We start from the raw sequence: 55,194 nt of genomic DNA on the forward strand, positions 1-55,194 counted from the left end.
TGAAATTGTTAAAAACAAAATTTCTATTAGCGGGTATTTAATGTTGCCTTTATTGATTCTTCGAGGGTCTTTTAAGGAGGTGAAAGCGTTAAGGAATGTTTCTGAATAAGCGACCTGAGTCTTATGGTGTATCATTTTTTTTTATTCAGAACATCTTCCGAATAAAAAATTATAATTGTAAATATACATCTTTTAATGCTAGGTCAACCCCTATTTTTTAAAGGCGATTGCCCTGGGCTATTAGACTAAAGTCACTAATGTCCATTAAAAAGAGCTAAGGCCGCTTCGCTAAAAGACACAACCCGACTGCCGGCAAACTGGGAAACAAAACTTTCTCAACTAAATGTATTTGAGTGACTTGTAAACTACAAAGAAAACAGTTTATAGTACAATTTTATTCATAATTAAAATGACTAACTCAAATCTATACCCAACAATTTCTGAATCATAATTTGTATTTTATAAAGTTACTTGGAACTAAAATATTTTTAGTGGCCACTTGTGGACCAAAGTATAAAAATAGAAGCAGAAATGACAGAAAATATGAGACTTGTAAATTAAATATAAAATAAATAAAGCTTTAAAAATTCGAGTTCTAAATTTGGTTGCTATTTTTATAATGAACGTTGTGCGAAAACTAACATATTCATTTAAAATCAATATTATAACAAAAAATTAGAGCCTTTTCGGTGTATTACCTGATTATGAAAATAAAAATATTTCTAACGGTAACACTTACTAACGATCTATTTCTAGGAATGATGATATCTTATTCAATGATGAGGAACAAAGGTGTCTTAAACTAAAAAATCATCGAACAAAGACTTTTCAGAAATCAAGCTCAAACTATATAAACCAGCGCTAAAGTTCGCACAAATATCGATAATTTTAAACTTCAATATTGTTTTTTATCTCTATTTAATTGCACACAAAAGTTATTTACAAAAAACTAAACAGATTTTGTTCTTATACTTTTTTTGATGTTTTGTTTTAAAAGATTTTCAGCTATTTATTTTTGATAAAAAGCTTATGCGTTTGCTAAAATAGCTTTATTAATTCTTTTAATTAAACTAGGACCTTCGTAGATAAAACCAGTGTAAACTTGCACTAAACTTGCACCTGCTTTAATTTTTTCTATCGCATCTTTTTCTGAATGAATACCTCCTACTCCAATAATCGGAAAAGATTTATTAGAATTATCTGCCAAATATTGAATTACTTTTGTGCTCTGATTTTTAATGGGTTGACCACTTACACCGCCATTGCCAATTTCTTGCAAACGCTCTTTAGATACTTTTAAATTATCTCTAGAAGTCGATGTATTGGAAGCAATTACGCCATCAATCTTTGTTTCTGCAACCACTTCTATAATCTCATCTAATTGTGCATTGTTTAAATCTGGCGCAATTTTAAGCAGAATAGGTATTGTTTTAACTCCACGAGCTAAAGAAAGCTCTGTGTTCAAATTTTGACAAGCAGAAATCAGTTCGACTAAATACGCTTTGTCATTTAATTTAGCGTGGCTTCCAACATTTGGACAACTTACATTCAGCACAAAATACTCAACAAAAGGATGCAATCCTTTTAAACAGTCTAAGTAATCTTCGGTATAATTTTCTGGCAATGTTTGCGTATTTTTGCCAATATTTCCGCCAATAATTACGCTGCCTTTGTTCTTTTTTAATTGTTGAATGGCAGCTTGTAATCCGGCATTATTAAAACCCATTCTATTGATAATTCCTTGATCGTCTTTTAAACGAAATAATCTTTTTTTTGGATTTCCTTCTTGACCTCTGGGCGTTACGGTACCAATTTCTATAAAGCCAAACCCAAAGTTTGCCAATTCATTATACAAAACTGCGTTTTTATCAAAACCAGCAGCCAAACCCACTGGATTTTTAAATGTTAAACCGAATAAAGTACGCTCTAACTTCTTATCGTTTGTTTGATACAGGCTTCTAAAAAGATTAGAAACTAAAGGAATTTTACATAAAATTCTAATCAATGAAAAGGTAAAATAATGAATCTTTTCTGGATCAAAAAGAAATAAAGTTGGACGTATTATTAATTTATACACGTGTTATATTTAGTTGTTTAAAAGGATACCTATTTAATTTAAAATAAGCATTTATTATTATCTATTAAATTTAATCATAAAGAATACTTTAGTCGCTATTTCATGACTATTTATAGTCCTGTCTACTGTTTCCTGCTTCCATTACCAAAACTAAAAGAAAAACTTATCTCAAAACAGCTTCTAAATTTTTCTCAAAACTTTGCTGTAGCTTTTGCATTATTTTATCAATCTGGCTATCCTCTAGCGTTTTATTTTCGTCTTGTAAAACAAAACTTACCGCATACGATTTTTTACCTTCTGGCAATTTATCACCCTCATAAACATCAAATAAATCTACTGCTTTTAACATTTTTCTTTCCGATTGAAATGCTAAATTATAAACTTCTTTAAATTCAGTTTTTGAATTAATCAACAACGCTAAATCTCTCTTTACCGCAGGAAATTTGTTTAAACTAGCAACTTTTGTAGTCTTTTTACCTGCAAGTTTTAAAACACTATCCCAATGAATATCTGCAAATAAAACCTCTTGTTTAATACCGAACTCTTTTAAAACAGCACGCTTTATAACTCCGAATTCAACTAATTTAATCTTACCTAAACTCAATGAAATTCCTTCAGAAAAAACATCATTCTTTGCTGGCGAACCTTTTAAATTCTGAATACCTAATCGTTCTAAAAGCGTTGTTATAATTCCTTTTACATAAAAGAAATCAGAGGTATTTGTAGGGGTTTTCCAAGACTCTTTGGTTCTGTTACCCGTTACAAAAAGTGTTAAATGCTTATCTTCTTGGTATTTATCATTGTAAGAATGATATGTTTTACCAAATTCATAAAATTTTAAAGAACTATTTTTTCTGTTGATGTTATAAGAAACAGACTCTAAACCACTAAATAACATAGACTGACGCAAAACACCTAAATCGTTGCTTAACGGATTGAGCATTTTTACATTGGCTTCTTCATTAATGTTTTCCGATAAATTTACATAATCCGGTTTTGTCAAAGAATTAGCCATGGTTTCATTAAAACCTAATGCTGTTAATTGATTGGCGGTAATGTTTTCTATTTTAGTTTCTGTGTTGTAATCAAAAGATACAGATGTATTAACTTTATGAGAAAACTGAATATTATTATATCCATAAACTCTTAAAATTTCTTCTATAATATCTGCTTCCCTTTGCACATCTGTTCTGTAAGAGGGTATTGTTAAGCCTAAACCGCCTTCAGTTTCACTGTTAATTTTAATTTCTAAAGACGCTAAAATAATTTTAATTTGTTCTCTTGGTATCTCCTGACCAATTAATCGATAGGCATTTCTGTAAGATAAGAATACCTGAAAATCTTCAATTTTCACAGGATAAAAATCAGAAACATCAGAGGCTAACTTACCTCCTGCATACTTTTCAATTAACAAAGCCGCACGTTTTAAGGCATATTCTGTCATGTTAATATCAATTCCTCTTTCAAATCGAAAAGAGGCGTCCGTATTTAAACCATGTCTTTTGGCCGTTTTACGAATGGCAATAGGATTAAAATAAGCACTTTCTAAAAAGATAGAAGTTGTATTTTCTGTAACACCAGATTTTGATCCACCAAAAACACCAGCCAAACAAAGTGGATTAGAATCAGCATCACAAATCATAATATCATCAGCAGAAAGTATTCTCTCTACGGCATCTAGCGTTGTAAATTTTGTGCCCTCTTTTAAATTCTTAACAATAATTTTATTTCCTTTAATTTTCTGAGCATCAAAAGCATGCAGTGGTTGCCCTAACTCATGCAAAACGTAATTGGTAATATCTACAATATTATTTTTTGGAGTTAAACCAATAGCTTTTAACCTATTTTGAATCCATTCTGGCGAGTCTTTTATCTTAACATCTGTAATTGTAATTCCACAATAACGGGGCGCTAACTCCTTTTTTTGCACTTCTACATCAAAACGCAAAGTTCTTTCATCTACATGAAAATCGCTCACAGAAGGAGAAATTAATTCTAATTTTAAATCTTTCTGAATTAAACCAGCTCTTAAATCTCGAGCAACTCCATAATGACTCATCGCATCTGATCTATTTGGCGTTAAACCAATTTCAAAAACATAATCTGTCTTTATTTTAAAAACGGTGGCTGCTGGTGTACCCACTTTTATTTTTTCATCTAAAACAAGAATACCATCATGCCCAGACCCCAAACCTAATTCATCTTCAGCGCAAATCATACCATGACTCTCTTCGCCTCTAATTTTTCCTTTTTTTATTTTAAAGCCTACACCCTTTTTATCATATAACATCGTGCCAATTGTTGCTACTGGTACTTTTAAACCTGCCGCAACGTTGGCAGCACCACAAACAATTTGAACAATATTTTTATCTCCTAAATCTACCGTTGTAATTTTTAGTCTGTCTGCATTTGGATGTTGCACGCAGGTTAAAACTTCACCTACCACAATTCCTTTTAAACTACCTTTGATAGATTCTTTGGTTTCAATACCCTCTACCTCTAAACCTAAATCGGTTAATAACTCTCCTGTTGCGCCAGGTTCCCAATTAATTTGCAAAAATTGTTGTAACCAATTATAAGATATTTTCATAATGTTTTCTTCCTAGTTTGATATGGCAAATTTAACCTTTTTTAAAGAGTATTTTATACTATTTTACCTGAATTTAAGTTTTAAAAAAGTTGCTTATAAAGGCGCATTTAAATGACTTTTTAAACCAACAATAGTTGAAAAATTTTATAAAAAACGATTCATGATTTTATCAAATTCAAAATAAATATCTTTGCGCTTTAAATTTAGAAAATGTTCAAAAAAATTCCCAATTACATAAAATACATTTGCATTAATTTCTTGTTGTTATTTGCGTTTAATATCATTTTTAGAGTAATTTTCTATCAATTTTTTGCAGCCCTAGAAAATGCTACTGCTTCAGAAGTTCAAAAAGCTTTTTTGCTAGGTTTCCGTTTTGATATAAAACTTGCTGCCATTGCTATTTTTCCGTTAGCTTTTTTAATCTTAATTGTAAATAAAAAATTCTTTCTCTATAAATTTTACAAGACGTTTTCATCTGTTTATTTAATTGTTGTGTATCTTACTTTAGCTTTATTTTACGCAATTGATTTTGGTTATTATGACTATTTATCAATTCGATTAGATGCTGCCTCGCTTCGATTTTTAGAAGATTTAAAAATTTCATCACAAATGCTTTTAGAAAGTTATCCTGTTTTTAAAGGATTATTAGGGTTTTTGCTCTTGGCTTTTCTAGTTTTTAAGGCTTCTAAATACTTATATACTGGTTGTAAAAGTGAGCAAGTACAAATCTCTAAAAAGAAAAAAGCGCTTTATTTTATAGCCACTTTCTTATTGTTGTCTTTTAGTATTTACAATAGCTTTAATCACTATCCTTTAAGGTGGAGTGAAGCATTTTTCTCTAAAAATAATAAAGTAAATCAGTTTGCTTTAAATCCTGTTATTTACTTTTTTGATAGTTTTGCGTTTAGAAGCGAAGCGGTAAATATGACCGAATTCAAAAAATACTATCCTGTTATTGCTAAAGATTTAAACTTACCAAAAGACAGCATTTCTTTTGAAAGAAAAGTAGTTTTTAAGGATGCGATAAAAAGTACACCCAACGTAATTTTTGTCATGTTAGAATCTGTGGGAGTAAAACCTTTAAGTTACTACGGAAATCCGATCAATAGTTCGCCAAATATGGATAATTTGATAGCGAGCAGTTTAAGTTTTTCTAACTTTTACGTACATAAATCTGGAACAGCAGCCAGTGTTTTTGCCAGCGTTACTGGTTTGCCAGATATAGATGATGTAAATACAGCTTCTAGAAACCCAATGGTTATAGATCAGCGTATTTTATTTGATCAATTTAAAGGATATGAAAAATTGTATTTTTTAGGCGGAAGTGCAAATTGGGCAAATATTAGAGGTATTTTTCAATCGAATATAAAAGGTTTAAAAATATTTGAAGAGGGCAGTTATGAAACAGAAAACAGAGCTGATGTTTGGGGTATTGACGATTATGAATTATTTAAAGAATCTGACAAAGAATTGCAAAAACTACATCAACAAAACAAACCTTTTGTAGCTTATATTCAGACTGCATCGAATCATATGCCCTTTACAGTGCCCGATAAAAAAGAGCAGTTTACACCAATTTCTGAAACTGCTATTTCTGAATCTTTAATAAAAGAATCTGGCTTTAAATCGGTTGCTCAATTAAATGCTTTACGCTATTTAGATTTTAATATTGGTCGTTTTTTAGAAAGAGCAAAAAGTGCTGGATATTATAAGAATACTGTTTTTGTGTTTTTTGGTGATCATAATACGGCTATGAATAGAAACGATCAATATACCAATGAATATGATTTAAATATTCAACTACAGCATGTGCCTGTTATTATCCATGCTCCAGAAATAGTTGAACCCAAAGAAATAACCACTAACGGAAAATTGATTGATTTATTCCCAACCGTGATGAGTTTGTTAAAAATGAATCATACAAATTATACTTTAGGTAGAAATCTTTTAGATAGCATCAAAAATAAGAATCCTTCTTCTTTTGTATATCTTAAAATTAACGGAGAGCCTGCAGTTGGTTTGATACAAGACAGTTTATATTATTCTAAAACAAATATGACAAAAACAAAAGCCTTGTACAATTTAAAAAGTAAAAATCTAATAGATTTAAAAGAGATCTATCCGAAGAAAGCTTTAGAAATGGATAGCCTTTTAAGTGCTTATTACCATGCTACTAAATATTTATACTTTAATAATAAAAAATCAAACGAATAGTTTTCGATCTAATTTCTTAAAAAGAAAATAATAAATAGTGCCAAATAGCACTCCTGTTAACATTCCTACAAATACATCAATCGGAAAATGAACACCTAAATACAACCTACTGTAGGCAAAAAATAAAGGGAAAAATAAAATTAAATAAATATATTTGTATTTTTCTCTTAATAAAAGAATGATAAATACAGCAGAAAAAGTAGATGTGGTTGCGTGCCCCGACATAAAACTATAGCTCTGCGGGTTTATTAAAGTTCGCAGTAGATGCATAATTTCAGGATCGTTGTTAGGTCTTAATCTATGCGAATTATCCTTAACGAATACTGTAAATTTATCTGAAAAAGTCACTAAAACAATTAAAGCTAGAATCATAAAACCACCTCTTTTCCAACCAAAAGCTTTGATGATTAAAAATAAAGCAAAAATAAACAATGGAGCCCAATAAAATTGATTGGTGATAGCCAACCAAAATGAGTCCCATTGTTCACTTCCTAAATTGTTTAAGAAAACTAAAAGTTCCTTATCTTTTTGTATAATTGAGTCGAACAAATTATTTGCCTATTTCTAAAATTTCTATTTCGAAAACTAAATCAGACTTTGCAGGAAAAGGGCCGTATTTATCTTCGCCAAAACCAATATAATAAGGCACAAACAATCTCGCCTTTTCGCCTGCTCTCATTTTGGCAGCACCTTCTTTAAAACCTGTAATCATAGGTCTTTCAGTATCATCTAACTGAAAAACAAACGGTTGACTACCATCTCTAGTAGACTGAATTTTTGTACCATCTGCGGTGTATAAATCAAAATGAGATTTAATCGGCTTGTTATCAACCACTGGTTTACCTGACGGATTTTTTTTAAGCATTAAAAATCGCAGGCCAGAGTTTGTTTTTTCGGCTTTTGACTCATCCATTTTTGCTAAAAACAGCTTTTTATCCTCTAAATATTTAGAATATCTAGCGGTTTCTGCATCTGCTTTTTGCTGTAGTGCTTTTTTGCTGTTTTCTGCAAACTTTATCAATTCTGCATCAAATACTTTAGCTTCATCAAAAGCTTTGGCTTTTGGGCCTATTCTTATAATTTTAACAGTGTTAATAGTATCAAGTTGTGTGATATTATTTACAACAACCATTCGTAAAGAATCGATAGAACTTTTTAGCTGTAAAGAATCTTTAAAGCTACTTTTAAGCGCTGCTAATTGAGCAGAGTTTATAATTGTTTTACCAAAAACGGCATGTTTACCATCTAAATGGGGTATCGGTTTATGCGTGATAAAAAATTGGCTTCCGTTAGAGTCAGGACCACTATTGGCCATCGATAAAACACCAGCAGCATCATGCTTATATAACAATACACCGTCTTCATCTTTCGTCAACTCATCACCAAATGCATAACCAGCGTTCCCTCTACCCGTTTCTGTTGGATCTCCTCCTTGAATAATAAAACTATTTACCACTCTATGAAAACGAATGCCGTCATAAAAATTATCACCTTTAATAGAATCAGAAACTTTTGTGTTCGTTCCTTCTGCTAAAGAAACAAAATTAGCAACAGTCATCGGTACATCATTAGGATATAACTCTAACAAAACATCGCCTTTATTTGTTTTAATTTCTGCGTACAAACCTTCTTTTAAGTCTTTGTATTTAGCAGATTGGCAAGCGTTTATCAACAAAAAAGCACTAAAAAGATAGGCTAATTTTCTCATCTATTGTTTTAATATTTCTAATAATTCTACTTCAAAGACAATCGTTGCAAAAGGCTTTATTTGACCGGGTCTTGGTGTTGCGCCGTATGCTAAATTTTGCGGTATAAAGAATTTATATTTTGCACCTTCTTTCATTAATAATAAACCTTCTGTAAAACCAGGTATAAATTGATTTGCATTAGACTCATAAGGTGTTTTCTTTTCAATTGTACTGTCAAAAACAGTTCCGTCTATTAAAGTACCATGGTAATTAATTTTTATTTTTGAAGTTGCTACTGGCATTGCCCCTGTTCCTTCTTCTAAAACTTTATATTGTAAACCACTAGCGGTAGTCATAACACCTTCTTCAGTTTTGTTCACCATTAAAAACTCTTCGCTTTCTTTTTTAACATCTGCATATTTAAGCAATGCATCTGCCGCTGCTTTTTCTTGAGATACTTTCATTTTGTCTGCTTGTTGCTTCTGGAAAAAGACTCTTAAAAAATCATTTAAATCTTTTTGTTCAATTAACAAATTGGTAGAATCCATTCCGTTTCTATATCCTTGAACAAACAAATCTGTACTTGAATCGTCAAAATTGGCTTTTACTTTGATTGCCATATCCATTCCTAAAGCATAACTAGCTGAATCTATTTCAGTTTCTAAAGAACTAACATCTGCTTTCTGATTTCCGCAAGAAAACATTGTTGTTACTACTGTTACCATTGCTAAACTTTTTAATACTTTCATTTTTTTATTTATTTTATATTGATTAATGTTACTGTACTCTTTATTGATTGATTAATTCCAATTTTATGTGCATCACCCGCAATGCCAAAAGCACTGTAAGACGGAATGACAAAGGTAATTGTTTCTCCTATTTTCATCAACTTTATTCCCTTTTGCAAACCAGAAATAAAATCTTCTTTATCAACAACATAATTTTTAAGACCTAAATCTTTCTTACTGTAAATTATGGTATCGTTTAAATCGGTAATATTATACTCAAAAACTACTTCATCACCTTCTTTAGGAGTTGCTAAATCTTCTGCTATTTTTTGGATATACGTATACCAAAAACCATTTGAAGATTGCAAATAGACCTTTGTAGAATCTTTTTCTATAATTTGAAGAATTTTATCATTTTCTAATTGATTTAAAATCTTATTTTGCTTTAATGCATCTACAAATAAGGTTGTTGATGGTTTTGGATTGATAGGTTTTCTTGGTACTATTTTAGAACAAGAAAAACAAAAAACAAGTAAAAAAAACAAAAATCTATTCTTCATAAGAAGCCTCTAATTCTGATTTATATTCTGATACTAATGCTGTGAATTTTGCCACAGTTTCTGCCATTGTTAAGTCAGATTTTCCGCCAGCAGCATTATCATGACCACCACCTTCAAAATGATTTCTAGAAAATTTATTTACAGAAAATTTTCCTTTAGATCTAAACGATATTTTAATAATTGCCTGCTCGCTATCTTCAATAAAAATGGCCGCAAAACTAATTCCTTTTAAAGAAAGCGCATAATTTACAACGCCTTCTGTATCTCCTTTTTGAAAATCGAATTGTTTTTTTTCTGCATCCGTTAAAGTAATATAAGCAGTTTTGTATGTAGGTAAAATTTGTAAATTACTTAAAGCTTTACCTAATAATAAAAGTCTGTCATATGAATTAGAATCGTATACATTGCTGTGAATCCTATCGTTTTCGGCACCTTTATCGATTAAGTCTGCTATTATTCTGTGTGTTTTGCTTGTTGTAGATCTAAATCTAAAAGAGCCTGTATCCGTCATGATTCCTGTATATAAACAGGTTGCAACATTGGCATCAATCAATTCTAAATCATGATTCATTTCAATAAATTGATACACCATCTGACAGGTAGAACAAATTTCTGTATCTGAATACATATATTTAACAGCATCTGGTTGTTGATGATGATCTATCATCGCAAAATCATTCGGATATGCATCTAACGTATTTTTCATATCAAAACCAACGCGATGCAAAGCGTTAAAATCTAACAAGAAAATAAGATCAGAATTGTTAATTGCTTTTTGAGATTGACTATTTTGCCAATCAAACCTAAACGTAGTTTTAGAGCCTGGTAGCCAATGTAAAAAATCTGGATATTCATTAGGCATCACAACCGTTGCTAAATGCCCCTTTTTATCCAAATAATGTTTTAATGCCAAAGTAGAACCAATAGCGTCACCATCAGGATTTCTATGCCCAATAATTACGATGTTTCTCGGTGTAGCAAGAAAGCTTTTAAGTTCTTCAAATCCTTTTAAAATCATAAGTTGCGAATATACAATTTAATAATAGTGTTCAAAATAAATTTTGTAATACCTTTGTTAAAAATTCCTTATAATAATACATGAAAAATACAACAATTCTATTAAGTGTTCTTTTACTAATTAATTTTTATTCTTGTAAAGTACCAGCAACTATAACCACCAAAAACACAAAAAATACAGCTGATTTTACAATTGCCTTTGGTTCTTGCAACAAACAATATAAACCCAATATCTTATGGAAAGAAATTAAAAAAAACAATCCTGATGTATGGATTTGGGGCGGAGATAATATCTATAGCGATACCGATGATATGGCTAAAATGAAGCGAGATTATAACGCTTTAACACAGCAAAAAGGATATGCAGAACTTACTAAAAACATCCCTGTTTTAGCTACTTGGGACGATCATGATTATGGTTTTAACGATAGCGGAGTTGAATTTCATAAGAAAGACAGCGCTCAAACATTATTTTTAGATTTTTTTAAGGTGGATAAAAACAGTCCGCGCAGAAAACAAGAAGGAATTTATACAAGCAAGGAGTTCACAACTACAAAAGGTCTAATTAAAGTAATTGTTTTAGATACGCGCTATTTTAGAACTGCTTTATTAAGGGCAACTAAAGAATCCAAAAAAAGGTATCTACCTAATACCGATGTAAATAGCTCTGTTTTAGGAGCAGCCCAGTGGTCTTGGTTTCAGAAGGAACTAAATACTTCTAAAGCAGATTTTAATATTATTGTGAGTAGCATTCAAATTTTATCAACAGAGCATGGTTTTGAAACTTGGGGTAATTTTCCGAATGATGTGGTAAAACTTAAAAATAGCATTATTAATAGTGAAGCAAAAGGTGTTTTTATGTTGTCTGGAGATAGACATTTATCTGAATTTTCTAAAACCACGGTTGAGAATTTAAACTATCCTTTAATCGATTTTACATCAAGTGGTTTAACGCATGCTTATCGTTCTTTTGTTTCAGAGCCTAATCAATTTAGAGTTCAAAATGTAGTATCAGAAATAAGTTTTGGGCTGCTACAATTTAATTTCGATAAAAAATCTGTTTCCATGCAAATGAGAGGCGAAAACAATAAAATTTTACAAGAAATAAATCAAATTTACCCATAATTTGCAGTTTATAATAAAAACCTTATTTTTGCAAAAAATTTAAAAATAGAATGGCAACAAATAGAACATTTACAATGCTTAAACCAGATGCTGTAGAAAACGGACATACTGGCGCAATATTAGAAAAAATAAACGCTGCAGGATTTAGAATTGTAGCAGTAAAGAAAACTCAAATGACCAAAGCTGATGCTGAATTTTTTTATGCGGTGCATAATGAGCGTCCGTTTTTTGGAGAATTAGTTGAATTTATGACTCGTGGTCCTATTGTAGCTGCAATTTTAGAAAAAGAAAATGCTGTAGAAGATTTTAGAACCTTAATTGGTGCTACAAATCCTGCGGACGCTGCAGACGGAACAATCAGAAAATTATACGCAACTTCTATGGGAGAAAATGCTGTACATGGTTCTGACTCTAATGAAAATGCACACATTGAAGGAAACTTTCACTTTTCTGGAAGAGAGCAATTTTAAGTAAAATTAAAATTTCTTACTTTAAAATATAAGTAAAAAAACTCATAACGAAAGTTGTGAGTTTTTTTAGTTTTAAGTGAATTGTAGCCTCTATTAGTTGTTATAAAACTTGAAAAAACACATCTCTGTAAAATGTTTATAAATTAGCGCTTATCCTTATTTCAATTCTGCTTTAAAACAATACTTTCACCAACATAACATTAAATCTAAAGCAATCTATAATCAATGTGACAGCTTTAGTAAGCTCATAAATTTTATATTTGACTTATGATAAAAAAGTATGATAATGAATTTAAGGTAGTGATTGTAGAACTTTGAAATTCAGTAATTAAAGCAAAACAAATTAATGAAGATTTTGGCTTAAGTTTAAGTATAATTAGACGCTGATAACAAGAATAGAAGTTAAAATATGTAGATTTTAAAAAAAACAGTACTTGAAACTCAAGAGCTCAAAGCTCTAAAAAAAGAAATGAACCACCTCGACCCAAGAGCACGAGGTATCAAGCGGAAAAGAACCTAGGTTTTTAAACTTTCCTATTGACCACATAAGCCGAGCGTCGGGAGAATTCTATCGATTAAAATAACTCAAATTATGAGCAGAAATGGCAATTTTTGGGATAATGCAGTAGCTGAAAGTTTTTTTTAAATATTCAAATATGAATGGCTAGTTCGTTTTAAATTTAAACTATATAATCAATTATTAAAATCTCTTGATCTAGATTGAAATATTACATTCTAGTTTAGGGTCTCTCTCCGCTGGAAATAAAATTGAGAATAATTATTAAAAAAGTAGTAGTAGTAGTAGTAGAATCGGCGCCTAATTACTAGAAGTCCTATTTTGTTAAAAACCTTATAAAACCAAAAAAAAACCTCACGTTTAGCGAGGTTTTTCGATATCTTTTAAAAGATTATTCTTCCGTTTGAGGATCTTTAATTCCTAATTTCTCAATCACCAATGCAGTAATATCAAAAGCTTCATCGATGTAAGCAAACTGATTGCCTTCTCTTGTAAACACTTGAGAATACCCTTTTTGTTTTGCCACCTCGTTAATAGCGGTGTTTAATTTCTTGTACAAAGGGCGCATTAATTCGTTTTGCTTAAGCTCCATTAACTTCGAGCCGTTTTCTTGATATTGTTTTACATCTTGCTCTAAAGCCGTTAATTCTTCAATGAGCACTTTTTTCATGAGTTCGCCCATTTCTTTTTCTTTGGCTCTAAAATCTTGCACTCGGTCTTGATAATCTTTCATTTTAATCGAAAAAGAAGAATCTAATTTGGCGCCGTATGCTTGAGACATTTCTACAACAATTTTAGATTCTGGCATTATATTAATAATATAATCGCTTTTTATAGTACCAACTTTTAATTGTGCGGAAGCAAAACTGCTTATAAAGACTATAAATAAAAATGTAATTTTAAATTTCATGGTTTAATTTTAGTTTAGCAAAGATAAAAAAGGACGCGAGTTAGTCAAATATCAAAAGTAAAAAAAAAGTTAATTTTAAATTTTAATTGCAAAAGCACTTAATTCCTCTACTTTTTTAAAGTCTTCTGCGTTTGCAATTTCTCTTTTTGCATCGATTAATAAAAGTCTTATTTCTTCTTTTATTGTTTTTTTGTAAGATTCTGTGGTTGCTTTTCTGATTAAATTTTTTAAAACCGCTAATAGTTTTTTTACAATAAGCACGTCGTGCGCGCAATAAGTTCTTAACGCGGCCATTAGATCATAAATCAATTCGTTAAAATTCAGGGTATTTAGTGTAATTATAACTTCATTTTTTTCGAGAATTAAATTGATGTCTTTTTTCTGAACTCTTAAAATTAATAATTGGGAAAGGTAATCAATCGCATTCATAGCAGTTCCTGGATCATTAATTCCGGGAGACATCGATTTTACAGCTACTTCTGTAATTTGCTTAAAAGACAGTAAATAACTATCATCAATCAATTCACTTTTAGAAAAATTAAAATTATTATAAATCTGATCACTAACCTGCTCCTCTATTTTTTTATCAACCTTAAAAAGAACAGAATCTTGATGGCAATAAGAACCTCTATTAGAAACAATTTCTATTTTAATAGTATTTTCTTTTGCAATTGTTACTAAAGATTCTACAGATATCGTACTAAAATAACCATCTCGTTTTGCTTTATACGTGTTCCAGTTTTCAGTATTTAAAGGTGAACTATCAAACTCTTTTTCTTTTTCAATTAACTTTTCTAATTTATTTTCTGCGGATGAAAAAATCTTTAATAGAATATTATCAATTTGAATTTGTTGAGAAATAGAATGTATAAAATAGATAAAACATCCTAAAGAACTAATCATAAAAACGATAGAAAAAAGCACAGAAAAACCAGGTAATTGATACTTCTCTCCGGTTGGTTCTATAAAAACTAAAATAAAGATGCAGTAAATTATGGTTGACAAATACACTCCTAATATAATTTGATGTCTTCTATTAGAAATTAAGCCAGGCAATAAACGAGGCGAAAAATTATTTGAAGCCTGATTTAATAGAATCATTACCATTGAAAAACTAAAAACCATTATAGAAATTAAGCCTCCAATAAAAGTAGTTAAAATAGCTCTTGCAGATTCTGTATTATTAATGACTAATTCTGGTAAAAAATCAAGAAGATATTTAGAAATTCCGTGGTTTTCTAAAGACATCATTATGTAGGCAAAAAGCGTCCCTCCTATCGCCATAATTGTTGGAAAGAAAGCAATCTTATTTTTTAAATTATAAATAACATGAAATATGTTTAACAACTTACTTCTCATTCATCTTTTATTTTTTCTATAATTTTATGGATACTTGTTTTAAAATCAAACCATAAAGTTTTTTCATCTCTTTTAAACCAAGTTACTTGTCTTTTTGCAAAACGTCTGGTGTTTTTTTTGATTTCTGAAACGGCAAATTGCTGTGTAAAATCTCCATCGAAAAAAGAAAATAACTCTCTATATCCCACTGTTTGCAATGCATTTAAGTTTTTATGGGGATATAAATTTTTAGCTTCTTCTAGTAAACCAGCATCCATCATCCTATCTACTCTTTGATTAATTCTATCGTAGATATTTTCTCTATCTGCGGTTAATCCTATTTTTATGATTTTAAAATTTCGGGGTGTTTTAGGTTTATTTTTAAATGTTGAATACGGAATTCCTGATCCAATACAAATTTCTAACGCTCTCATTAAACGATGAGGATTATCAATTGCAATTGTATTAAATGTTTCTACATCTAATTCTTTTAATTGTTGTTGCAAAACTTCAATTCCCTCTGTTTCTAGTACTTTGGTTACATCTTCACGAATTTGTTTATCAACTTCAGGAAAGTAATCTAATCCTTTTAAAACAGCGTCTATATACAAGCCACTGCCTCCAACCATAATCTGTATCTTATTTTTTTGAAACAAAACATCTAGTTTTGCCAATGCATCTCTTTCAAATTGCCCTACATTATAATCTTCAAAAACACTTCTATTTTGAATAAAGTGATGTGTAGCCGCAGCTAATTCATCTGCATCAGGAACTGCTGTACCAATCGTCATTTCTTTATAAAACTGTCTAGAATCGCTAGAAACAATATCGGCGTTAAAATAATTTGCCAATTGTATGCTTAAAGCTGTTTTGCCAATTGCTGTAGGACCAACAATTGTAATTAAGGTGTTGTTACTTTCTTTTATCATGGATTTAAAATACCGCCGCAGCTATAACAAAAAGTAGCTTTATCTTTATGTTTATCCTTTAAACAAGTAGGGCAAGATTGCGTATTTGTATCAAAATTAGCATTTGTATTCACTATTTCAGAACTTACAATTCCGGTTGGTATTGCAATAATAGAATAACCTAAAATCATAATAACACTCGCAATTAACTGCCCTACAGGTGTTTGTGGCGCAATATCACCAAAACCTACTGTTGTTAAGGTTACAATTGCCCAATAAATACTAACAGGAATGTTTGTAAAACCATTTTCTTCGCCTTCTATCATATACATTATGGTTCCTAGAATAACGCAAATAATTACCACAAAAAACAAGAAAACGGCAATTTTAGCTCTACTCGCTTTTAAAGCCAATAATAATTTGTTAGACGCTCCTATATAGCGTGCTAATTTTAAAATTCTAAAAACACGCAATAAACGCAGAGCTCTTAAAGCTACTAAACTATGAGACCCCACTACTATAAAGGACAAATACATGGGTATTGTTGCTAGTAAATCTATAATACCGTAAAAACTAAAAATATACTTAAAAGGTTTTTTGATTGATATAATCCTTAAAATATATTCTATTGAGAAGAAAATTGTAATTATCCATTCGCCAATGTATAGAAGTTCATGGTATTCTGCATCAACAGTTTTAACGCTCTCAAGCATTACCAAAATTATACTGGCAATAATGGATATTAGTAATATAACGTCAAAAAGTTTGCCCGCCTCTGTGTCTGCTTCATAGATAATCTCATGAATTCTTTCTTTCCAAGAAGGTTTATTTGTTAAGTTTTCCAATTTTAGATCTAATTTCTATTACAATACTACAATTATTTACTGAATTTATAAATATTTTTCTCCTGTTTTTCTCTTTACTAATAAGGGTTTGTAAAATAAAATTAAAATTTTTCGCTTTTTTTAAAACCGCATCTACTTTCTTCTCGTAAGTATAGATGAGATTCAATTAAAAATAACTTAAAACTCACACAATGAAAAAAAGTAAAATTTTAGTAGCAACCGTATTCGCAGCGATTATCGGTTTAATTACAATCGCAGCCGATCATATTGATGCGCCTGCAACAAGTGGAACCAATGCAGACATTACAGACTTCTATGCCTTTCAAGGAGAAAACACAAGCAACCTTGTATTTGTTGCAAATGTTCAAGGTTTATTAAGTCCTTCTGCATCGGCAACAGCATCTTTTGATGAAAATGTAATGGTAGAAATTAACATTGATACCAATGATGACAAAATTGAAGATTTAGTGATACAAGCAATTCCTAGAGACGGAACAATGTATTTCTTCGGACCTTTTGCGCCATCATCTACAGGATTAAATAGTTCTGTTAACGAGCTAGCAACAAAATCTGAAGTAGCAATTACTGCTTACGGTACCAATGCGACCGTGGCAAACACCAACGGAATGAAGTTTTTTGCAGGACCAAGAGATGATCCTTTCTTTATGGACTTTGCTCAATATGGAGCAATTATTAACGGAAATGCATCTAGTTTTAACAGTCCAGGAGCAGATACGTTTGCAGGGACTAATGTATTATCTATTGTTGTAGAAGTTCCTAAAAGTCAAATTGGTGGTTCAGGTACTATTAATACTTGGGTAACAACAAATGCAAAACAATAATTATAACCAACTTTAAAAAACAATATCATGAAAATTTTCAAAATTAAATATATCGCAATCGCAGCCCTTTCACTTTTTATTATGAGCTGTAGTAACAATGACGACTCCGATGTAACAATGGCTCCAATAGCCACCGATTTCTCTGGATCGTTTGCACAAAAAGATCAATTGGGAAGACCAGCGGTAAACACAGTTTTTGTTTCGGCGGCAAGTAAAGATGAATTTAATGTAACAATTCCTTCTCAGCAAGGTGCAAAGTTTCAATCGATGTTTGAAGCAAACTTAACAGGCTTAAGTCCTGCTTACGCTAATGCTGGCGATGCAAATGCATTAGGATTAGATGCAGCAACTTTTACAGGTTTGTTAGCTACAGATGTTTTAAATGTTTCTTTAGATGGTACAACTACGTTCTATGATGGTACCAACGTTTTAACAGGAAGAGCTTTAGCTGATGATGTAATTACAGTTGAATTATTATTAATTTTTGGAGGAGAAGATTTTTCTGAAAATCCAACATTATCTGATGATAATGTGAGTTCAAATGATAAAGATTTTTCAACTTCTTTTCCTTATTTAGCTTCTCCTTGGTAAGATTCTTGTAAATAAATATCCTTAAATTAATTTCCCCCAACTCAAAAAACTGACATATATCGAGAAATGTGTGTCAGTTTTTATTTTCTATTCACTATCAAACTTAAAACTACAGATCATGAAATACATCCAACTTATTTTAGTATTTGTAACTTTTTCTATCACAATTAGTTGCAATAACGACCAAACCAAACAAATAACAAATACAAAAGATTACAGAGCATATTTAAATACCAGTAAAAATAAATCTTTAGAAAATGCAGAAAAAGAAGTAAATTTTTGGGAAACCAAACTACAAAAAACACCAAACCAATATCCTTATCACTCTAAAATAGCTTCAGCAAATTCAAAAATATTTAAGCTTTCTGGCGAGATTAACAACCTAAAAGAAGCAGAGAAAAACTTACTTGCTGCCAATCAAAAAACCAATTATAATAGCGCTGGATATTTAAGAAGTTTGGCATCTAATTATATTTCTCAACACCGTTTTAAAGAAGCTTTAGAACTTTTAACAAAAGCAGAATATAACGGAGAAAAATTAAAACAGACACACCTTATGTTAATCGATGTTCATTTAGAACTCGGAAACATGAGTAAGGTTGGGAAATATTTATCAAAAGTAAAAAACTTTAAAGATTTTGATTATCTAATTAGAGTTTCTAAATACAACGATCATATTGGTAACTTAAACAATGCTATTAAATATCTAGAAGCTGCTTTAGCAATTGCAAAATCATCTAACAATCAAGATTTAATGCAATGGAATTACACCAATTTAGCGGATTATTATGGTCATGCAGGTAGAATTAATGATTCTTACAACGGGTATTTAAATGCGCTAGCTATCAACCCAAATAATAGTTATGCAAAAAAAGGAATTGCTTGGATTGTGTATTCTTATGAACGCAACCCAAAAGAAGCCTTAAGAATTTTAGAAACGGTTACGAGAGAAAATGCGGCGCCAGACTATCATTTATTAAAAGCAAAAATTGCTGGTTTTATGGGTGATGCTCTAGAAAAAGAGAATCAAACAAAATTATACATAGCAAAAGTTGATGATAAAAATTACGGCGCTATGTATGCAAAATACAATATTTTATTATATGCTGATGATACTGCTAATCAATTAAAAGCTTTAGAAATAGCAATAGAAGAAGTAGCAGCAAGACCAACGGCGCAATCTTATGATTTATTAGCTTGGTCTTACTACAAAAATGGAAGCATTGAAAAAGCACTTGAAATTTCTAAAAAACACGTAATCGGAAAAACCTTTGAACCAGAAGCTTTATTGCACACTGCTCATATTTTAAAAGCAAACGGAAATCAAAAAGAAGCACAAAAACTTAAAGCAGAATTATTAGGAGCTATCTATGAATTAGGACCAGCTTCAGAGCAAGAAATAAAAAATATATAAACGATTTAAGTACCATATTATGAAAAAGTATACAATACTATTTGTTCTTATTGCTTTCAGCTTACAATCGTTTGGTCAAGAATTAAAAGGGCGTGTTTTAAACTCTTTTAAGGAACCTTTAGAGAATGTATATGTCGTAAATACAAGTGTTAACACTCATACACACACTAATGAAAACGGGAGTTTTATCCTAGAAAATACCGCCGTAAAGAATTCAATAGAAGTAAGTATTTTGGGCTATGGTAAAATAACCGTACAAATAACAAAAGGGCATTTAAAAAACGGAATTACCATCACATTAGAAACCAAAGTATTTCAATTAGAAGAATTGGTTTTAAGAAAAGAAATAAATGCTTTACAAACGATTGCAAGAGTAGATTTACAATTAAATCCTGTAAACAATTCACAAGAAATTTTAAGAAAAGTACCAGGTTTATTTATTGGGCAGCATGCAGGTGGAGGGAAAGCAGAACAGTTGTTTTTAAGAGGTTTTGACATCGATCACGGAACTGATATTACTCTTTCTGTAGACGGAATGCCGATAAACATGGTGTCTCATGCGCATGGTCAAGGATATTCTGATTTGCATTTCGTAATTCCAGAAACCATTAATAAAATAGATTTTGGCAAAGGACCGTATTATGTAAATCAAGGCGATTTTAACACCGCAGGATATGTAGATTTCTCTACCAAAACGAGGCTTCAAAAAAACATGATTTCTGTGAGTTATGGAGATTTTAATTCGATAAGAACCGTTGGAATGTTTAATCTACTAGAAAATTCTAAAAATGATGACGCCTATGTTGCGGTTGAATATATAGAAACGGACGGACCTTTTGAATCGCCACAAAACTTTAATAGATTAAATTTATTTGCAAAATACAATACGTTTTTAAACGGAAAAGATAAATTGACTCTTACAGCATCGCATTTTACAAGCAGCTGGGATGCTTCTGGTCAAATACCTGAAAGAGCAGTAGAAAACGGAAATATTACACGATTTGGAGCAATTGATGCTACCGAAGGTGGGTACACGTCAAGATCAAATATTAACGTACAATTAAATAAAACCTTATCTGACAATGCTACTTTTAAAGCAAATGCCTTTTACTCAAAATATGATTTTGAATTGTTTTCAAACTTTACATTTTTTTTAGAAGATGCTATAAACGGAGACCAAATAAGACAAATTGAAGACAGAGATATTTTCGGAATGAACGCCAAAATTATCAATACTAAAAAATATGAAAATGTAGAAGCAAAGTTTACCAAAGGAATAGGTTTACGGTATGATTTAATTGCTGACAATCAATTATCAAGAACGAAAAACAGAAAAGAATTGTTAGCTAGAATCCAATTTGGCGATGTAAAACAAACGAATTTATATGCTTTTTTTAATTCGGAATTTGAAATAGGAAAATTTAAAATTTCGCCAGCAGTTCGTCTCGATTATTTTAAGTTTTTATACAATGATAACTTAAGTACAACGTATGAAACGTTAAGTAAATCAAAAGCAATTATAAATCCGAAATTAAACTTTTTATACGCACAAAATGATAATTTACAATGGTTTCTAAAATCAGGGATTGGTTTTCATTCTAATGACGCAAGAGTAGTTTTACAAGAAAATGCTGATAAAATTTTACCAAGAGCCTATGGTTTAGATTTCGGAAATATCTGGAAACCAACCAAAAATCTAGTTTTAAACACTGCCATTTGGTATTTATTATCCGAAGAAGAATTTGTGTATGTCGGTGATGCTGGTATTGTTGAACCCTCTGGAGAATCAGAACGTTATGGACTAGATTTCGGATTAAGGTATCAATTATCTGATCAACTCTTCTTTGACACCGATGCAACTTTAACAAAAGCAAGAAGTTTAGAAAATATTGAAGGGAAAAATTACATTCCGTTAGCACCAAGTTTTACAATGTCTGGAGGGATCTCTTTTAGTGATGTAGGGAATTTTTCAGGAGGATTTAGGTATCGATATTTGGCAGACAGGCCGGCAAACGAAGACAATAGTATTGTTGCCGATGGATATTTAGTTAGCGATTTGAATATCAATTATAAAATGAAAGACATCAACTTTGGTGTTTCTGTAGAAAATATTTTTAACCTTTCTTGGAACGAAACACAATTTGCGACAGAAAGTAGATTGCAAAATGAAGTAAGCTCAATAGAAGAAATACATTTTACGCCGGGTACTCCATTATTTGCCAAAGCAACAATAACGTATCAGTTTTAATTTCCTGAATGGAATGAAAGGAAATTAAAACTGAACTTGATTCAGTATCAATTGAAGTAATAATAAAGTAAAAAAAAAATCATACTGAACAAGATTCAGTAGTATGTAAAAACATAGTTTGGTTAGTTTTTAGTTGGATAAGAAGCCTGTTGCAGTGATGTAACAGGTTTCTTTATGCATACAAATTAGTGGTATTATTCTCCTTGCAAAAAACTATTTCTTACACAAAATACTTCTTTACTTATTATTATTTAGTTTCATAACCTTAAAAAGAACGCTTCCTGTCCGAAAATATTTAGGTGTACGCTTCTTTTACTTTAAAATTTTACACACAAACCGTAACAAGGTTAATTTAACGGTATAAATACCTTCTTCTTAATGATCACTTAAAATTTCTTCATACCTAATGATCCTTTTATAATTGCAGTTAAATAGTGTTAAGAAAATATTAAAATCTAATTTCATTGAAACGTTTTTAAATGTCGGGCGTCTTTTTCATATATAACAAACAATATAAAACATTTATTATGAGAAAATTAGCGTCCGTAATTACCATTATTGCAATTAGTTTAGCCACAACTTTTTCTACAGCTGCTGCCGAAAAAGAGTCCTTAAAAATCACTAAAAAATTAAGAACAGAAATTATTTCTATGTTGGGAGATAAAATTCCGATTGTACTAACAAAAACAAGTTCTGCAGAAGTTTCTTTTGTAATTAATGCTAAAAACGAAATTGTAATTCTTTCCGTAAATTCTAACGTAAATGAGTTAGGAGCTTATATAAAAAATAAATTAAACTACAAAAAAATAAAAGTAAGAGGAACTTTTAAAGGAGAAATTTACAAAATGCCTTTAAAAATAAATATGGAATAAAAACAGAAATTAAACCTATTTATGTCTAAGATAATGTAAATTTTTCGACTGTAGTTTAGGTTTGTATTGCTGTCTATTTTTTATCTAACAGCTCATAGCTTTGCAATCAATTCCAAAATAATATACATTGTAAAGCATTGGAATCAAAAATTTTTAAGCATCGCCACTATTTTCAACTAGCGGCAAATTTTATTTTAAAACTCAAGTTTTTGCTGAAAATCAGATTTACTTTAACTATCAATTTTAAATACATGAATTCGTCGTTTTTAAAAATTGAGTTTTACTGAAACGGGTTGGTTGGTTGCTGCCCAAGATTAGTTTTAAAACTAACTTGGGCATTTTTTATACTAATCTTCGTATTGTTTCATCTCTTCGTCGTAAAACTCACCGGCCTTGTCCATTAAATCTGCTAATTCTGTTGCAATATCCTCTTCACTTTCACCTGTTAAATCTTCAAACCATTCTATCTGATCATCTTTTAGATTGATCATAAAACGCGGAAATTCTGTATGCAAAACAAAAATATCTTCTGGATATTTGCTATTATCTGCCAATAAAAATTTGGGTAAAGTCATCATATAAAATTAGTTTTTGGCAAATTTACAAATATCTTTCCTTAACAATGTTTAAATGATGTAATTGATGGCCACAAAATAAATATCCAAAAGCTCTCACAGATATTTTGTTTCCAGAAGCTTCTCCTATTCGTAACAAAGCTTCATCAGAAAAACTCGTAAAAAGTGCAATTGTACCATCTCTTACAATCTCCATTTCATCTAGCATATCATAATAATCTCTTGAGTTTGCTGCAGAATTATCTGCAAAAAGATCATGATCAAACCCTGGTAAAGAAGTTGAATCGTTTCTTGCAAACGATAATGCTCTAAAGCAAAAAATACGCTCTGTATCTATAATATGCTGTATCAATTCTTTTAAAGTCCATTTTCCTTCTTCGTAAGCAAAATCTCCTTTCTCTTTTGGTATAAACCTTAAAAAACCTTCAAACTCTTTTTGAGAACTTCTTAATGCGTCGTAAATAGTATCATTATTATTTGTAGCAAGCTGAATGTATTGTTCAAAATACGGAGCATATTCGTTTTTTGGAATCATATCAATAGATTTATGTATGTTTGTTCTTGCGAAAATAAAGATTTTTTTAGAAGAAATTATACGAACCGTTTAAATAGTAAAATATAAATTATTTTTTTTTAATTTATATTTTAAAACAAAATCTATGTTTATAGTTTTCGCTTTTACAAAATAACAATTTTAATTAAAACCTCTTTATAGGGTCTCCCTACATCTTTTTAATTTATTTTTTTATGACAAAATTATTCATCAACATTAAAGAACTTCTTCAAGTTAGAGATGCAGCTACTTTAAAAGTTTGTGGTAAAGAAATGAGTATTTTACCAACGATTAAAAATGCTTTTTTATGCATAGAAAATGATCTTATTAAAGATTTTGGGTTGATGAAAAATAGGCCTACATTTTCTGTTGATGAAACGATAGATTGCAGCGGTCAAATAATTTTACCAACTTGGTGCGACTCTCATACACATCTTGTTTTTGCAGGCAATAGAGAACAAGAATTTGTGGATAGAATAAACGGTCTATCCTACGAAGAAGTTGCAAATAATGGAGGCGGAATTTTAAATTCTGCTAAAAAATTGCAAGAAACATCAGAGAATGAATTATACCAGCAATCTGCAAAAAGATTAGAAGAGGTAATTGCACTAGGAACCGGCGCTATCGAAATAAAATCGGGTTATGGTTTAACGGTTAACGCTGAATTAAAAATGTTACGAGTTATTAAAAAGCTCAAAAAAAATTATAACATTCCTATAAAAGCTACTTTTTTAGGCGCACATGCAATTCCTAAAGAATTTAAAAACAACAAAGAAGGCTATATTGCTTTGATTACTGATGAAATGCTGCCAAAAATAGCCGAAGAAAATTTAGCCGATTTTATAGATGTTTTTTGTGAAAAAGGATATTTTTCGGTAGCTGAAACAGATCGGATTTTATCCGCAGGAAAAAAGTACAACTTAATTCCTAAAGTACATGTAAATCAGTTTAACTCCATTGGCGGCATTCAAATTTCAACAAAAAACAATGCTTTGTCTGTAGATCATTTAGAAGTTTTAAGTGATGTAGATTTAGACAGTTTAAAAGATTCAGAAACCATGCCGGTTGCGCTTCCCTCCTGTTCTTTTTTCTTGGGGATCCCGTATACGCCAGCCAGAAAAATAATTGACGCCGATTTACCATTGGCTTTGGCCACAGATTACAACCCAGGTTCAACACCTTCTGGAAACATGAATTTTGTTGTAGCTGCAGCCTGTATAAAAATGAAAATGACGCCAGAAGAAGCAATCAATGCCGCAACAATTAATGGCGCTTTTGCCATGAATTTATCTCAAAAAGTTGGGAGTATTACAAAAGGTAAATTAGCCAATTTTATCATCACTAAAAAAATACCTTCTTATGGATTTTTACCCTATAGTTTTGGCTCTAATTTAATTGATGAAGTGTATATTCGTGGAAATAAATTTTAATGCTTTTTAGAATCTTTTCATATTTTAAATTCTTACTAAACGCTTCAAATCAACATGGAGTTCATTCTCCGTTTGTGTATAATTTTGTGACAAAAGGTTTGTACAAAAAAGGGAATATAAACATCAAATTAAAAGACTTTAATTTTGATGAAGCTCTTTCTAAAAAAGAAGAGAAAATTTTAAAAAAAATTATAAAATACATTAAACCTACGGCCATACTTACAAATTTAAAAAACGAGAGCGCCCGCTTAAACAAAGAGATCAATTTACTGTACTTTAACTATTTAGAAGAAAATATAATAATTAACGTAAGCAAACAATATCCCAATAGTTTTGTTGTTATCAGAGCTATTCATCAAAATACTTCGTCAGAAAAAAGTTGGATACAAATTACACAATTACAAGAAGCAACAGTAACGATAGATTTATTTTATTTTGGTTTAATTTTCTTCAGAAAAAAGCAAGCAAAAGAACATTTTAAAATAAGAACTTAAAATGATATTCTTTTAAAACTGTTAAATTATGCGAACCTGTAACGATACAAAACTCAATCTTCGTAACTTTGATTTTTAAAAATTTAAAACTTGAACTTTTTAGCATGAAAATATATACAAAAACAGGCGATAACGGCACAACAGCTTTATTTGGTGGCACAAGAGTAAAAAAATACAATTCGCGCATAGAAAGTTACGGAACTGTAGATGAATTAAACTCTTATATTGGTTTGATAAAAGACCAAGAAATAAGCAAAGAAGCAAAAATATCTTTACTAAAAATTCAGAATGAATTATTCACTTTAGGCGCTATGTTGGCAACTCCGCCAGAAAAAGAAACCTTAAAAAACGGAAAAGAGCGGTTAAATATTCCTAAAATAGATGATGATTCTATTCTTTTTTTAGAAAATGAAATTGATAAAATGGATGAAGTTCTTCCGCAAATGACTCATTTCATATTACCAGGAGGCCATCAAGCAGTGTCATTTTGTCACGTTGCAAGATGTGTTTGCAGACGTGCAGAACGTTTATCTGTAGAGTTAAATGACGAAGAACCTTTAAACGAGAATGTTTTAAAATACTTAAACCGCCTTTCTGACTATCTCTTTGTGTTGGCACGAAAATTGACTTTAGACTTGTCAGTAGAGGAAATCAAGTGGATTCCTAAAAAAAATAGTTAAGTTCTTTATTTATCGATTTTGAAGAAATTACAAAATTTTTATCAACCTAAATTACTCATTTAATGAAGGTTATAAAAAAAAGTAAGATCTTCGATGTAAATTTCTAAAAAAAGACTTGCATAATTGCGTAAAAAAATTATTTTTGCACAAAATTAAACATTAAGAAATGTATTGGACATTAGAATTAGCATCTTATTTAGCAGACGCACCTTGGCCAGCAACCAAAGACGAATTAATAGATTACGCTATTAGAACTGGAGCTCCTTTAGAAGTAGTAGAAAATCTACAGGATATAGAAGATGAAGGTGATGCGTACGATTCAATTGTTGAAATTTGGCCAGATTATCCTACAGAAGATGATTATCTTTGGAATGAGGATGAATATTAAACAAATTAATCAAATATAAAAGTCTCTAAAGAGGCTTTTTTTTTGTTTTTGTTTGCCAAAAAAAATGCTTTTACACAATTGATAATAAATTGATTTACAACCAAATAATACAGCTAATTTTAGTTGATAAAACTTATATAGAATGAATATTTTAAATTCAGTAATTAAACTTTTTGTAGGTGATAAACAGCAAAAAGATTTAAAAACTTTACAACCTGTTGTAGAAGACGTTAGAAAATTTGAAGCTGCCGTTGCAAAGCTTTCTCATGACGAGTTAAGAGCAAAAACACAAGAGTTTAAAGCGATTATTAATACGGCTTTAAAAACGTTTAATGATAAAATAGAAGCTCTAGAAATTGAAGCAAAAGGTGCTGATATTGATAGGCAAGAAGATATTTACACTGAAATTGATGCTTTAAAAGATGAATCTTATAAAATATCTGAAGAAACTTTATTAAAGATTATGCCAGAGGCTTATGCCGTGGTAAAAGAAACCGCAAAACGTTTTGTAGAAAACAAAGAAATTGAAGTGACCGCATCTGCTTTTGATAGAGAACTTTCTGCAGAAAGAGATAATGTTTCGTTAGAAAACGACAAAGCATATTGGGCAAATTCTTGGGATGCAGCAGGGAAACCTGTTACTTGGGACATGGTTCATTACGATGTTCAGCTAATTGGTGGTTCTGTTTTACACCAAGGTAAAATTGCTGAAATGATGACGGGTGAAGGAAAAACGTTGGTGTCTACCTTGCCTGTTTACTTGAATGCTTTAACCGGCAATGGTGTGCATTTAGTTACAGTAAATGATTATTTGGCAAAACGTGATAAGGCTTGGATGGGACCAATTTTTGAGTTTCATGGTTTATCAACAGATTGTATTGATTACCATCAACCAAATTCTGACGCCCGAAGAAAAGCCTACAATGCAGATATTACCTACGGAACAAATAACGAATTTGGTTTCGATTATTTGCGTGATAATATGGCAAGTTCTAAAGATGATTTGGTGCAAAGACCCCCAAATTATGCGATTATTGATGAGGTAGATTCAGTTTTAATTGATGATGCAAGAACACCGCTAATTATTTCTGGCCCTGTACCGCAAGGAGACAGACATGAGTTTACCGAATTAAAACCTTTAGTTGCTGATATTGTTTCACTTCAAAAACAGCATTTAATAAGTGTTTTGGCAGAAGCTAAAAAGTTATTGGCAGATGGAAACACGAAAGATGGTGGTTTCTTATTATTGAGAGTTTACAGAGGTTTGCCCAAAAACAAAGCGTTAATTAAGTTTTTATCGCTAGAAGGTATCAAGCAAATTTTACAAAAAACCGAAAACACCTATATGGCAGACAACAACAAGTTGATGCCAGAAATCGATGAGGATCTTTGGTTTGTTGTTGAAGAAAAAAATAATCAGATTGATTTAACAGATAAAGGAATTGCTCATTTATCAGACAAAACAAATAATGATAGCTTTTTTGTATTACCAGATATTGGTGTAAAAATTGGCGAAATTGATGCTGTAGAAGGTACAAAAGAAGAAAAAGCTTCTCAAAAAGAAGAATTATACAACGATTTTAGCATCAAAAGTGAACGTATTCATACCATGAATCAACTTTTAAAAGCATACACTGTGTTTGAAAAAGATGTTGAGTATGTGGTAATGGATAATAAAGTAATGATTGTTGATGAACAAACGGGTCGTATCATGGATGGTCGTCGTTATTCTGATGGTTTGCATCAAGCAATTGAAGCAAAAGAAAATTGTAAAATTGAAGATGCAACGCAAACTTTTGCCACGGTAACGTTACAGAATTACTTTAGAATGTATCGCAAACTTTCTGGAATGACAGGAACTGCAGTTACAGAAGCGGGTGAATTATGGGAAATCTACAAATTAGATGTTGTAGAAATTCCGACTAATAAACCAATTCAAAGAGACGATAAAGAAGATTTAGTGTATAAAACTGCCCGCGAAAAATACAATGCAGTTATAGATGATATTGTAAAATTAGTCGCAGAAGAGCGCCCTGTTTTAGTAGGAACAACTTCTGTAGAAATTTCAGAATTATTAGGTAGAATGTTACAAATGCGTAAAATTCCTCATAATATTTTGAATGCAAAATTACATAAACGTGAAGCAGATGTAGTGGCGCAGGCAGGTAAATCTGGTATCGTTACGATTGCAACAAACATGGCAGGTCGTGGTACGGATATTAAATTATCTTCCGAAGTAAAAAAAGCGGGTGGTTTGGCAATTATTGGTACAGAAAGACACGATTCTAGAAGGGTTGATAGACAATTAAGAGGGCGTGCTGGTAGACAAGGTGATGTTGGTTCTACACAGTTTTACGTAGCTTTAGATGATAATTTAATGCGTTTGTTCGGTTCTGATAGAATTGCCAAAATGATGGATAGAATGGGCTTAAAAGAAGGTGAAGTAATTCAGCATTCTATGATCTCGAAGTCTATTGAAAGAGCGCAAAAAAAGGTTGAAGAAAATAACTTCGGAATTAGAAAGCGTCTGTTAGAATATGATGATATTATGAACGCTCAGCGTGAGTTTGTTTATAAGAGAAGGCGTAATGCGCTAGACGGTAAGCGTTTACAAGTTGATATTGCCAATATGATTTTTGATACTTGTGAATCGATCATTAATGCAAATAAAGCTGCCAAAGATTTTCAGACTTTTGAATTCGAATTGATTAAATTCTCTTCAATGAGCTCTCCTTTTTCGAAAGACGAATTTGAGAAAATGCCTGAAAAAGATATTACAGATAAATTATATGATCTTGTTACCGAACATTATAAAAACAAAATTGAAAGAAATGCAGTTTTAGCGTTTCCGGTGATTAAAGATGTTTTCGAAAATGAAGGTGATCGTTACGAAAGAATTGTTGTTCCGTTTACAGATGGTAGTAAATCTTTACAAGTTGTTACCAACTTAAAAGAGGCGTACGAAAGTGAAGGTAAAAGTTTGGTGACAGATTTTGAGAAAAACATCACTTTAGCAATTATTGATGAAAACTGGAAAGAGCATTTGCGTAAAATGGACGAGTTAAAACAGTCTGTTCAAAATGCTTCTTATGAGCAAAAAGATCCTTTATTAATTTATAAGTTTGAAGCTTTTGAATTGTTTAAGAAAACAGTTGATGAAATTAATAAAGAAGTTTTATCATTCTTATTTAAAGGAGAATTACCTGCACAAGATAGAAATCAGATTTCTGAAGCTAGAAATACTAAAAGAGAGCGTTTAAATGCGAGCAAAGCTGATGTTCAAAACTCTACGGAACAAGCAATTAAAAACTCTCGTAAACAAGATTCTGAACCTGTTGAAACCATTGTAAGAGAACAACCAAAAATTGGCAGAAACGAGCGTGTTACCATTAAGAACGTTATGAGTGGCGAAGAAAAAGAAGTGAAATTTAAACAAGCCATTCCTTTAATAGAAAAAGGTGAATTTGTTTTAGTAAACAAATAAAGCAAGCGTCATCAAAAAAGTTCTCGATACAATTTTTCGAAAAAGAAAAATCACCCGAACTGACAAGTTGAAATCATTAAAAATCCGATTAGAAATTAATTTCTAATCGGATTTTTATTTATGTGCTCAACATATCTTTAAAGCACTTAAACGCTACAAACTGAATGAAATTGTACGCAAATAATTCTATAAGTTTTCGCACTCAAAAGAATCCATGAACACTTATCACTACTAATTGAGACGCTTACAGCGTGACAAACTTGTTGGGTTTATTGGTTAAAATTTTGATAAAAGTGATTCTACAATATTTACCATTCTGCAAGAATCTTTATAATTTGACTATAAATAATTGAGACGCTTGCATCGTAACAAACTTGATGGGTTTATTTGTTAAAATTTTGTATTACAGTAATTCCACATAATTTGTTATTCTGCAATATTTTTTTTCTATTTACCTATAATACAGTTGTTTAAAACATGATAAACTAAATAACATATATTCACTCAAAATTTGAATAAAAGTATTTCCATACAGTTTATCATTCTACAAGAATCTTTAGAAGCTATTTATAAATAATTCAGACGCTTGCATCGTAACAAACTTAATGGGGTTTATTTGTTAAAAGTGTTTCCACAAAATTTACCATTCTGCAAGAATCTTTATAATCTGACTATAAATAATTGAGACGTTTGCATCGTAACAAACTGAATGCAATTTTCAGCCTACAATTTTTAATTTTATTCTTTGATAAATTTAGTGGTGTAACTCGCTTCATCCGAAGAAATTTTAATCAAATACAAACCAATTGATAACTCTTCGATACTTACTATTTCTAAATTTCTATTGAACTCAAGAACCTTTTTTCCGATAACTGAATAAATTTCGACTTTCGTAATTGTTTTTATGGGTGATCTTAAATTTAAGATACTTTGTGTTGGGTTTGGATATAAACGAACAGATTGCTTTAAAATAGCATTTTCAATACTCAAGGCACAAGTATTTCCTACTGTGTACGAAAAATATTTTGTCACCGCTAAACCACCAGCAAAAGCAAATTTACAAGCATAACTAATCGTTTGTCCGTTTTTCACCCCACTAATTGTTTGGGAAAACTTTTTTCCGGATACAGCGCTCATCGATGTTTCTGCAAATGGTGATTGTCTCCATAAATACGCATCAACATCAGATTTATCAGTATCTAACAACTCAAACGTAATGGTAACATTAGACCCGTTGGTTACAAAATTATACGTATAACCTGCTAAAAAGTCTCCTTGCGTAGCATCACTTTCTGTACCTGAACATTCAGAATTAGAATTCGACAAAGTTTTAGCTTCTAGTATAATAGGATTATTTAAAGCAACATTTCCAGATAAATCTTTGGCTATAACCGAGAAAGAATAAGATGTTTCTGAAGTTAAACCGTTCACAATATATGACTTTTGAACCCCTGAATCTCCATTTACAGTTTCTGTGGTATTTCCATAAGAAATAACATAGCTTACCTTGCCAGAATCATCTGTAGCATTTAGTAAAATTTCGACGCTCGATGCCGTAGTATTTCCAGTAGAAGCCGCAAAATTTTCTGGTGCTGTTGTATCAGAACTACTACCTGTACAACTACTTCCTACTTCATAACTAAAATATTTAGTTGCTGCTAAACCCCCTGAATACGCAAATTTACAGGCGTAATTAATCGTTTCTCCTATTGTAAAACCACTAATCGTTTTAGCAAAAGTGAAAGCATCAATTTGGTCCATTGATGTTTCAGAGAAAGGAGATTGTTTCCATAAGTAAGCAACAACGCCTGCCTTGTTTGTATCTAATAATTTAAATGTTATAGTTACATTGGTTCCTATCGTTTCGAAATTCACCTCATATCCGTTAGAAAAACTCCCTTGTTGTGCTTCTGTAGAGATTTCAGCACAAGACTTTTCTTCAGAAATTATAACATTCACCGTTTCAGAAGTTGTTTTTGCACCCACATTATCTGCTGCTATTGCAGTAATTTCATGGTTTCCTAAAATTGCATCACTCCAATTAAAGCTAAAAGGGGCGCTTGTATCTTCCCCTATTTTTGTAGCACCATCAAAAAATTCTACAAGCACTATGGTACCATCTAAATCGTTTGCTATTGTTGTGATGCTAATGACTTCACCTTCTTTAAAGGCAGCACCATTATTCGGGGAGGTTATCGAAATAGAAGGACTTAAATTTCCTTCTGCAGAAACTAAAATTAAAACTTCATCAAAAGAAGAATAAGTACCATCACTCACTGTTAATTTACATTTATAAACGCCATCTTCAAGATTAGAAATGTTGGGTGAAGCTGCGGTTGTGTCATCAAAAATTATAATTGTAGGCCCGTAAACCTGTTCCCAAGTATACGTAATTGGCTCTCCTTCTTCATCATTACTTAAAGAACCATTTAAAGGCGCTGTTGTATTGGGTAAAATTACGGTCACATTTTCTCCTGCATTTGCAACAGGCGGCACAAAACTTAAAGCGCTTTTATAAGAAAACGTCATGTTTCCTAAATTAAATTCTCCGCTTTCAATAAACAATCGTAAAACGTGTTTGCCTTTTGTTAATTCAATATCCGAAGCACTATTTGTGATCCAATTTTCCCAATCACCAGAACTTGGAACTGAAATACTTGGACTCACTTTTTTTCCTTCTATTTCGAAATAAAAAGGACCGCCTCCACTAGCATTACCAGATGCAGCTCTAAAACTTACATCATAAACACCAGCGGTTTGGACATCAATTGTATATTCCAACCATTCCCCAGCTCCAGTCCAACCCACCGTTGCACCTTCTCCATTTAAAGAAATCGCATCTACATTTTCTTGCGTTCTAAAATCGCCATTATTTCCAATAGAATTATCAACATACGTTATATTCTGTCCTTTTCCTCCTTCAAATTGATCATAAAAACCTGGCTCAATGATTCCCGGGATAGAAATTGCAGTTCCTGAATATGGCACTTGTTCACCAACTTGAACATTCACAATATTTGTGACATTAAACTGGTCATTCACAAATACTTTTGCATAAAAACCATGAACTCCTAAAGTAAGATTCGTTGCTTTTAGTTGATAAGGAGCTGCTGTAGCTTCACCAATCGAAGTAGCACCATCAAAAAATTCTACTTTTGTAATTCCGTTTCCTGTTATCGACGCCATTAAATTTACACTTCCGTTAGGAAAAGCCTGCTTAAAATCTGCAGATAAAACACCAGAAACCGCTATATCTCTGCTCGTTTTCATTTGATTGGCAGGCACTGTTAATTGAAATCCGTCAGAAAAGGCAACCACAATTTCTGAATCTGAATAATTATGTGCCACGTAAGTGCTTTCTCCATTTTGCTTAAAAACGACAGCAATAGGATAATTGGCTGTGATTGATGCATCTACAATACCCATTGCATTGACGCCATGCAACCAATGATAAGTTTGCGCATCAGAAATACCAAACTTTAAATTTCTTTCTGGATAGGCATTGTATAAATTAACAGCTTCCTGCGGATTGGTAAATGATAAATATTTCCAATACGTATCGTGCCATAAGTTATCGTTATCCTCTCTACTTAAAACGCCAGTATTCCTTGTAATTTCTGACCAAAGTTTTTTAGAATATTCTTGATGGTGGCCTAAATAAAAAGAACCACCATGAATAGGATACATTTCAATACCATAAGAAGCCGCAATATCTGCCGTCCAAAAGGTACCATTGTCATAAGAATTCCCCCAAACTCTTGAGACTAAACTATATTGCTGATTTGGCTTAAAATTTCGTTCATACACATCAAACCAATACTCTTCTACCGCTGTTTGTTCTGTGGTATAAATATATATTCCTAAATCTCTAATAGTTTTATTTTCTGTAATTGTACCCCAATGAATTAATGAAGATGCAAACTGCATGCTTTCTGATGTTGATTCTTGATCATTTCCTTGCGGAAAAGTTGCAAAACCATTTGCCCAACTGTGACCTGCATACGGACTAAAGTTTCTTAAAAACGGAAATTGTGCATCGTTTCTATCATAAGAAGCAGCATCCCTAATTAAAATATTAATCATGTCTCCCCATTTTGATGCCCAACCGGGTTCAAATTGCTCCATAAAAGCCGCAGCATGAATAAAATACCCCCAATGAAAATGGTGATCATTTAGGTTATTATCTTGTCCGTGACCCGCAGGATAGCCCAACAACGCTGACCAAGCATCATTATAATAAAATAAGAAAGCTACTTCACCAGACTCATGCGTTAACCAATCTTCCAAGCGTTCTTTTACCGTAGCGATCATTTTATCTCTTGCTTCAAAATCTCCTGTTTGATTGGCAATTCTTGCTGTTTGGATCAAACGATTCATTACTTGGCCTTCGTTGTAAGAATCTGTCCAGGTTGCTAAACCATCATTTTCTATTTGAGAAATTTTAGTATCTAGATCAGCCGGACTAAAACCTGCACTGTAATTTGCTAAATACGGGATTGTTGGTAAAATGCCTTTATACGTATTCTCTACCGTAAAATTATTTCCGTCTAACATTTTTAAATCTCCTCTTACAGAAGTATATGCATGGGTATTTGGTGTTGGTGAGTTCGATGTTAAATGATACCATTGATGTGGTAATAAACCCAATAACATATTAGAATTTGTGCCTTCTTTTACGTCTGTGTCTACTGTAAAAGTTGTAGTAACTTTTGAAGTTGTTTCATTATAACTCCATGCAGTTGATGTGTTTTTAGGAAAAACATACGCATATTTCTTTAAATCCTGAACCGTAGCAGCAACATTACTCGTATTTTGTGGTAGCATTGCCATAGACCAATAGTCTTTACCATTTAAGGTTGATGTAAAAACAGTTCCTGCTCGTACCCAAGTACTTCCCGAAGGTGCATAAAAAGCAAAATCTGCGCCACCTGCAGCATTTTCTACCGTTAAAATTTCATTTAAAATACTAGCAGAACCAGAATTCACTTTAATTTGAACAATATCATCGGCTTCTTTCTCGAAATATAAAAAAGGCATTCCGATACCAGAAGTCGCTTTTAACTCATGATTGCTATCTTTCCAATTCATGGTCATCGTCCAATCTGTATAATCGGAAACAGTAGTTTTAGTTGTATTTAAACCTGTTAAACCAACTTCAATTGGTGCAGAATCTCCGATTACTCCCCAAGGGATATAGGTAACAATTAAACCTGTATTTGTGGTTTTCATCGTCATCGGATAATTAAATAAATTATCTGCATGATTTTCTTTAATCAATTTAGACCACCAATCATTTGTGGGTACAGGTTTACCAACGGCGTTTCCGCTTAATTGTGGAGCACCTGAAGGAAAGCCATTTCTACCAGCGGCATCAAACCCAGGATGTGAATTGGTATAACTACCGCTGCCAACTTGTGTTGTTTGTGCAGAAGTTGATAAGGTTATTAATAGGGAGAAAAGAAATAATATATTTTTTGAACGATAAATTATATTTTTTTGCATGAATTTGGTTTAAAGCCTAAAATTACTAAATAATAGATTTGAATTGTAATTAACGAACCATACAAAAACAATACAAACTCTATTTTTGTGCAAAATGAGAACAACATGAACCATAAATATTTATAAATATATTTTTATTTAAGATGACCTTTTAGTGCATTCTTATTATTTCTTGAGACGCTTACATCTATACTGTATATGAATAAATATCTCTTGCTTTTTTTTAATGCTTTCAGCAAAACAAGCTGCATGGGAGTTAAAAAGCATAAAATGGAAATACATCAAATGAAACAAAAGAAAATGAAACTCAACGCAAAAAATACACCAAAGAAATCCGTTAAACTTGTCATGCGGTGAGCATTCCACACAATAATTTACGAACAAAAAAACCGTTTAGAAAAATTCTAAACGGTTTTTTAATATTTTAATAATCTAAAATTAGTTCAGATCTAATCAAAAGTAGTATCTAATTTTAGATAATCTAAAAATTCTCTTTTTGTATCTTTTTCTTTAAATTTACCACCAAACTCTGCGGTAACAGTAGAACTTTCTATATCTTTTATTCCCCTAGAATTTACGCATAAATGTTTTGCATCAATAACACAAGCAACATCTTGCACGCCTAAAGCTTCTTGCATAGCTTGTACAACTTGCATGGTTAACCTTTCTTGAACTTGTGGTCTTTTTGCAAAGTATTCTACAATTCTATTCATTTTAGACAAACCGATTACTTTACCATCAGAAATATAAGCAACGTGTGCTCTGCCAATAATTGGTAATAAATGATGCTCGCAGGTAGAATACACAACAATGTTTTTTTCTACCAACATTTCACCATAATTATAATTATTGTCAAACGTAGAAGCCTTTGGCATATTTTTAGGATTCAATCCCATAAATATTTCATTCACAAATGCTTTGGCAACTCTTTTTGGAGTTCCTTGTAGACTGTCATCTGTTAAATCCATTCCTAAAGTGATTAAAATATCTTTAACACTTTCTTGTATTCTCTCTATTTTTTCTTCGTCAGAAATATCAAAAGCGTCTGCTCTTAATGGAGTTTTTGCAGAAGTTCCTACATGATTCTCTCCTATTTCTTCTAATCTTTCGTCATTCATTTTGCCGGTCAATTCAAACATTTCAATAAAAATTAAGTTGCAAATTTAAGGGTTTGCAACGTATTATTTTAACTTTTATATCGATTATAACGATCTTATAATAATTTTAACAACAATACCTGCCCTTGAGGCTAATTTCGTGTAATATTCTAATGACTAATTAACGCATCGCAATCTCTTTATTTGGTTTATTACAACTCCCTTTTTTAACGTATTCCTTTAAATTTTGATGAATGTAAAGTACTCTTTAGCACTATAAACAGCTCAAAAACTATGTCAATTTTGCTACCAATTCTACTAAAGAACAGGTTGTTTGCTCGCCAGAAATCATGTTTTTTAGCGTAAATTCTTGTTTTTCCATTTCTTGAGAACCAACGAGTACTACAAATTCAATTTCGCGCTTGTTGGCGTAATTCATTTGTTTCTTCATCTTTGCATCATCAGGAAATAATTCTGATTTTATATTTTGTGCTCTTAATGCAGAAATTGCTTTCATGCAATACATGGCTTCTGTTTCACCAAAATTAACAAACAGTACTTTTGGTTTTGGTAAATCGACTGTTTTAAACAAGCCCAATTCTTCTAAAACTAAATAAATTCTATCCAATCCGAAGGAAACGCCAACACCAGAAACATCTGGCATTCCAAAAATACCAGTTAAATCGTCATATCTTCCGCCGCCGCCAATAGAGCCCATTTTTACACCTTTTGGTGCAGCAACCTCAAAAATTGCGCCTGTATAATAATTTAAACCTCTTGCCAAAGTTACATCTACTTCTACATCCGCAGATTTTAAACCTAATTCTTTAACCGCATTGATCACAAAACGTAATTCTTCAACGCCTTTTTTTCCTTCTTCAGATGTTTGTAACATCGTTTCTAAAGAGGCTAACTTTTCTAAATTAGAGCCTGTAAAAGAAAATAAGGGTTGTACTTTTTCAATCGCTTCTGTTGTGATTCCTTTCAAAATCATTTCAGCTTCTACTTTTTCTTGACCAATTTTATCTAACTTATCTAATGCCACAGTAAAATCGATTAACTTTTCTTGTGCGCCAATAACTTCTGCAATTCCAGATAATATTTTTCTATTGTTTATTTTAATGCTGGCTCCGGCTAAACCTAAATTGGTAAAAACGGTATCATATAATTGAATAAACTCTACTTCTTGCCATAAAGACTTGCTACCCACAACATCTGCATCACATTGAAAAAACTCTCTAAAACGACCTTTTTGCGGCCTATCTGCCCGCCAAACTGGCTGAATTTGATAGCGTTTAAAAGGAAAGGTGATTTCATTTTGATGTTGTACAACATATCGTGCAAAAGGAACGGTAAGGTCATACCGCAATGCTTTTTCTGATATTTGAGACGTAACTTTTATACTGTCTTTTTCTAACAATAATTGTTCATCAGCCTTGGCTAAATAATCTCCAGAATTTAAAATTTTAAAAATTAATCGATCTCCTTCTTCACCATATTTACCCATTAAGGTTGCTGAATTTTCGAAACTTGGTGTTTCAATTGGCTGAAATCCGAAGGTTTCAAAAGAAGTTTTAATCGTGTTGATAATATACATTCGATTTGCTACTTCTATTGGCGAAAAATCTCTTGTTCCTTTTGGAATACTTGGTTTCATTAAACTAGGTTTTAATTTTTGGTTTTTGACGATATTTTAAAAAATCACCCCATAAACACACCGTAAATAGGCTTTGTGCTCTATGTGTATGTGATGAAACTTATACTTTTTTTTAATTCATTCAAAACAAATGAGATTACGCTCATTCAATTTATGAACTACTTTGAACCAAAATATAGGTTGATTTTAATAGTATTCGGAATGATTAATTAAATGAAATATTTAATAGTTTACAACAGTAAAACATTAAATTCAACTTCGTTGGCAAATATCGTTAAAAGTTATAATTTTTATGCGGTTGTGTCACTTTTATTTTGTTTTCTTAAAGAGTAAATAGAAGCATTCAATTCAAAACCTAAAAGAAGAATAATTGCGTTTAACCAAATAAATAACATCAAAATTAAAAGTGTACCAATAGATCCGTACAACTCGTTATATTTAGCAAATTCTGTGATATAATAACCAAATAAGTAAAACGTTAAAATTGATAAAACTGTTGTAAAGATAGCTCCTGCTGAAAAGAATTTAGAATGTTTTCCTTCTTTTGTTCCGTAATGATACAACATAGAAACTGTTGTAAAAATCATCATTAGAAAAATAAAACTACGACTTAACTGCACCCAAATTAAGTTATCTGCTAACCAGCCAAAACTAACAAAGTCTTGAAAAATAAGTTCGAAAAAAATAATTAAAACAATGGTAACTAATAAAAACAAGACGAGCACAATAGAAACCAACATGGCTATAAAATAAGATCTAATTGCACTTCTTACCTCTTTGATATGATAAGAATATTCAAAGCCGCCAAAAATAGCATTTACACCATTTGTCATTAAAAAAATAGACCCTATAAAACCAAAAGATAGTAAACCACCATATTGATTTTTAATAATATCTAACAGAACTGAATCTACGGCATCAAAAGTATCTGGTGGCAATACATCTGCTATTAATGAAAGTAACCCTTCTTGAGCACCATTAAAGGGTACAAACGGAATTAATGTAAGTATAAATAATAAAAACGGAAAAATTGCCATGAAAAAACTGTAGGCAATTCCGCCCGCTCTCGTGGTTAAAGCACCTTTTATTATGCCATTAATATACATTTCTAAAACGTCATATAAAGACATCCCCCCTAAGCCAGGAACTTTTATCTTTTTCCCGAATCTTACCAAAATATTTACAATTGGTATCTTTTTTAGTTTGTCTTCTATTTCTTTACTCATAAACCGTTTTTGTTCTCAAAAGGCAAATCTATTCAATATTTAAATTGATATACAACTCCTTAAAAATAAATTCTTTTGCGTTTGGCGCAATAGAATCTTCTAAAAAAACACAATCTGAACCAATACCTAACGTTGCTAAAAGACCCAAATCTGGGCTGAATACTAATGTTTTAATACTGTCTTTATTTTTTTTGATTTGATACATTTCATACACAAAAGTCTTTAGTTGATAGCTATTCTTAATTTTTGTAAAAGTATCGCTATCAATAATTACAAGATCTTCTTGAACTTGGTATTTTAAATTGATGCTTTTTAGGATATCTTTTTTGTGTGTATATTCAAAATTAACTTCTTGATCTGTTAGTTTGATGTTTAATTTTAATTGTTGAATTGTTCTATCACCTAATTCATAACCATAAATTGCAATATCATTTTGATTTCCTGAACATGAAATCATTAATAAAGCGAGTGCTAAAAAGCAAAAATGTAATTTTTTCATTCAATGATAATTTTATAGTTTGATAAAAGTCCGTCTATTGTATTTCTACTAAACTTTGCGTTTTTTAACCGATTATGCTGCGGATTGATATTAAAATTAAAAGCTGTTCTGAAATCTGATTTTTCTAAATTGGTAGCATCAAAAATTGTTCCTATTAAATTAGAATTGTCAAAACTACAATTCATAGCAACCGTTTCGGTAAAATCTACTTCTTCTAAATTACATTTGATAAATTTTGTATTTGCAATTTTTAATTGATAAAATGAGGAAAAACTCAATTGACACTCCTTAAAACTCATCTGTAATAAAAACGGATTTACTTCATTAAATTTCACTCCTATCATTTTACAATTAATAAAACGCACGTCCTTAAAAGCGACATCCTTTACAACGGTATTGCTAAAATTACAATCGATAAAATCACATTCTACAAATTGAATATTAGAGGCATGAATATTTTCAAAATTACAGTTTGAAAACGTACAATTATCATATTCGCCTTTTTTTATTTTAGTTGTTGTGAAATCAATTTTTGAGTATTCTTCGCTATCAAAATAAGTATTCATATTATATTGTGGTAAACCACGCTTGGCCCGAAATTAAATTAATCAATCGCTTTTAAACTCAAATCTAAATTATGCACCGAATGCGTTAATGCACCAGATGAAATATAGTCTACCCCGCATTCTGCATATTTTCTGATGGTTTCTTCGTTAATACCGCCAGATGATTCTGTCAAACAAATAGCACCAATTAAAGCAACTGCTTTTCTAGTATCTTCATAATTAAAGTTATCGATTAAAACTCTATAAACGCCCTCATTAGCAAGAATTTCTTTAATTTCTTCTAAGCTTCTAGCTTCTACAATAATTTTAATATCTAATTTTTTATCTGCCAAATACTTTTTTGTTTTTGTAATTGCCTGGGTAATTCCGCCAGCAAAATCGATGTGATTGTCTTTAATCATTACCATATCATACAACGCAAATCGATGATTTTCTCCGCCTCCTATTTTTACAGCCCATTTTTCTAGTGCTCTAATTCCGGGTGTTGTTTTTCTAGTATCTAACACTTTTGTTTTGGTTCCTTTTAATAAATCAGCAAAAAAAGCGGTTTTTGTGGCAATGGCGCTCATTCTTTGCATCGCATTTAAAACCAAACGCTCTGCCATTAAAATAGATTGCGATTTGCCTGAAACATGAAAAACAATATCACCATATTTTACTTTTTCGCCATCATTTATAAAAGTTTCAACTTCTAAATCTTTATCAACATAAGAAAAAACTTGTTTTGCAAATGCTACTCCGGCAATAATTCCGTCGTCTTTTACTAGTAATTTTGCTTTTCCTTTTGCATCCGCAGGAATACAAGAAAGGGATGTATGATCGCCATCACCAATATCTTCTCTAATAGCGTTTTTGATAATTAACACTAATTCTTTGTCAAATTGTTCTTTCGATATCATATTTCTTTAAATTCTGCTGTAAAAATAACAATGATTTTGAACTTTTTGTTGGTTCTATTGAATTTATGTTTAAAACTGATCAATTTGTTTGGGATTCATACACTAATTTCAAGAATTGTACAAAAAACTTCTTAATACAATTTCGCGAAAAGCGAAATCACTCGAAGTGACACTATTTTTTACGCTAACTTCAGACCACTTCAGAAATGTCTCATCAAGTGAAATTATTTTTTCAAGAATTTTGTATCGCGCTATTTTTTGAATACATAATTTGTAATTTTGAAAAATGAAAATTAAATTACTTGCCATCGGAAAAACCGACAATAAAAACTTAATTCTGTTAATTGAGGAATATCAAAATCGTCTAAAACATTATATAAAGTTTGAGTTAGAGATTATTTCAGATATCAAAAATGTAAAGAATTTAAGTGAAGTTCAGCAAAAAGAAAAAGAAGGCGAATTAATTTTAGCCAAACTGCAAAACACAGATCAATTAATTTTGCTAGATGATAAGGGAAAACATTTTACCTCTTTAGAGTTTTCTAAATACTTGCAAAAAAAGATGAATGCTGGTATTAAGCAATTGGTTTTGGTAATTGGCGGACCTTACGGATTTTCTGATGCAGTTTACAAAAAAGCCACCGGAAAAATATCGTTGTCAAAAATGACCTTTTCGCATCAAATGATTCGATTGTTTGTTGTTGAGCAATTGTATAGAGGTTTTACTATTTTAAAGAATGAACCGTATCATCATGAATAAAAAGCCGCAGCCTATCCGTGCCATTTCAACTCCGCTCAAAATAAACTCGAAAAAGGAAATCTTTATGGAAAACTCATCCTCCTTAAAACTTAAAACGCCTTTTTTAAAGATTACTACTATTAATAATGGCGTTTTCGGCGGTTTTAAAAGTATTATGTAAGAAAACTACTTCTAAAATTAATATTGGAATCACAAAAAATAAGGCAATAGGCGAAAAAATTACGGTTAATAATAAGGAGCCGTTTACAATTTTTATAATGCCAATTCCTTGCGCAAAAGAATCTAAATTTTCTTTTATCTTTAAAATACCCAATCCCATCATACACGCTCCTACTCCGAAAATTATCATAGAAAATACGCTCAACACTATTTCTAAAGCATTCGAAAAACTAGAACCTTTTATAAAAAAAGTAATAATTGTCATACAAATGGCAACTCTTATATACATGTATATTGCATAAGTTAAGAAGCCATTTTTAAAGTTTTTAGCCATTAACTTATAACCGTTTACAAGAGGAAATACTGTTAGAAAAAAGAGAATAGCATAGGGTATTCTAAAAGCGAACAGCCAAATAGTAGGTGTGTTATTCGTTGCAAAATAGGGCTCCATTAAAATACCAATCAGCGTAATTACAGTATATAAAACACCAATCATCCAGCTCTTATTTAAAGTTTTTAGCTCGTTTGTTGTCCAATTAATTTCGGCAACTTCTAAACTCGAATAGGTTTGCATATTTTTGAAATCTTCTACTAAAACTTCCAAAATAATTTTAACGGTGTAACTTCTAGGGTTTACTTCTCTGGCTTCAATTCGTTGTATAGTTCGCACATTAATATTGCGTTGTGCAACTAATTCTTCTTGTGTAAAACCTTTTAATTTTCTTAACGCTCAATTTTTTTTCCTAATTTTGACTGTTTCATAATATGTTGTTTTTGATTTTCGATACAATGTTAGTTCTCAAAATTAAGTTTACAAATTATTTTAGCCTTTTTTAACCCGACATTTAAACGACAAAGCACTGATCATAGTCTTTTTGGCGTTTTATAGTTTTTGCAATTTATACACTTTATTTTATTTTTTCTTCGGATTTGTACAGAAATATTCATTTATAAATTGAGTATATTTGCGCAAATTCAATTCTTTTTAAATGAAACTCGTCTTCGCAACCAACAACCTACACAAATTGAAAGAAGTACAAAAAATGTTATCAGACGCTATAGAAATATTGAGTTTAAAAGACATTCATTGTTTTGAAGAAGTAGCAGAAACCGAGCCCACTTTAGAAGGAAATGCAAAGTTAAAAGCGGATTATATTACCCAAAAATTTGGCTACAATTGTTTTGCAGATGATACCGGTTTAGAAATAGAAAGTTTAAACGGAAAACCAGGAGTATATTCTGCCCGTTATGCTGGCGAACCTGCCAATTCTGAAAACAACATTCAAAAAATACTAACCGAATTAGCGCATAAAGACAATAGAAAAGCACAAATTAGAACAGCTGTTTGTCTTAATATAGATAAAAATCAATATTTATTTGAGGGGGTTTGCAAAGGCGAAATCTTAACCAAAAAACAAGGCAACCAAGGTTTTGGATACGATCCTATTTTTAAACCGCATGGATTTCATCAATCTTTTGCAGAAATGACTGCTGATGAAAAAAATAAAATATCTCATCGCGGAATTGCGATTCAGAAGTTAGTTGAATTTTTATCAAATTATAAATAAGTAATTCAGACCTCATTGGTAAGATACCGAATCAAGTTCAGCAAAATAACCTGTGAGACCTTCTATTAGAATGAAAAAAACGAACTACACAAAACACTTTATAATTTTATCAGTTGTACTGGTGCTCTTGTTTTTTACGAATATTAGTTTAGGTTCTGTTTCTATTCCGCTTTATGAAATTATATCTTTTTTTACGGGCAACTCAACATCCAAAGAAAGTTGGACTATTATTTTGTTTAATTTTAGAATCCCGAAAGCAATCACAGCCATTTTGGCAGGTTCTGGCTTATCAATTTCCGGATTGTTAATGCAAACATTGTTTAGAAATCCGTTAGCAGGCCCTTTTGTTTTGGGTATTTCTTCGGGCGCTAGTTTAGGCGTGGCACTCTTAATTTTAGGTTCATCTCTTTTTGGTGGCTTTTTTTTAACAAGTTCGCTTTCTAATTGGTCGTTACCAATAGCATCTAGTTTGGGCGCTTTTTTAGTTTTATCTGCTGTTATTATGGCGGCCAATAAAGTTAAAAACACCATGTCTATTTTAATTATTGGGTTGATGTTTGGTAGTTTAACCGCTGCAATTATTAGCGTTTTGGCCTACTTTTCTGAAGCCGCAAAAATTCAGCAATATTTATTTTGGAGTTTTGGCAGTTTGGGTAATTTATCTTGGCATGAAATTACTGTTTTTATAACTATTTATAGCATTGGTTTGTTAGGAACCTTAACCATTATAAAACCACTAAACAGTTATTTATTAGGTGAGAATTATGCCAAAAGTTTGGGCATCAACATTAAAAAAAGTAGAATAATTATTTTACTCATTACAAGTTTATTAACAGGTGTAATCACAGCATTTTCGGGCCCTATTGCCTTTGTAGGTTTAGCGGTACCGCATATTGCCAGAATGTTTTTTACAACGTCTAATCATAAAATATTAATTCCGGCAACGGCTATTATTGGTGCAATTATATTGTTAATTTGCGATGCTATTGCACAATTACCAACCAGCGAGTTTACATTACCAATTAATGCAATTACCTCTTTATTTGGTGCACCAGTTGTTATTTGGTTGCTGATGAGAAAAAAGAAAATATTTGTTTAAAAGAAGCCTGTCCCAATCTTCTTGAAGAGCAAGAACTAGCTTGTTTGTGAACAAAAATAATAGTGATCAAATATATGTATAAATTAAACGAATTAATAAATACACCATTACACAGCATACAAAAAATATCGTCCTTAAAACCGAAAACCTTTCTATAGGGTATCAAACAAAAAAAGCGCAAACTATTGTGGCTAATAATATTGATATTACTATTGAAAAGGGAAAATTAGTGACTGTTTTAGGTAAAAACGGAATCGGTAAATCTACCTTATTAAGAACCATTTCTAAAGTGCAAGAACCTTTACGTGGCAAAATTTACATCAACCATAAAAATTTAAAAAAATATTCGAACAAAGAACTTTCTACCTCTTTAAGTTTGGTGTTAACAGAAAGACTCCCAGAAAGTCAGATTACTGTTTTTGAATTGGTTGCTTTGGGCAGACAACCCTATACAAATTGGATTGATACAATTTCTGAAGCAGATTTAGAGAAAATAAATTGGGCCATAACCCAAACTGAAATTGAACATTTAAAGGATAAATTTTTTTATGAATTGAGTGATGGTCAATTGCAACGTGTATTAATTGCGCGCGCTTTGGCACAAGATACCGACCTTATTATTTTAGATGAACCTACAGCGCATTTAGATTTGCATCACACTATTAAAATATTTTCGCTGTTAAAAAAACTAGTAGATGAAACCTCAAAAACAATTATCATGTCTTCTCATGAAGTAAATTTATGCATTCAGTTTGCTGATGAAGTCATTTTATTTACAGATGATAAGGTTTATACGGGAACTCCTGATTATTTAATCGAAAAAAATACTTTTGATGATTTATTTCCTAAAGATATTGTTAATTTTAACAGAAATTTACAACAGTTTATCATTCGTAAAAACTAGATTCGCAGATGCAATTTTCTAAACAATTGCAATAAACCCTACTAACTTAATACTTTTTTAATTGATGAAAAAAATACTTTTTATTGCTAGTACGCTAGCTTTTATGTCTTGTGGTTCTAGCAAGCAAGCCGCAAAATATGCCGCAACAATTACTGCACAAGAATTAAGCACGCACCTTTATATCTATGCTTCAGATGAATTTGAAGGAAGAAATACTGGGGAACCTGGTCAAAAAATGGCGGTTGACTATTTAAAAAAATTCTATGTAACAGAAGGAATTGCTTCGCCTTTAGGTGGTGGTGATTATTTTCAAGAAGTTCCCGCAGAATTTTTAAACACGCGCAAAAGAAAAACTCCTTTAAAAGCTTCAGAAAATGTTGTTGCTTTTATCAAAGGAACAAAAAATCCTGACGAAATTGTAGTTATTTCTGCACATTTAGATCATGAAGGTATTAAGGATGGTGAAATTTACAATGGTGCAGATGATGACGGTTCTGGTACTGTTGCTATTTTAGAAATTGCGCAAGCTTTTCAAATGGCAGCTAAAGCCGGTAAAGGTCCGAAAAGATCTGTATTATTTTTACATGTTACTGGCGAAGAAAAAGGTTTATTAGGTTCTAAATATTATACCGATGTTGATCCTTTATTTCCTTTAATAAACACCGTTTGTAATTTAAATATAGATATGGTTGGCAGAATTGATGAGAAGCACAAAGACAACCCTAATTATGTGTATTTAATTGGTTCTGATAAATTGAGCACAGCGCTGCACGAGGTATCTGAAGAAATGAATACAAAGCACACGAATATTAATTTAGATTACACATATAATGATGAAAATGATCCTAATAGATTCTATTACAGATCAGATCATTACAACTTTGCAAAAAATAATGTACCCGTTATTTTTTATTTTAATGGTACGCATGAAGATTATCACAAACCAACTGATACTCCTGATAAAATTAACTATGAACAGCTAGAAAATAGAACTCGTCTAATTTTTCATACAGCTTGGGAAATTGCCAATAGAAAAACTAGAATTTTTGCGGATAAAGCAGAGCCTAAAGAAGAAGAAGAAGTGAAAGCGGAAGCAGTAAAAAAATAAACAACTTTTTTTTAATGATCTTTAAACCAAGCAATAAAAATTGCTTGGTTTTTGTTTTTAACTACTTTTTGATTGATGGAGATGTTGTCATAAAAATGTAAATTCGTTTAATAAAAGAAACCGTTTAACTTACTTTTTAATTATTTTTATGAAAAACATACTCCCCTTTTTACTCGTATTTTTAGTTTTTACTTCTTATTCACAAGATATTTTTGAGAATCTTAAAGTCCAAAATTATAAAAATTTAGAGACCATACTTCAAAATAAAGGAGCAACAGCCCAATTTAATGAAAAAGGCCTTACTCCTCTTTGGCTCGCTGTTTATAAAAATGATACAATTGCATTAAAATTGCTCTTAAAATACGGAGCAGATATTAATTTGCTTGAGAAAAAAGGGATGCATCCTATTATGGTTGGTTGTATCGCAAATTCTTACGAAAGTGTTCAAATTTTATTAGAGAATGGTGTCGATGTCAACTGGAAATCAAAAGATTCTAATAATCAGCAACCCATTCGGTTTGCTTCTCAAGGAGGTTCTTTAAAGTTAGTGAAGTTATTACTACAATATGGTGCAGATATGGAATCTAAACCGAATGATAAAGCGACACCGTTACTTGCCGCATTGCACGCTAAAAAGTATGATATTGCCAAGTTCTACTTTTTAAATGGTGCAAAAGTAGATATTGTTGGTAGAGATAGAGAATGTATACTGCATGAAGCTATCAAAACTAAAAATATTGACATGGTAAAATTAGCATTGCACTATAATGCACCATTAAATTTAAAAGACTCTAGAGGAATGACAACTTGGGAAATTGCTAAAAAAAGTAAAAACTCTGAAATTAAATATTTAATTAAAAAAGCCCTGAAAAATTAATAATTTCACTTTTATGATACCCATAAAAATAATGCACAAACAGCAATATTACTGTTACATGAGTCTTGTTTATAGCCTTTATTAATTTTAATAAAGTAGTTCTATTATGAATACACTTATGAGAATATGTCTTTAGTTATACGCTGCTCTTTATTTTAAGATAGCGGGCATACGCTTGCAGTATTTAACCTGTACATTAGTAGCAATATTAAAATAATTACAGGTTTATGAATACAACATATTTGAATACAAAGTCAAAAGGAATAACCAAAACAGTCGCTGAATTTTCTAAAAAGGATGATCAGAGTAACAAACAATTCAGTGAGTTTATCAAAGAACAAATGGTGGCGCATAAAAAAGAAGGAATGGACGTATTCAAGTCTCCAAGACCCGGAGATGACCGAAATAAATTTTAAGCTTTTAACCAGAATAGGGAAAAAGAGTGCATTACAAAAAAATTAAAGGCTATTTAGATTCTCTAAATAGCCTTTTATTCGTTTGTGGAAAAAAACAGTACCACCCGATCAATGGCAAACCTAAAATGCAGTGCTTGTCACTTTTTAATAATTAAGGGAACTGGCTTTTAAACTGATGTACCCTCCAATAGAAACCGCCTTTGTATATGTTTGAGTAGGGTTTCTTCACTCAAAATCTTAAGGATATCCCCTCGCTTTATAAAACTTTGCATGTTTACCAAATTTAGCCACTATTTTACCCATACCTATTTCTGAATTTAATGGGGCAATTGCATCGTATCTAATTTTATTTTCAGCAGCATTTAAATAAAAAGCAATAGCCCGATATTAAAAACAACATACATAACCTTAACTCCGCAGGTCTCAATTCAAAAGAAACGGAAAGTCCTGTAAAAATAGTAGTTACAAGACTTTTCCATCTCAATAATTTTCACCAACTTGGGTGAAAACCCTGACAGGTGAAAATTACAACAACTACAGAAAATATTAGTGCTTACGGCGGATTAAATTTTATATCCGAAATATTTAATAATCTTGAATTCTCTTCATTGATTGAAAAGCATCTCGGACAGAGACCTTTACAGTCAAAATTCAGTTATTCAGATGTGATAAAAAACCTTTGGATGCTTTTTTTAGCAGGAGGAGATTGCGCCGAAGATATCCAAGAACATTTAAAGTCAGACTTTCTTCAGATTCCAAATTTAAAAGTTTGCTCACCTGATACTATTGGTCATGTTTTAAAAAATTTAGCACAGTCAAAAGAAGTTCATATCAGTAATTCGGGTATCGAACATCAGTTTAGTACTCACAAAAAACTGAATGCTTTAAACCTAGATATGCTACTTAAAACAAGGGTTTTAGAGGTTAATAAATACTATGATTTTGATTTTGATCATCAGTTTATTCCCTGTGAAAAATATGACTCAAAAAAAAGTTATAAAATGAAGCGGGGCTATTTCCCTGGAGTTTCTACCATTGGAAAACACATTATTCATATCGAAAACAGAAATGGGAATACGAACGTGAAATATAAGCAAGCCGACACTTTAAAAAATGTCTATTCTTTGCTAGAAACCAAGAAGGTAAAAATAAATAGAAGCAGAATGGACTGCGGCTCTTTCAGTAAAGAAATTATTGATGTGGCTGAGCAATACAGTGAAATTATTTACATAAGAGCGCAACGCTGCGCAGAACTCTCTAGTCAAATTAGAGCGGTAAAAAACTGGAAAATTGTACGTATAGGTCTCTTTGATGTTGAAGTTTGCAGTGTAAACTATACACCTTTTAAAGGCGATAAAAACTATCGTTATGTAGTAAGTCGTGAGCGCAATAAAACAGGACAGACTGATTTAGAATTTCAAGATAATTTCATCTATAGAGCTATTTTAACCACAGATACCGACTCTTCAGACCAGCAGGTTATCGAATATTACAACTTAAGAGGTGCTGCTGAAAAGATTTTTGATGAAATGAATAATGATTTTGGTTGGAAAAAGCTACCCTTTTCATTTTTAGAACAAAATACCGTATTTATGCTAGTTATGGCAATGTGCAGAAATTTCTTCTTGCATTTGTTGACTGTTTTTTCAGAAAAAGTGTCTTTTGTAAAAACAACCTACAGACTAAAAAAGTTCATTTTCAGATTTGTAGTTGTTCCATTTAAATGGATATATCATTCAAGACAAAACATCCTGAAATTGTATACGAAAAAAGAGTATCCTCTGATAGTTTAAGCGCTAAATTTCTTGATAAAGTAAATCATTTAGGATAATTACGTCTACTATAAAAATATAACTTACTTAAAATGTGATTATTAAGTGTTTTGTCCTTTTGACTTCTTCTCAAAAATGAAATTTCAATGATTGAAATCTGCAATAGAAAATAAAAGTAAAAAATAAGTAAAAATGAACGTTTAAATAGCAATAAAGTGAAAAGTTGCATCATTCTAAATACAATTAAAATGAAATCAAATATCCTAATATCTTACTTGCGGATTTAAGGCACAATAGTATACCATGCGATAATACCTTGATTACTCCCTTTAAAAAAAAACGTATTCAACCAATTTTGGTTGCTATTTTAAAAAAGAAATTAATAAGGAATAGAAGCTACTTAATAGGTTTACCCCATCACAGCAAGAAAATATTTAAAAAAAATGCAAGGAATACAACAAGCTTCATTAGGAGCGCAAAAAGAACGGGGAGGAATGCATAAAAAGCGCGAAAAAACAGAAAACATTCGTTAAGAACACAGCAACCAACTTCAAAAAAGGAAAATCATCCTTAAAGAGACTACAATTCTTTTTTATGGAGTAAGAACAGACAGCATGCCAACAAAAAGAAGATTCTATTAAAAAGAACTTGTAAAACAAGGAACACTTCGTTAAAAAATACCAAAAAAAAGGAAAAAACCACGTAATCTGTAGCGCATGGCTCCATAATACGTGGTTCGTAAAAGCTACTAAAAGAGAATCCTTAATGCACATCACTTTTCAGCAATTCAGGAAACTTGCTTTTAAACTTATTTAATCTCGGAATAGAAACCGATTGTATATAGGATTGATTCGGATTTTTTCGTTCAAAATCTTGATGATATTCTTCTGCTTTATAAAACTTTGTATGTTTGGTAACTTCGGTCACTATTTTACCAGCATACACCTCTTTATTTAAGGCAGCAATTGCATTTTCTATCATTTTCTTTTCAGTCTCATTCGAATAAAAAGCAATAGAACGATATTGAGAACCATAATCTGGATGCTGTCCGTTTATCGTTGTAGGATCATGAGAACCGAAAAACACATCCACCAAAGTTTTAAAACTTACTTCTTTAGGATTGTAATACACAGCCACTGTTTCGGAATGACCTGTTTGTCCCGTTCCAATAGATTTATATGTTGGGTTTGTAGTTTGTCCGCCTGCATAACCAGAAACAGCCTCTTCTACTCCTGTAACACTTTCAAAAATAGCTTCTACACACCAAAAACAACCGCTTGCAAAATAAGCAATCTCTGTATTTTCTGTAGGCACATAATCGGCTTTCTCTTTTATATTTTCTTTCTTTTTAGAAAAACCCAAACAAGAAATTAGCATTAATGAAAAAGCAACAGTAAAAAATGATTTTATAAACTTCATATTATTATTTTGTTTTTTAAAATTAAAACTTGTAGCAAAATTAAACGATTAAAATTTAATTACAAATTTCCGAACTTTTAATCCGATTACAAAACTCGAATCCTTTTTTTTGTCGCAATAACATGCCATTTCATACAATTTGTTTACAACTTTAGCATTTTATTAAGAATCCATCTTGTAAAACAATTGGTAGATACTTATTTTTGTGCATCAATTTATCCGTTAAAGTTTGCCATTGAATGCTTTTAAAAGATTAATCTTTTCATGTATTCTTGACGCTGCTTGAAAACACTTAAAAAAATCAATCTAAATAAATGGAGCATTTTATAGTTTCTGCACGTAAATACCGTCCTCAAAATTTTGAAGATGTAGTTGGGCAACAAGCCATTACGAATACGTTAGATAATGCTATAAAAAACAACCATTTAGCCCAAGCTTTGCTATTTACAGGTCCACGAGGCGTTGGCAAAACTTCTTGTGCTAGAATTTTAGCAAAAAAGATAAATCAACAAGATGCAGCACTTGCAGAAGATGAAGATTTTGCATTTAATATTTTTGAGTTAGATGCAGCCTCTAATAATTCTGTAGATGATATTCGAAGCTTAACCGATCAAGTTCGCATTCCGCCACAAACCGGGCAGTATAAAGTCTATATTATTGATGAAGTTCACATGCTTTCTCAAGCGGCCTTTAATGCCTTTTTAAAAACTTTAGAAGAGCCACCAGCACACGCTATTTTTATTTTAGCAACCACAGAAAAACACAAAATAATTCCGACAATTTTATCGCGTTGTCAAATTTTTGATTTCAAAAGAATTGGTGTTTTAGATGCTAAAAATTATCTGAAAATAATTTGTGAAAAGGAAGGAATTACGGCAGAAGATGATGCATTGCATATTATTGCTCAAAAAGCAGATGGCGCCATGCGTGATGCACTTTCTATTTTTGACAGAGTCGTTAGTTTTTCTGGCAAAAGCTTAACGAGAGATGCCGTAACAGAAAACTTGAACGTATTAGATTATGATACGTATTTTAATATGACCGATTTGTTGATAGAAAACAAAATTCCGGAGGTATTAAATGCATTCAATATCGTTTTAGGTAAAGGTTTTGAGGGGCATCATTTTATAAACGGATTAGCAAGCCATTTTAGAGATTTACTGGTTGCTAAAGACAAAATAACGTTAGAGTTGCTAGAAGTTGGTGATACTGCTAAAAAGAAATATTTAACACAATCTGTAAAAGCAAGTATTCCTTTTTTAATGCAAGCCATTAACAAAGCAAATGATTGCGATTTAAATTATAGAGTTAGCAAAAATCAGCGACTGCTGGTCGAGTTAACGTTAATGCAGATTGCCTCTATCACTTTTGATGGAGAAAAAAAAAAACCAGCTAACTACATAATTCCTGCTACATTTTTTCAAGCACTTTCTCCTGCTCCTAAACAAGTTATACAACCTGTTCAACAAAAAGTAGAAACTCTGCCAACTAAAAAAGTCGAAGCAATAAAACCCAAACCAGAAAAACCTGTTTTAGTGTCTGCTCAAAGACTTACATCATCACTTTCTTTAAAAAGTATTCATCAAAAGAAGGTTGTAAAAAAACTTGCTGTTGAAGAGAACTTCGACAATCATCCTAAAGACGTTTTTACAGAAAAACAATTGCAAGATCTTTGGAAAGCATACGTGGCATTGCTTCAAAAAAATGGAGAAAGAAGTATGGCTTCTATCGTAGCAACAGATGTGCCTAGATTAGCCGCAGATTTTAATGTTTCTTTTACCGTACCTAATAAATTAATGGAAGAACAGTTTAAAAGAGGAAGACCCAAATTGTTAAATTTTTTACGAGATCAATTAAATAATTACGGAATTAGCATTTTGGTAAAATTAAATGAAACTGTAGAAAAAAAGTTTGCGTACACTCCGTTAGAAAAATTTAATAAGATGAAAGAAATGAATCCTTTATTAGAAAAATTACGGCAAACTTTTGAGTTAGATATGTAATACACTACTTTACAAATTCATCATCTATTCTATACGCTATCTTTATGAACTATTTTTTAGGTGTTGCTTTTATTTTAACAGTTTTATTTTTGATCCGTAATTTTAATAATAAAAGACGCTTAAAAAAATTTAAAGCACGTCTTTTTGATCAATGGGGAAAAGAAAAAAAGGACTCTTATTATAACTTTTTTAGTATTCGTAAATATTTTGACAATAATTTACACCAAGAAAAAGCCTACCATATAATCGCTGAAAAAAGTAAGGTCGATTTAGATATCGATGAACTCTTTAAATTCATAGACAGAACTTCTTCAAAAATAGGTCAGCAATATTTATACTTTAAATTACGAACGATTGGTTCTCTAAAAGAGCTATTAAAGTTTGATGAATTGGTAATGTTGTTTCAAAAAGAGAAAGAGTTAAGTATTTCTTGTCAGCTTTTAGTATCAAAATTAAATGCAACTAGCAATTATTATTTAGAAGAACTCATTAACGGGAAACAAATTGAAAAACCCAAAAACCTATGGTTTATTCAATTATTAACTGCGTTTTCTATTTTATCAATTCTTTTATCATTCTTCTTTCCTCTTTTTATATTATTTATTTTGCCTATTTTTTGTGTGAATTCGGTTTTCCATTACAAGAATAAAGGGAATGTAAATTATTATTTACAAGGTGTTAGTGAATTATCAAAAAGTTTAAAAGTTGCTAAAAAGTTATCTAAAATTGAGGCTATAAAAACCTACCACAAAGATGTTGCATTTATTAAAAAAATAAATGCTATTATGCTCAAAGTTGAATTTATTGGTTTCGAAAAAAACCTAAATAACGAGTGGGCATTCAGGGCAGAATCATACTTTTTTTGTGTTTAAATTATTTATTTAATTGATTTACAGTTGTTTAAGTTGTTAATTATTCGTATATTATGCTGATAATCAATAATTTAACTAAATGGAATCATCGAGTAATTTAAAGCACATTTTTGGTCAAATAGAAGATCATAGAAGCCATATAAACCGACTTCACAATTTAGTCGACATTCTTCTTATCGGAATAACTTCGGTCATTTGTGGGGCAGAAACTTGGGAGCAAATGGTTGTGTTTG

44 protein-coding genes and 3 pseudogenes are annotated in these 55,194 nt (G+C 31.2%); 25 read left to right on the top strand and 22 right to left on the bottom strand.

Translation table 11 applies throughout. The features are described from left to right. Positions 1-1,027: 1,027 nt before the first annotated feature. Entirely contained in the window at positions 1,028-2,077 is a 1,050-nt protein-coding gene (locus ES044_RS10595) for a quinone-dependent dihydroorotate dehydrogenase (protein WP_147120550.1), read from the bottom strand. A gap of 163 nt (positions 2,078-2,240) precedes the next feature. Then, positions 2,241-4,667 (bottom strand): phenylalanine--tRNA ligase subunit beta, encoded by a 2,427-nt coding sequence (pheT, locus tag ES044_RS10600; protein WP_147120549.1) that lies wholly within the window; start codon positions 4,665-4,667, stop codon positions 2,241-2,243. Between the two features lie 210 nt (positions 4,668-4,877). Here pheT and ES044_RS10605 point away from each other — a divergent pair, with 210 nt between their 5' ends. Beyond that, entirely contained in the window at positions 4,878-6,881 is a 2,004-nt protein-coding gene (locus tag ES044_RS10605) for an LTA synthase family protein (RefSeq protein ID WP_147120548.1), read from the top strand. On the opposite strand, the gene ES044_RS10610 is transcribed toward ES044_RS10605, so the two are convergent. Genes ES044_RS10610 through ES044_RS10630 form a run of 5 tightly spaced genes read right to left on the bottom strand, consistent with a single transcriptional unit; the run spans position 6,870 to position 10,875 of the window. Beyond that, positions 6,870-7,430: a phosphatase PAP2 family protein gene (locus ES044_RS10610; RefSeq protein ID WP_147120547.1), complete on the bottom strand. Its 561-nt coding sequence runs from the start codon at positions 7,428-7,430 to the stop codon at positions 6,870-6,872. The two genes, ES044_RS10605 and ES044_RS10610, sit on opposite strands and share 12 nt — an antisense overlap. Before the next feature lies 1 nt (position 7,431). Next, entirely contained in the window at positions 7,432-8,589 is a 1,158-nt protein-coding gene (locus tag ES044_RS10615; RefSeq protein ID WP_147120546.1) for a peptidylprolyl isomerase, read from the bottom strand. Beyond that, a complete protein-coding gene (locus ES044_RS10620; protein ID WP_147120545.1) occupies positions 8,590-9,318 on the bottom strand; it encodes an FKBP-type peptidyl-prolyl cis-trans isomerase in 729 nt (242 codons plus the stop codon). An 8-nt stretch (positions 9,319-9,326) separates the two neighbouring features. Beyond that, on the bottom strand, positions 9,327-9,857 hold the full coding sequence (gene gldI / locus ES044_RS10625; RefSeq protein ID WP_147120544.1) for a gliding motility-associated peptidyl-prolyl isomerase GldI: 531 nt from the start codon (positions 9,855-9,857) through the stop codon (positions 9,327-9,329). Next, a complete protein-coding gene (locus ES044_RS10630; RefSeq protein WP_147120543.1) occupies positions 9,847-10,875 on the bottom strand; it encodes a DHH family phosphoesterase in 1,029 nt (342 codons plus the stop codon). The genes gldI and ES044_RS10630 overlap by 11 nt, the downstream gene beginning before the upstream one ends. Before the next feature lie 80 nt (positions 10,876-10,955). Here ES044_RS10630 and ES044_RS10635 point away from each other — a divergent pair, with 80 nt between their 5' ends. From ES044_RS10635 to ES044_RS18905, 3 genes and pseudogenes are all read left to right on the top strand, one after another. Then, positions 10,956-11,999 (top strand): alkaline phosphatase D family protein, encoded by a 1,044-nt coding sequence (locus tag ES044_RS10635; protein WP_190311494.1) that lies wholly within the window; start codon positions 10,956-10,958, stop codon positions 11,997-11,999. A 50-nt stretch (positions 12,000-12,049) separates the two neighbouring features. Further along, positions 12,050-12,469, top strand: a complete 420-nt coding sequence (locus tag ES044_RS10640; protein WP_147119795.1) for a nucleoside-diphosphate kinase — start codon at positions 12,050-12,052, stop codon at positions 12,467-12,469. Positions 12,470-13,040: 571 nt separating this feature from the next. Continuing rightward, a pseudogene (locus tag ES044_RS18905) lies at positions 13,041-13,297 on the top strand (hypothetical protein); the annotation flags it as partial. An 80-nt stretch (positions 13,298-13,377) separates the two neighbouring features. On the opposite strand, the gene ES044_RS10645 reads toward ES044_RS18905, so the two are convergent. From ES044_RS10645 to ES044_RS10660, 4 genes are all read right to left on the bottom strand, one after another. Beyond that, positions 13,378-13,896, bottom strand: a complete 519-nt coding sequence (locus tag ES044_RS10645) for an OmpH family outer membrane protein (protein ID WP_147119796.1) — start codon at positions 13,894-13,896, stop codon at positions 13,378-13,380. Between the two features lie 75 nt (positions 13,897-13,971). Then, complete coding sequence (locus tag ES044_RS10650) at positions 13,972-15,255, bottom strand: DUF2254 domain-containing protein (protein WP_147119797.1); 1,284 nt, start codon at positions 15,253-15,255, stop codon at positions 13,972-13,974. Then, positions 15,252-16,163: a tRNA (adenosine(37)-N6)-dimethylallyltransferase MiaA gene (gene miaA / locus ES044_RS10655; protein ID WP_147119798.1), complete on the bottom strand. Its 912-nt coding sequence runs from the start codon at positions 16,161-16,163 to the stop codon at positions 15,252-15,254. The genes ES044_RS10650 and miaA overlap by 4 nt, the downstream gene beginning before the upstream one ends. Beyond that, positions 16,160-16,987, bottom strand: coding sequence for an ion transporter (locus ES044_RS10660; protein WP_147119799.1), 828 nt, complete (start codon positions 16,985-16,987; stop codon positions 16,160-16,162). Before ES044_RS10660 ends, miaA begins: the two co-directional genes overlap by 4 nt. 191 nt (positions 16,988-17,178) lie before the next feature. On the opposite strand from ES044_RS10660, the pseudogene ES044_RS19500 reads away from it, so the two are divergent. From ES044_RS19500 to ES044_RS10685, 5 genes and pseudogenes are all read left to right on the top strand, one after another. Beyond that, positions 17,179-17,451 (top strand): annotated as a pseudogene (locus tag ES044_RS19500) (DUF4331 family protein); the annotation flags it as partial. A gap of 33 nt (positions 17,452-17,484) precedes the next feature. Next, positions 17,485-18,420 (top strand): annotated as a pseudogene (locus ES044_RS18915) (DUF4331 family protein). Positions 18,421-18,538: 118 nt separating this feature from the next. Beyond that, positions 18,539-19,834 (top strand): tetratricopeptide repeat protein, encoded by a 1,296-nt coding sequence (locus ES044_RS10675; protein ID WP_147119801.1) that lies wholly within the window; start codon positions 18,539-18,541, stop codon positions 19,832-19,834. A gap of 19 nt (positions 19,835-19,853) precedes the next feature. Next, positions 19,854-22,082, top strand: coding sequence for a TonB-dependent receptor (locus ES044_RS10680; RefSeq protein ID WP_147119802.1), 2,229 nt, complete (start codon positions 19,854-19,856; stop codon positions 22,080-22,082). Positions 22,083-22,609: 527 nt separating this feature from the next. After that, positions 22,610-22,954, top strand: coding sequence for a hypothetical protein (locus ES044_RS10685; protein ID WP_147119803.1), 345 nt, complete (start codon positions 22,610-22,612; stop codon positions 22,952-22,954). Positions 22,955-23,301: 347 nt separating this feature from the next. Here the strand turns inward: ES044_RS10685 and ES044_RS10690 are convergent, their stop codons facing one another. Together ES044_RS10690 and ES044_RS10695 are read right to left on the bottom strand one after the other, a co-directional pair. Continuing rightward, positions 23,302-23,529, bottom strand: coding sequence for a hypothetical protein (locus tag ES044_RS10690; RefSeq protein ID WP_147119828.1), 228 nt, complete (start codon positions 23,527-23,529; stop codon positions 23,302-23,304). Positions 23,530-23,554: 25 nt separating this feature from the next. Beyond that, complete coding sequence (locus ES044_RS10695) at positions 23,555-24,064, bottom strand: DinB family protein (RefSeq protein ID WP_147119804.1); 510 nt, start codon at positions 24,062-24,064, stop codon at positions 23,555-23,557. A 212-nt stretch (positions 24,065-24,276) separates the two neighbouring features. Here ES044_RS10695 and hutI point away from each other — a divergent pair, with 212 nt between their 5' ends. The 5 genes from hutI to secA all read left to right on the top strand — a co-directional run bounded on the left by hutI (position 24,277) and on the right by secA (position 30,558). Beyond that, positions 24,277-25,512 carry an imidazolonepropionase gene (hutI, locus tag ES044_RS10700; RefSeq protein ID WP_147119805.1) on the top strand — a complete coding sequence of 412 codons (1,236 nt, stop codon included), beginning with the start codon at positions 24,277-24,279 and terminating at the stop codon, positions 25,510-25,512. After that, positions 25,512-26,006 carry a hypothetical protein gene (locus tag ES044_RS10705; protein ID WP_147119806.1) on the top strand — a complete coding sequence of 165 codons (495 nt, stop codon included), beginning with the start codon at positions 25,512-25,514 and terminating at the stop codon, positions 26,004-26,006. The genes hutI and ES044_RS10705 overlap by 1 nt, the downstream gene beginning before the upstream one ends. Positions 26,007-26,110: 104 nt before the next feature. Then, entirely contained in the window at positions 26,111-26,686 is a 576-nt protein-coding gene (locus tag ES044_RS10710) for a cob(I)yrinic acid a,c-diamide adenosyltransferase (RefSeq protein WP_147119807.1), read from the top strand. A 166-nt stretch (positions 26,687-26,852) separates the two neighbouring features. Then, complete coding sequence (locus ES044_RS10715; RefSeq protein ID WP_018942163.1) at positions 26,853-27,074, top strand: DUF2795 domain-containing protein; 222 nt, start codon at positions 26,853-26,855, stop codon at positions 27,072-27,074. 142 nt (positions 27,075-27,216) lie between these two features. Beyond that, positions 27,217-30,558: a preprotein translocase subunit SecA gene (gene secA / locus ES044_RS10720; RefSeq protein ID WP_147119808.1), complete on the top strand. Its 3,342-nt coding sequence runs from the start codon at positions 27,217-27,219 to the stop codon at positions 30,556-30,558. Between the two features lie 738 nt (positions 30,559-31,296). Here secA and ES044_RS10725 read toward each other — a convergent pair. The 7 genes from ES044_RS10725 to nadC all read right to left on the bottom strand — a co-directional run bounded on the left by ES044_RS10725 (position 31,297) and on the right by nadC (position 42,004). Then, complete coding sequence (locus ES044_RS10725; protein WP_147119809.1) at positions 31,297-36,060, bottom strand: glycosyl hydrolase; 4,764 nt, start codon at positions 36,058-36,060, stop codon at positions 31,297-31,299. Between the two features lie 449 nt (positions 36,061-36,509). Further along, the gene (gene folE / locus ES044_RS10730) at positions 36,510-37,199 is read right to left on the bottom strand and encodes a GTP cyclohydrolase I FolE (RefSeq protein ID WP_147119810.1); all 690 of its coding nucleotides are present in this window, start codon (positions 37,197-37,199) and stop codon (positions 36,510-36,512) included. A 250-nt stretch (positions 37,200-37,449) separates the two neighbouring features. Further along, the gene (hisS, locus tag ES044_RS10735) at positions 37,450-38,814 is read right to left on the bottom strand and encodes a histidine--tRNA ligase (RefSeq protein WP_147119811.1); all 1,365 of its coding nucleotides are present in this window, start codon (positions 38,812-38,814) and stop codon (positions 37,450-37,452) included. Positions 38,815-39,104: 290 nt separating this feature from the next. Then, positions 39,105-40,040 carry a YihY/virulence factor BrkB family protein gene (locus ES044_RS10740; RefSeq protein WP_147119812.1) on the bottom strand — a complete coding sequence of 312 codons (936 nt, stop codon included), beginning with the start codon at positions 40,038-40,040 and terminating at the stop codon, positions 39,105-39,107. Positions 40,041-40,068: 28 nt separating this feature from the next. After that, positions 40,069-40,539 carry a hypothetical protein gene (locus ES044_RS10745; RefSeq protein WP_147119813.1) on the bottom strand — a complete coding sequence of 157 codons (471 nt, stop codon included), beginning with the start codon at positions 40,537-40,539 and terminating at the stop codon, positions 40,069-40,071. Next, a complete protein-coding gene (locus tag ES044_RS10750; RefSeq protein WP_147119814.1) occupies positions 40,536-41,105 on the bottom strand; it encodes a pentapeptide repeat-containing protein in 570 nt (189 codons plus the stop codon). Before ES044_RS10750 ends, ES044_RS10745 begins: the two co-directional genes overlap by 4 nt. A 38-nt stretch (positions 41,106-41,143) precedes the next feature. Then, positions 41,144-42,004, bottom strand: coding sequence for a carboxylating nicotinate-nucleotide diphosphorylase (nadC, locus tag ES044_RS10755; protein WP_147119815.1), 861 nt, complete (start codon positions 42,002-42,004; stop codon positions 41,144-41,146). Between the two features lie 286 nt (positions 42,005-42,290). On the opposite strand from nadC, the gene rlmH reads away from it, so the two are divergent. Next, positions 42,291-42,764, top strand: coding sequence for a 23S rRNA (pseudouridine(1915)-N(3))-methyltransferase RlmH (rlmH, locus tag ES044_RS10760; protein ID WP_147119816.1), 474 nt, complete (start codon positions 42,291-42,293; stop codon positions 42,762-42,764). Positions 42,765-42,867: 103 nt separating this feature from the next. Here rlmH and ES044_RS10765 read toward each other — a convergent pair whose 3' ends face one another. Continuing rightward, on the bottom strand, positions 42,868-43,593 hold the full coding sequence (locus tag ES044_RS10765) for a hypothetical protein (RefSeq protein WP_147119817.1): 726 nt from the start codon (positions 43,591-43,593) through the stop codon (positions 42,868-42,870). Positions 43,594-43,912: 319 nt separating this feature from the next. On the opposite strand from ES044_RS10765, the gene ES044_RS10770 reads away from it, so the two are divergent. The 7 genes from ES044_RS10770 to ES044_RS10800 all read left to right on the top strand — a co-directional run bounded on the left by ES044_RS10770 (position 43,913) and on the right by ES044_RS10800 (position 50,688). Beyond that, positions 43,913-44,491 carry a non-canonical purine NTP diphosphatase gene (locus ES044_RS10770; RefSeq protein ID WP_147119818.1) on the top strand — a complete coding sequence of 193 codons (579 nt, stop codon included), beginning with the start codon at positions 43,913-43,915 and terminating at the stop codon, positions 44,489-44,491. A gap of 70 nt (positions 44,492-44,561) precedes the next feature. Then, on the top strand, positions 44,562-45,590 hold the full coding sequence (locus ES044_RS10775; protein WP_147119819.1) for an iron ABC transporter permease: 1,029 nt from the start codon (positions 44,562-44,564) through the stop codon (positions 45,588-45,590). A gap of 106 nt (positions 45,591-45,696) precedes the next feature. Further along, complete coding sequence (locus ES044_RS10780; protein WP_147119820.1) at positions 45,697-46,494, top strand: ABC transporter ATP-binding protein; 798 nt, start codon at positions 45,697-45,699, stop codon at positions 46,492-46,494. Positions 46,495-46,558: 64 nt separating this feature from the next. Continuing rightward, positions 46,559-47,602 (top strand): M28 family metallopeptidase, encoded by a 1,044-nt coding sequence (locus ES044_RS10785; protein ID WP_189663291.1) that lies wholly within the window; start codon positions 46,559-46,561, stop codon positions 47,600-47,602. Positions 47,603-47,750: 148 nt separating this feature from the next. Further along, positions 47,751-48,479, top strand: coding sequence for an ankyrin repeat domain-containing protein (locus tag ES044_RS10790; protein ID WP_147119822.1), 729 nt, complete (start codon positions 47,751-47,753; stop codon positions 48,477-48,479). 227 nt (positions 48,480-48,706) lie between these two features. Continuing rightward, positions 48,707-48,895 (top strand): hypothetical protein, encoded by a 189-nt coding sequence (locus ES044_RS10795; RefSeq protein WP_147119823.1) that lies wholly within the window; start codon positions 48,707-48,709, stop codon positions 48,893-48,895. A gap of 518 nt (positions 48,896-49,413) precedes the next feature. Beyond that, positions 49,414-50,688: an IS1380 family transposase gene (locus ES044_RS10800; protein ID WP_147187109.1), complete on the top strand. Its 1,275-nt coding sequence runs from the start codon at positions 49,414-49,416 to the stop codon at positions 50,686-50,688. 741 nt (positions 50,689-51,429) lie between these two features. On the opposite strand, the gene msrA is transcribed toward ES044_RS10800, so the two are convergent. Continuing rightward, positions 51,430-52,086: a peptide-methionine (S)-S-oxide reductase MsrA gene (gene msrA, locus ES044_RS10805; protein ID WP_147187111.1), complete on the bottom strand. Its 657-nt coding sequence runs from the start codon at positions 52,084-52,086 to the stop codon at positions 51,430-51,432. A gap of 314 nt (positions 52,087-52,400) precedes the next feature. Between msrA and dnaX the strand changes: the two genes are divergently transcribed. From dnaX to ES044_RS19505, 3 genes are all read left to right on the top strand, one after another. Further along, positions 52,401-54,089: a DNA polymerase III subunit gamma/tau gene (gene dnaX / locus ES044_RS10810; RefSeq protein ID WP_147187113.1), complete on the top strand. Its 1,689-nt coding sequence runs from the start codon at positions 52,401-52,403 to the stop codon at positions 54,087-54,089. A 44-nt stretch (positions 54,090-54,133) separates the two neighbouring features. Next, complete coding sequence (locus tag ES044_RS10815) at positions 54,134-54,961, top strand: hypothetical protein (RefSeq protein WP_147187115.1); 828 nt, start codon at positions 54,134-54,136, stop codon at positions 54,959-54,961. Between the two features lie 79 nt (positions 54,962-55,040). Beyond that, the coding region (locus ES044_RS19505; protein ID WP_147187119.1) for a transposase family protein at positions 55,041-55,194 on the top strand (154 nt) is incomplete at its 3' end.

Source organism: Polaribacter sp. IC066 (genome assembly GCF_007997085.1).
Lineage (GTDB): Bacteria > Bacteroidota > Bacteroidia > Flavobacteriales > Flavobacteriaceae > Polaribacter.

Bases quoted from the DNA above. Each gene is read 5' to 3' on its own strand.
- pheT (WP_147120549.1), bottom strand. From the start codon at position 4,667: ATGAAAATATCTTATAATTGGTTACAACAATTTTTGCAAATTAATTGG.
- ES044_RS10605 (WP_147120548.1), top strand. From the start codon at position 4,878: ATGTTCAAAAAAATTCCCAATTACATAAAATACATTTGCATTAATTTC.
- ES044_RS10615 (WP_147120546.1), bottom strand. From the start codon at position 8,589: ATGAGAAAATTAGCCTATCTTTTTAGTGCTTTTTTGTTGATAAACGCT.
- ES044_RS10620 (WP_147120545.1), bottom strand. From the start codon at position 9,318: ATGAAAGTATTAAAAAGTTTAGCAATGGTAACAGTAGTAACAACAATG.
- gldI (WP_147120544.1), bottom strand. From the start codon at position 9,857: ATGAAGAATAGATTTTTGTTTTTTTTACTTGTTTTTTGTTTTTCTTGT.
- ES044_RS10630 (WP_147120543.1), bottom strand. From the start codon at position 10,875: ATGATTTTAAAAGGATTTGAAGAACTTAAAAGCTTTCTTGCTACACCG.
- ES044_RS10635 (WP_190311494.1), top strand. From the start codon at position 10,956: ATGAAAAATACAACAATTCTATTAAGTGTTCTTTTACTAATTAATTTT.
- ES044_RS10640 (WP_147119795.1), top strand. From the start codon at position 12,050: ATGGCAACAAATAGAACATTTACAATGCTTAAACCAGATGCTGTAGAA.
- ES044_RS10645 (WP_147119796.1), bottom strand. From the start codon at position 13,896: ATGAAATTTAAAATTACATTTTTATTTATAGTCTTTATAAGCAGTTTT.
- ES044_RS10650 (WP_147119797.1), bottom strand. From the start codon at position 15,255: ATGAGAAGTAAGTTGTTAAACATATTTCATGTTATTTATAATTTAAAA.
- miaA (WP_147119798.1), bottom strand. From the start codon at position 16,163: ATGATAAAAGAAAGTAACAACACCTTAATTACAATTGTTGGTCCTACA.
- ES044_RS10675 (WP_147119801.1), top strand. From the start codon at position 18,539: ATGAAATACATCCAACTTATTTTAGTATTTGTAACTTTTTCTATCACA.
- ES044_RS10680 (WP_147119802.1), top strand. From the start codon at position 19,854: ATGAAAAAGTATACAATACTATTTGTTCTTATTGCTTTCAGCTTACAA.
- ES044_RS10685 (WP_147119803.1), top strand. From the start codon at position 22,610: ATGAGAAAATTAGCGTCCGTAATTACCATTATTGCAATTAGTTTAGCC.
- ES044_RS10690 (WP_147119828.1), bottom strand. From the start codon at position 23,529: ATGACTTTACCCAAATTTTTATTGGCAGATAATAGCAAATATCCAGAA.
- ES044_RS10695 (WP_147119804.1), bottom strand. From the start codon at position 24,064: ATGATTCCAAAAAACGAATATGCTCCGTATTTTGAACAATACATTCAG.
- hutI (WP_147119805.1), top strand. From the start codon at position 24,277: ATGACAAAATTATTCATCAACATTAAAGAACTTCTTCAAGTTAGAGAT.
- ES044_RS10705 (WP_147119806.1), top strand. From the start codon at position 25,512: ATGCTTTTTAGAATCTTTTCATATTTTAAATTCTTACTAAACGCTTCA.
- ES044_RS10710 (WP_147119807.1), top strand. From the start codon at position 26,111: ATGAAAATATATACAAAAACAGGCGATAACGGCACAACAGCTTTATTT.
- ES044_RS10715 (WP_018942163.1), top strand. From the start codon at position 26,853: ATGTATTGGACATTAGAATTAGCATCTTATTTAGCAGACGCACCTTGG.
- secA (WP_147119808.1), top strand. From the start codon at position 27,217: ATGAATATTTTAAATTCAGTAATTAAACTTTTTGTAGGTGATAAACAG.
- ES044_RS10725 (WP_147119809.1), bottom strand. From the start codon at position 36,060: ATGCAAAAAAATATAATTTATCGTTCAAAAAATATATTATTTCTTTTC.
- folE (WP_147119810.1), bottom strand. From the start codon at position 37,199: ATGTTTGAATTGACCGGCAAAATGAATGACGAAAGATTAGAAGAAATA.
- hisS (WP_147119811.1), bottom strand. From the start codon at position 38,814: ATGAAACCAAGTATTCCAAAAGGAACAAGAGATTTTTCGCCAATAGAA.
- ES044_RS10740 (WP_147119812.1), bottom strand. From the start codon at position 40,040: ATGAGTAAAGAAATAGAAGACAAACTAAAAAAGATACCAATTGTAAAT.
- ES044_RS10745 (WP_147119813.1), bottom strand. From the start codon at position 40,539: ATGAAAAAATTACATTTTTGCTTTTTAGCACTCGCTTTATTAATGATT.
- ES044_RS10750 (WP_147119814.1), bottom strand. From the start codon at position 41,105: ATGAATACTTATTTTGATAGCGAAGAATACTCAAAAATTGATTTCACA.
- nadC (WP_147119815.1), bottom strand. From the start codon at position 42,004: ATGATATCGAAAGAACAATTTGACAAAGAATTAGTGTTAATTATCAAA.
- rlmH (WP_147119816.1), top strand. From the start codon at position 42,291: ATGAAAATTAAATTACTTGCCATCGGAAAAACCGACAATAAAAACTTA.
- ES044_RS10770 (WP_147119818.1), top strand. From the start codon at position 43,913: ATGAAACTCGTCTTCGCAACCAACAACCTACACAAATTGAAAGAAGTA.
- ES044_RS10775 (WP_147119819.1), top strand. From the start codon at position 44,562: ATGAAAAAAACGAACTACACAAAACACTTTATAATTTTATCAGTTGTA.
- ES044_RS10785 (WP_189663291.1), top strand. From the start codon at position 46,559: ATGAAAAAAATACTTTTTATTGCTAGTACGCTAGCTTTTATGTCTTGT.
- ES044_RS10790 (WP_147119822.1), top strand. From the start codon at position 47,751: ATGAAAAACATACTCCCCTTTTTACTCGTATTTTTAGTTTTTACTTCT.
- ES044_RS10795 (WP_147119823.1), top strand. From the start codon at position 48,707: ATGAATACAACATATTTGAATACAAAGTCAAAAGGAATAACCAAAACA.
- msrA (WP_147187111.1), bottom strand. From the start codon at position 52,086: ATGAAGTTTATAAAATCATTTTTTACTGTTGCTTTTTCATTAATGCTA.
- dnaX (WP_147187113.1), top strand. From the start codon at position 52,401: ATGGAGCATTTTATAGTTTCTGCACGTAAATACCGTCCTCAAAATTTT.
- ES044_RS10815 (WP_147187115.1), top strand. From the start codon at position 54,134: ATGAACTATTTTTTAGGTGTTGCTTTTATTTTAACAGTTTTATTTTTG.